General features: G+C 67.6%; 41 protein-coding genes (1 of these 41 running past the window's edge). 32 read left to right on the forward strand and 9 right to left on the reverse strand.

Translation table 11 applies throughout. The annotated features are described in order from the left end of the window. Window positions 1-416, forward strand: partial view of an ADOP family duplicated permease gene (locus VGI12_12825; GenBank protein ID HEY2433551.1) — the final stretch only. 2,038 nt of this gene lie to the left of the window's left edge; 416 of the gene's 2,454 nt are visible here — the last part of the coding sequence; the start codon falls outside the window, past its left edge; its stop codon occupies window positions 414-416. A gap of 1 nt (window position 417) precedes the next feature. Further along, on the forward strand, window positions 418-966 hold the full coding sequence (locus VGI12_12830) for a DUF488 domain-containing protein (GenBank protein ID HEY2433552.1): 549 nt from the start codon (window positions 418-420) through the stop codon (window positions 964-966). Between the two features lie 127 nt (window positions 967-1,093). Here the strand turns inward: VGI12_12830 and ligD are convergent, their stop codons facing one another. The 3 genes from ligD to VGI12_12845 are packed head-to-tail and all read right to left on the reverse strand — an operon-like array spanning window position 1,094 to window position 4,718. Next, window positions 1,094-1,981: a non-homologous end-joining DNA ligase gene (ligD, locus tag VGI12_12835; protein ID HEY2433553.1), complete on the reverse strand. Its 888-nt coding sequence runs from the start codon at window positions 1,979-1,981 to the stop codon at window positions 1,094-1,096. Further along, window positions 1,978-2,802 carry a hypothetical protein gene (locus tag VGI12_12840; GenBank protein ID HEY2433554.1) on the reverse strand — a complete coding sequence of 275 codons (825 nt, stop codon included), beginning with the start codon at window positions 2,800-2,802 and terminating at the stop codon, window positions 1,978-1,980. The genes ligD and VGI12_12840 overlap by 4 nt, the downstream gene beginning before the upstream one ends. Next, window positions 2,799-4,718: a hypothetical protein gene (locus VGI12_12845; GenBank protein HEY2433555.1), complete on the reverse strand. Its 1,920-nt coding sequence runs from the start codon at window positions 4,716-4,718 to the stop codon at window positions 2,799-2,801. Before VGI12_12845 ends, VGI12_12840 begins: the two co-directional genes overlap by 4 nt. Window positions 4,719-4,999: 281 nt before the next feature. Between VGI12_12845 and VGI12_12850 the strand changes: the two genes are divergently transcribed. After that, window positions 5,000-5,770, forward strand: a complete 771-nt coding sequence (locus VGI12_12850; GenBank protein HEY2433556.1) for a 3-oxoacyl-ACP reductase family protein — start codon at window positions 5,000-5,002, stop codon at window positions 5,768-5,770. Here the strand turns inward: VGI12_12850 and VGI12_12855 are convergent. Beyond that, window positions 5,763-6,728 carry a TIM barrel protein gene (locus VGI12_12855; GenBank protein HEY2433557.1) on the reverse strand — a complete coding sequence of 322 codons (966 nt, stop codon included), beginning with the start codon at window positions 6,726-6,728 and terminating at the stop codon, window positions 5,763-5,765. The genes VGI12_12850 and VGI12_12855 overlap by 8 nt on opposite strands. Window positions 6,729-6,739: 11 nt before the next feature. On the opposite strand from VGI12_12855, the gene VGI12_12860 reads away from it, so the two are divergent. From VGI12_12860 to VGI12_12960, 21 genes are all read left to right on the forward strand, one after another. Then, window positions 6,740-7,960: an MFS transporter gene (locus VGI12_12860; GenBank protein ID HEY2433558.1), complete on the forward strand. Its 1,221-nt coding sequence runs from the start codon at window positions 6,740-6,742 to the stop codon at window positions 7,958-7,960. Between the two features lie 211 nt (window positions 7,961-8,171). Continuing rightward, window positions 8,172-9,167 carry a sugar phosphate isomerase/epimerase family protein gene (locus VGI12_12865; GenBank protein ID HEY2433559.1) on the forward strand — a complete coding sequence of 332 codons (996 nt, stop codon included), beginning with the start codon at window positions 8,172-8,174 and terminating at the stop codon, window positions 9,165-9,167. After that, complete coding sequence (locus tag VGI12_12870; GenBank protein HEY2433560.1) at window positions 9,164-9,982, forward strand: SDR family oxidoreductase; 819 nt, start codon at window positions 9,164-9,166, stop codon at window positions 9,980-9,982. Before VGI12_12865 ends, VGI12_12870 begins: the two co-directional genes overlap by 4 nt. A gap of 176 nt (window positions 9,983-10,158) precedes the next feature. Next, window positions 10,159-10,815 (forward strand): DUF305 domain-containing protein, encoded by a 657-nt coding sequence (locus VGI12_12875; GenBank protein HEY2433561.1) that lies wholly within the window; start codon window positions 10,159-10,161, stop codon window positions 10,813-10,815. After that, window positions 10,812-12,704: a hypothetical protein gene (locus VGI12_12880; GenBank protein ID HEY2433562.1), complete on the forward strand. Its 1,893-nt coding sequence runs from the start codon at window positions 10,812-10,814 to the stop codon at window positions 12,702-12,704. The genes VGI12_12875 and VGI12_12880 overlap by 4 nt, the downstream gene beginning before the upstream one ends. Window positions 12,705-12,892: 188 nt before the next feature. Next, window positions 12,893-13,903 carry an acetylxylan esterase gene (locus tag VGI12_12885; GenBank protein HEY2433563.1) on the forward strand — a complete coding sequence of 337 codons (1,011 nt, stop codon included), beginning with the start codon at window positions 12,893-12,895 and terminating at the stop codon, window positions 13,901-13,903. After that, a complete protein-coding gene (locus VGI12_12890) occupies window positions 13,903-15,627 on the forward strand; it encodes a pectinesterase family protein (protein ID HEY2433564.1) in 1,725 nt (574 codons plus the stop codon). Before VGI12_12885 ends, VGI12_12890 begins: the two co-directional genes overlap by 1 nt. Window positions 15,628-15,677: 50 nt before the next feature. Next, complete coding sequence (locus VGI12_12895) at window positions 15,678-16,043, forward strand: PadR family transcriptional regulator (protein HEY2433565.1); 366 nt, start codon at window positions 15,678-15,680, stop codon at window positions 16,041-16,043. Next, on the forward strand, window positions 16,040-18,601 hold the full coding sequence (locus tag VGI12_12900; GenBank protein ID HEY2433566.1) for an ABC transporter permease: 2,562 nt from the start codon (window positions 16,040-16,042) through the stop codon (window positions 18,599-18,601). The genes VGI12_12895 and VGI12_12900 overlap by 4 nt, the downstream gene beginning before the upstream one ends. 26 nt (window positions 18,602-18,627) lie before the next feature. Beyond that, window positions 18,628-19,239, forward strand: coding sequence for a hypothetical protein (locus VGI12_12905; GenBank protein HEY2433567.1), 612 nt, complete (start codon window positions 18,628-18,630; stop codon window positions 19,237-19,239). A gap of 105 nt (window positions 19,240-19,344) precedes the next feature. Next, window positions 19,345-19,878, forward strand: coding sequence for a DUF4390 domain-containing protein (locus VGI12_12910; protein HEY2433568.1), 534 nt, complete (start codon window positions 19,345-19,347; stop codon window positions 19,876-19,878). Window positions 19,879-19,880: 2 nt separating this feature from the next. Beyond that, a complete protein-coding gene (locus VGI12_12915) occupies window positions 19,881-20,984 on the forward strand; it encodes a serine hydrolase domain-containing protein (protein HEY2433569.1) in 1,104 nt (367 codons plus the stop codon). A gap of 68 nt (window positions 20,985-21,052) precedes the next feature. Then, the gene (locus tag VGI12_12920; GenBank protein ID HEY2433570.1) at window positions 21,053-21,709 is read left to right on the forward strand and encodes a hypothetical protein; all 657 of its coding nucleotides are present in this window, start codon (window positions 21,053-21,055) and stop codon (window positions 21,707-21,709) included. Window positions 21,710-21,739: 30 nt separating this feature from the next. Next, window positions 21,740-22,516 carry a vWA domain-containing protein gene (locus VGI12_12925; protein HEY2433571.1) on the forward strand — a complete coding sequence of 259 codons (777 nt, stop codon included), beginning with the start codon at window positions 21,740-21,742 and terminating at the stop codon, window positions 22,514-22,516. Window positions 22,517-22,538: 22 nt separating this feature from the next. Continuing rightward, complete coding sequence (locus tag VGI12_12930) at window positions 22,539-23,300, forward strand: PspA/IM30 family protein (GenBank protein HEY2433572.1); 762 nt, start codon at window positions 22,539-22,541, stop codon at window positions 23,298-23,300. 84 nt (window positions 23,301-23,384) lie between these two features. Then, window positions 23,385-25,118, forward strand: coding sequence for an OmpA family protein (locus tag VGI12_12935; protein HEY2433573.1), 1,734 nt, complete (start codon window positions 23,385-23,387; stop codon window positions 25,116-25,118). Next, window positions 25,115-25,936 (forward strand): ABC transporter permease, encoded by an 822-nt coding sequence (locus VGI12_12940; protein HEY2433574.1) that lies wholly within the window; start codon window positions 25,115-25,117, stop codon window positions 25,934-25,936. Before VGI12_12935 ends, VGI12_12940 begins: the two co-directional genes overlap by 4 nt. Beyond that, window positions 25,937-26,803 carry an ABC transporter ATP-binding protein gene (locus tag VGI12_12945; GenBank protein ID HEY2433575.1) on the forward strand — a complete coding sequence of 289 codons (867 nt, stop codon included), beginning with the start codon at window positions 25,937-25,939 and terminating at the stop codon, window positions 26,801-26,803. Further along, window positions 26,796-27,677, forward strand: a complete 882-nt coding sequence (locus VGI12_12950) for a hypothetical protein (protein HEY2433576.1) — start codon at window positions 26,796-26,798, stop codon at window positions 27,675-27,677. Before VGI12_12945 ends, VGI12_12950 begins: the two co-directional genes overlap by 8 nt. Next, entirely contained in the window at window positions 27,674-29,485 is a 1,812-nt protein-coding gene (locus tag VGI12_12955; protein HEY2433577.1) for an ATP-binding protein, read from the forward strand. The genes VGI12_12950 and VGI12_12955 overlap by 4 nt, the downstream gene beginning before the upstream one ends. Window positions 29,486-29,512: 27 nt before the next feature. Next, entirely contained in the window at window positions 29,513-29,800 is a 288-nt protein-coding gene (locus tag VGI12_12960) for a hypothetical protein (protein HEY2433578.1), read from the forward strand. A gap of 12 nt (window positions 29,801-29,812) precedes the next feature. On the opposite strand, the gene efp is transcribed toward VGI12_12960, so the two are convergent. Next, entirely contained in the window at window positions 29,813-30,388 is a 576-nt protein-coding gene (gene efp / locus VGI12_12965; GenBank protein ID HEY2433579.1) for an elongation factor P, read from the reverse strand. Window positions 30,389-30,411: 23 nt separating this feature from the next. On the opposite strand from efp, the gene VGI12_12970 reads away from it, so the two are divergent. Together VGI12_12970 and VGI12_12975 are read left to right on the forward strand one after the other, a co-directional pair. After that, window positions 30,412-31,092: an ABC transporter ATP-binding protein gene (locus VGI12_12970; protein ID HEY2433580.1), complete on the forward strand. Its 681-nt coding sequence runs from the start codon at window positions 30,412-30,414 to the stop codon at window positions 31,090-31,092. 193 nt (window positions 31,093-31,285) lie between these two features. Beyond that, window positions 31,286-32,626: an ABC transporter permease gene (locus VGI12_12975; protein ID HEY2433581.1), complete on the forward strand. Its 1,341-nt coding sequence runs from the start codon at window positions 31,286-31,288 to the stop codon at window positions 32,624-32,626. 25 nt (window positions 32,627-32,651) lie between these two features. Here the strand turns inward: VGI12_12975 and VGI12_12980 are convergent, their stop codons facing one another. Both VGI12_12980 and VGI12_12985 read right to left on the reverse strand, forming a co-directional pair. Then, a complete protein-coding gene (locus VGI12_12980; protein HEY2433582.1) occupies window positions 32,652-33,758 on the reverse strand; it encodes a type IV pilus twitching motility protein PilT in 1,107 nt (368 codons plus the stop codon). After that, the gene (locus VGI12_12985; protein HEY2433583.1) at window positions 33,755-34,228 is read right to left on the reverse strand and encodes a hypothetical protein; all 474 of its coding nucleotides are present in this window, start codon (window positions 34,226-34,228) and stop codon (window positions 33,755-33,757) included. Before VGI12_12985 ends, VGI12_12980 begins: the two co-directional genes overlap by 4 nt. Before the next feature lie 38 nt (window positions 34,229-34,266). Here VGI12_12985 and VGI12_12990 point away from each other — a divergent pair, with 38 nt between their 5' ends. The 5 genes from VGI12_12990 to VGI12_13010 all read left to right on the forward strand — a co-directional run bounded on the left by VGI12_12990 (window position 34,267) and on the right by VGI12_13010 (window position 39,326). Then, window positions 34,267-34,668, forward strand: a complete 402-nt coding sequence (locus VGI12_12990; protein ID HEY2433584.1) for a hypothetical protein — start codon at window positions 34,267-34,269, stop codon at window positions 34,666-34,668. 57 nt (window positions 34,669-34,725) lie between these two features. Further along, window positions 34,726-35,667 carry an SPFH domain-containing protein gene (locus VGI12_12995; protein HEY2433585.1) on the forward strand — a complete coding sequence of 314 codons (942 nt, stop codon included), beginning with the start codon at window positions 34,726-34,728 and terminating at the stop codon, window positions 35,665-35,667. A 195-nt stretch (window positions 35,668-35,862) separates the two neighbouring features. Then, a complete protein-coding gene (locus VGI12_13000; protein ID HEY2433586.1) occupies window positions 35,863-37,005 on the forward strand; it encodes a fatty acid desaturase in 1,143 nt (380 codons plus the stop codon). A gap of 30 nt (window positions 37,006-37,035) precedes the next feature. Next, window positions 37,036-38,313, forward strand: coding sequence for a cyclopropane-fatty-acyl-phospholipid synthase family protein (locus VGI12_13005; GenBank protein HEY2433587.1), 1,278 nt, complete (start codon window positions 37,036-37,038; stop codon window positions 38,311-38,313). Window positions 38,314-38,330: 17 nt separating this feature from the next. Beyond that, window positions 38,331-39,326, forward strand: a complete 996-nt coding sequence (locus VGI12_13010) for an FAD-dependent monooxygenase (GenBank protein HEY2433588.1) — start codon at window positions 38,331-38,333, stop codon at window positions 39,324-39,326. Window positions 39,327-39,340: 14 nt separating this feature from the next. On the opposite strand, the gene VGI12_13015 is transcribed toward VGI12_13010, so the two are convergent. Next, complete coding sequence (locus VGI12_13015; GenBank protein ID HEY2433589.1) at window positions 39,341-40,195, reverse strand: PA4780 family RIO1-like protein kinase; 855 nt, start codon at window positions 40,193-40,195, stop codon at window positions 39,341-39,343. 103 nt (window positions 40,196-40,298) lie between these two features. Between VGI12_13015 and VGI12_13020 the strand changes: the two genes are divergently transcribed. After that, a complete protein-coding gene (locus VGI12_13020) occupies window positions 40,299-41,603 on the forward strand; it encodes a sensor histidine kinase (GenBank protein ID HEY2433590.1) in 1,305 nt (434 codons plus the stop codon). A gap of 1 nt (window position 41,604) precedes the next feature. On the opposite strand, the gene VGI12_13025 is transcribed toward VGI12_13020, so the two are convergent. Further along, window positions 41,605-42,378 (reverse strand): AI-2E family transporter (locus VGI12_13025; protein ID HEY2433591.1); only part of this gene is annotated, 774 nt, incomplete at its 5' end.

Below are 42,378 nucleotides of genomic sequence, written 5' to 3' on the forward strand. Positions count from 1 at the left end.
TCCGCGCTGAAGTGCTGGCGCCGGACCGGCTGAACGCGCTGGTGTTCGGCGGGTTCGCCGGCGTGGCGCTGGTGATCGCGATCGTCGGCGTGGCGGGGGTGCTGGCGTTCTCGGTGTCGGCGCGGACGCGCGAGTTTGGCGTCCGCCTGGCGATCGGGTCGACGCCGCGCGAGTTGCTCGGCCGTGTGCTCGGCGAAGGCGCAGTGATCGCGGCCATCGGCATCGCCGCCGGCGCCGCCGGCGGCTATCTGCTGGCGATGGTCGTCCGCGCGTCGGTGCAGGAGATGCATTTGCCCGGCGCCGCGGCCATCGGCGGCGCCGCAGGCCTGCTGGTCGCGGCAGCCGTCCTCGCCTCGCTGATGCCCGCCGCCCGCGCGTCGCGTATCGACGTCGTCCAGGCTCTGCGCGCCGATTGAGGTGACCCCCAGCGTCTTTACCGTCGGACACTCGACGCGGTCCATTGATGCGTTCGCCGCCATCCTGCGGCAGGCCGGCGTGACCCGCATCGCCGACGTGCGTGCGTTTCCGGCGTCGAAGCGGCATCCGCAGTTCAACAGCAGCGCGCTGGCCGCCGCGCTCGAAGACGCCGGGATCGACTACCACCAGCTGCCGGCGCTCGGTGGGCGGCGCACCGCGAAGAAGAGCGGCGCGTCGCGCAACGGGCTGTGGAAGGTCGAGGCGTTCCGCAACTACGCCGACTACGCGGAGACGCCGGCGTTCGCCGAGGCGCTCGACGCGCTCGAAGCGTTGGCGCGCGAGCGGCCGACGGCGTTCATGTGCGCGGAAGCCGTCTGGTGGCAGTGCCACCGGCGGTTGATCGCGGACTACATGCTGGCGCGCGGCTGGATGGTGATCCATCTGCTCGCGCCGGGCAAGCGGCAGGACGCCATCCTGACTCCCGGCGCGGTTGTCGAGCGCGACGGTACGATCGCGTACCCGCCGTCGCAGCCAGGGCTGCTTCCCTGAGGCGTGCGATCGCCGTCGATCTGTCGTCGTATTCCAACGAGCTGGCGATGATCCACACCGTGCTCCGGCGGTTGAACGAGGCCGGGGAAATCGGGATCATCCCGAAGAGCGCCGAGCGTGGGCGCGTCTATCCGTGGTTCTCGGTGGTCAGCTTTCGAAGTTTCTCGATCGCCGGCCGCAGCGATCGACGGCGCCGCCGCATGTCGGCCCACACATCGCCGATGCGCTCGACCCGGGCGGGCACGTTGCCCAGGGTGAATGATTGCGGGCCGACTTCGCCGGAGATCGCCTCCTCCCACGTGCAGGGGGCCGAGACCGGCGCGCCGTTCTTCGGCCGCACCGCGTAGGCGGCGGCGAAGGTGGCGCTGTAGTCGTTGCGCCCCGTGTCGACGAGGATCCGTCCGGCGCGATCGTCCTTGTAGAACTCGAGCGTCAGCTCCCTGGGATGCCGCGACACCAGCAGTCGGCCGACCGCGTGGGCGAAGCCCGCCGCTTTGCCCTTGTCGGTCTTGGCGTCGAGCGGCACGCAGATGTGGAAGCCTTTCGAGCCGGTCGTCTTGATCCAGCTGGGGAGCCCGAGCTCCTCGAGCAGATCGCGGAGGCCGACGGCGGCGGCGCGCAGCAGGTCCGGCTTGCGGTCGTCCGGCGGATCGAGATCGAAGACGAGGATGTCGGCGTGATCGAGATCCGGCACCCGCGACGTCCAGACGTGCGGGGTGATCGTATTCTGGTTGACCACCCACATGAGCGAGCGCACGTCGGTGACGAGCGCGTGGTGGACGACGCCGCCTTTCTTCGGGACCTCGACGCGTTCGAGCCAGGCGGGAAAGCCCTTCGAGACGTCCTTCTGCCAGAAGCCCTTCTTGTCGATGCCGGCCGGGTAGCGTTCCAGCGTCACCGGCCTGTTCCTGATGTGCGGCAGGAGCACCGGCGCGATCGCCTCGTAATAGGCCGCGACCTCTCCCTTGGTGATGCCGTCCTCGGGGAAGAGCACTTTCTCGGGATGCGTGATCACGTGAGCACCTCGAGCAGCCGCGAGTGGCGCAGCTTGCGATGCACGGTCCATTCGATGAACGCTACCTTGACGCGGATCTCGGGCCGCACCCAGTGGGTGCGAAGCCGCGGCAGTCCCTTCGCTTTGGTGAACGGCGTCTTGGGAATCTCGAGCGCCTCGAAACGCCGGCGCAGATCGAGCAGCAGCGTCGTGTCGAAGCCGGTGCCGACTTTGCCGGCGAAGACGAAGTCGTCGGATTCGAACAGTCCGACCAGTAGCGCTCCGAGGCCGACCCGCGCCCCCTGGGGATCGGTGAACCCGCCGACCACCAGCTCGGCAGTCGCCTCGCACTTCATCTTCAGCCACTGCTTCGAGCGGCGGTGTTCGTAGACCGAATCGCGGCGCTTGGCGATGACCCCTTCCCAGCCTTCGGCGCAGGCGCGTTCCCAGGGCGCCGGGCCGTCGAGTGAGGCGACGCGGTGGAGCGGCGGTGTCAGCGGCAGCGCGGCGAGGAGCGCCCGGCGCTCGACGAGCGGCAGCGACGTGACGAGCCGGCCGCCGTGCCAGAGGACGTCGAACACGTGGTAACCGCTCTCGCGATCCCAGGTGATCTCGCCGTCGAGGATCAGATCGTCAACCGGCAGGGCGGCGATATTGGCGGCGAGCGCCGGGATGTTCTGCGGCAGACGGTTGCGCGAATAGAGCCGTACGTCCTCCCCGTGCTTGAAAGCGAGCAGCCGGATGCCGTCGTACTTGCGCTCGAACAGCCACTCCGGCCCGGCGAAGCGCTGCTCGGTGAGCGTCGCCGCCATCGGCGCCAGCCACTCGGGAAAGGGGCTCATCGCGCGGAGTAGCTTACGCGAAGGTGTGGCGCCGCATTCGCCACGCCGGCGCGCGTCACGTTGCGGCAGCCCTCGATCGACAGTTCGTGCAGCGTCGGATGCCGCACCAGGGCCTGGACGCCGGCGTTGGTCAGCTTTTGGCAGTGATGGAGATGGATCCGCTCCAGCGTGAGCATGCGCGACAGGAGCAGCAGGCTTCGATCGGTGATCTGCGTCGACCCTGCGTAGTAGATCTTCAGCCGCAGATTCGCGACGTGTTCCGTCGCGGCGTCGCCGGTGTCGCGACAATACATGCACCACAGCTGCGCGAGGTGCTCGCAGCGGCCGACGTGACGAAAACCCTCGTCGCCGACATCCATCGGCATCAGCGCGCGCAGTGACGGAAAGCGCGGCAGCATCGTGAGCGCGTCGTCATCGACGTTCTTGCAGCTGACGGCGAGACCTGTGAGCGATGGCATCGACGCCATCGCGGTGAAGCCGCGCCCGGTCAGCCCCGGGCATTGCCGTCCCCACAGATACTCCAGGCTCTTCGACGCGCTCAGGCCGGCGAACCCGTCGTCGCCGGCGACCGGCTGCTGCGCCAGCAGCATGCGTAACGCCGGCAGCTGGCCGATCTGCCGCATCGCTTCGTCGTCACACAAATCGCCGTCGATGGCGAGGAACCCGAGATTGGTCAGCGACGCCAGCCGGCCAAGATCGCGGCTCGTCGTCTCAGAAGACGTCCAGTGCACGTTCAAGGCGAAGAGCCCGTCGAGGCCCGCGAGCGACTGGAGCCCGGCGGCGGTGAACGGGCCTTTCACGGCGACGTAGGTCGGGCCGGCATCGAACTCGAGCAGCGAGTACCGCCGTTCGCCGCCGCTCCAATGCTGCAGGCGGGGAATGTCGCGCAGCCGCGCCAGTCCTGCGTCGGTCACGCCATCGCCGCAGAAGACGCGCCACACGCCCGGCTTGCCGGCAAGTGCCTCGATCAGGCCGTCGCCAAGCGGAGTGCCGCCGAAATTCCCATCCTCCAGAGCGTGACAGTCGGCGAGGGTCTGCCTGGCGCCGGCGTCGGTGATCCGCCGCGACCACCAGGCGCCGACCGACCGCAGGCGGGGCAATCCCCGCAGCGCCGCGAAGCCCGTGTCGGTCATCGCGCTGTGCCAGCCGCCGAGCTCGATCCTTTCGAGATCGCGAAACGCCGCGAGGTGCTTCAGCCCCACGTCGGTGACGCGGTCGGACCCGTGCAGCTTGAGTATGCGGACGTGCGGCGCAGCGGCCGCGAGGACTGCCATCGCCTCGTCGTCCAGCATGTTCTGCGCTTCGAGCTCGACGATCCCGCGGTCGCGCATGATGCCGATGATCGTGTCCCAGTCGCGCCGCGACATCGGCTGCTGAATCGACAGGGAGCGCCCCTCGGCGTCGATGCGGTGAAAGGGAGCTGTCGTGCTGAGTCCGGGCGCGTCGGCGCGGCCGCCGGCGTTGGCGCCGGTGCTGGCCATGATGAGCGCGTCCCAGTCCTCGAATCCGTACAGGCGGGCGACGAGCAGTCGCGCGTCGCGCGCCTCGAAGCGCGCCAGGCGCTCGGCGGCGGCGGGCAGATCGACGAGCTGTGCGCCGATGAAGTCGCGAATGCGATCGACCGAGAGCATGCTGTGAAAGAGATCGTTGAGCCGCGCGACGGCCTCCTCGTCGCGGCGGTGGAACGCCGCGACCATGTCGCGCGCAATCCGCTCGTGCTGTGCGACCTCGGGTCGCCTGACCGCCTCGACATGCCGTGCCAGCTTTGGCCAGCTCTCGAAGCCGTAGTCGCGCGCCAGCGCGAGCTGCGCGTCGGCGAGCCTGGCCTCAGGCATCGCGTCGAGCCGTTCCTTGGCCTGTTTGCGGAGCTGCTGCAGCGACGGACGCGGCGGGAGGTCGAGCGGCGTGTCGGACATGGGATCTCCTTTCGAGAGCGCCCGCGTCCGCACGTCAGGCTGAAAGAAGATCGAGATCAGTGGTGCGGCGAACGGCTCAGGTGGGCTCGGCCCTTTCCGCGGACAGGCTGCGTCCTGAAACGCTGGTCGAATCTATCGTTTCTCGATCCACTTCGCAACCACGGTCGTCGGCGTCTGTCTGCGCGTCACGGTTGTCATGTTTCTCAGGGCCGGTCTGGACGGCGCCGTCGTTCCTAGAGAACCTGCCGCGAATCCTAAAAACTTCCTAAAATGTCCCCGGCATGCAGATGGGACCATCACTGGAGGGACGCGCCGCGCTCGTCACCGGCGGGGCGACGGGCATCGGACGGACGATTGGGCAATGCCTGGCGCGTGAGGGGTGCCGTGTCGCGGTCAACTACATCGGCGGCCGCGAACAGGCCGACGAGGCCGTGCGCGAGCTGCGCGAGCTCGGGGTCGCCGCGATGGCGCTCGAAGCCGATGTGCGCAGCGCGATCGAGGTCCGGGCGATGTTCGCCGCCGCGGTCGACGCGTTCGGTCGGCTCGACGTGCTCGTCAACAACGCCGCGGTGCAGACCGACGGGGCGTTCCTCGACGTGACGGAATCCGACTGGGACCGCGTGATCGACACGAACCTGAAAGGCACCTTTCTCTGCACGCAGGCCGCCGCGCGTCACATGACCAAGTCCGGCGGGTCGATCGTCAACATCGGGTCGGGATGCAACTACGTCCCCTTTCCGACGCTCGTCGCCTACACGGCGAGTAAAGGCGGCGTCGAGATGCTGACGAAGGTCGCGGCGCTGTCACTCGCGCCGCAGCAGATTCGCGTCAACTGCGTTGCCCCCGGTGCGATCCTCGTCGAGCGCACCAGCCGCGAGCTATCGGACTACGCCGGGCAGTTCGCGCGGATTACGCCGATGGGCCGGGTCGGCCTGCCGGAAGATGTCGCCGCAGCGGTGGTGTTCCTGGCCACCGATGCCGCCCGCTTCATCACCGGGCAGACGATCAGCGTCGACGGTGGCCTGTTCATGCAGCCGCCGCGGCTCACGTGAGCCCCTCTTGGTCCAGGAAGCGCTTCGTCCAGTGCAGGCTCGTCTCCACGTCCTCGCGCTCGCGCGCGACGGGGTCCTCCGCCCCCTCAACCACGTACGGCCTGCCGCCGTCGGCCAGCGCTTCGAATCGATCGAATTCCCACGCCGGCATGGCGCGATAGGCGTCCCAGAAGCCGGCCTCGCGATGGCGGTGCACGGTCGGCGCCGGGATGACGATGATCTCGAGCGAGAGCGCGCGGCCAGGGCAGCGTTCGACGAACGCGCGAATCCAGCCCGCGATGTCGATGTTGCCTTCGCCCATCCGCGTCCAGGCGACAGCGGTCCCGTCGCGCACGCGCCATACGCGGCTGTCGCGCACGTGGCTGGTGAGCACGTAGGGCGCCAGCGTTTCGAGCGTCAGGTGCGGATCCTCGATCGCCCAGAGCGGGTTGCCGGCGTCGACGCAGACGCCGACGAAGTCGGGACCCGCCTGCTCGACGAGCGCCTTCAGCTCGCGGGCCTGCAGATCACCGGCGTGGTTCTCGATCGCCAGCTTCAGGCCGGCGTCGACCACTCTCGAGCGCACCGATCGCAGCACGCCGATTGCGTCGTCGATCCGCTTCTCGATGCCGCCGGGCAGCCGGCGATCCTCCATCCGCCCGACCACGCAGCGCACGAACGGCGAGCCGAGCATTTGTGCGGCGGGCAGCATCGCGGCGATCTGTTCCGCGGCGGCCCCCTTCGACGCGTCGAAGATGCCGGCGCTCGGGCAGATCGACAGCATGCCCAGCTCGAGCTCGATGCCGAGCGCGTCGGCGTGCGCCCGGACGCGCCGTATATGATCGGGCGCGAGGCCGCCGAGCAGCCTGATCTCGCTGTAGTGCGCGACGCCGGCGCCGAAACGGGCGGCGAAGTCGAGCTGCTCGAAGGGACTCCATCCCTGCGAACGCAGGCTGAACATGTCGAGGCCCAGGCGCATCGCCACATTCTATGAACAAACGGGCGCTTTTCACCGTCAGCGCGGTCTCGCTCGTCACCACCTCGATGTCGTTCGCCCTGCGCGGCGACGTCGCCAACGCGATGAGCGGCGCCTTTCACATCACCAACGAACAGCTCGGGTTCGTCTTCAGCCCGGCGTTCTGGGCGTTCGCGGTCGGCGCCGTGGCCAGCGGCGCGGTGATCGACGTGCTCGGCATGAAGCGCCTGCACGTGCTGTCGGGCGCCGGCTACATCGTCGCGGTGCTGCTGGTGCTCGTCGCGCCGCGTCCGACCGGGCCGGTGGCGTCGATCTTCGACAACGCCGGCACGATTCTGCTCTACGTCGCGTTCCTCGTCATGGGACTCTCGCAGGGGCTCGTCGAAGGCGTCATCAACCCGCTCACGGTGACGGTCTACCCCGAAGAGAAAACGCGGCGCCTGATCATGCTGCATGCCTGGTGGCCGGGCGGCCAGATCATCGGCGGGCTGGCGGCCGTCGTCATGACGAAGCTGCTGCACGCGAGCTGGCAGCTCGAGCTCTCGTTGATCATGGTGCCGGCGGCGCTCTATCTGGTGATGGCGCTGACCCAGCGCTACCCGGCGACCGAGCGCGTGCAGTCGAAGGTCACGACGGGTGAGATGTGGCGCGAAGCGCTGCGGCCGCTGTTCCTGCTGTTCTGCATCTGCAACGGCCTCGGCTCGGCGGCCGAGCTCGGCCCCGATCAGTGGTTCCCGAAAGTGATGGGCGATCTCATCCCGCAGCTGCAGGGGGTGTTGTTTCTCGTCTACACCGCAGGCCTGATGTTCCTGCTGCGCACGTTCGGCGGCGACTGGTCGCAGCGCAACCCCATCGTCACGACCATCTTCTGCGCGGTCGGCACCTGCATCGGCCTCTATTGGCTGGGGAGCCTGCACCCGGGGGACGGGGCGATCGTCGCTTTCACCGCCGCCACCGTGTTCGGCGTCGGCAAGACCTTCTTCGTGCCGACGATGCTGGGGCTCGCCTCGGAGCAGCTGCCGAAGGGCGGCGCGCTGCTGATGTCAGTCATGGGCGGCTTCGGCATGCTCGCCACCGCCGTCGCGCTGCCGCTGATGGGGGCGCGCATCGACAAGCTCGGTGCCGGCGCGGCGCTGCAGATGATGGCGCTGGCGCCGGCGATGCTCGGCGTCATCTTCGTGGGGCTGTGGATTCACTACCGCTCGCGCGGCGGCTACAAGGCCGTGCGCATCTAGTCTCATCCAAGGGGCTTCGCCCCTCGGACTCCCGCACACGCTTCCTCGCGCGCCGCTGCGCCGGCGCGCGCCGGTCGCGTGGCTCACTTGCTGCGCTCGCTCGCCGGCGATTGCAACCGACATTTATGAGATAGCCTCTGACCTTCACGGCAAGCCCGCACCATGGCCCAGCCGCCGACCGAAGAACGGGCGCGATAACATGAGGTCGCACATGCTTCGTATTGGCCTCAATCCCTATGGACTGGCCTACGCCGTCGGTCTGCAGGGCGCCGGCACGCCGCGGGCCAACCCGTCGCCGGTCGGGCTCGAGGGCTTCCTCGCTCTGGCGCGCGAGACGCAGGCCGCGTGTGTCGAAGTGCACGCGCCGTGGCTCGACGGCGCGCCGGCGGCACGCGCGCGCGTCCGGGACGCCTGCACCGCGCTCGGCGCAACGGCGGTATTGAGCACCGGCTTGACGCACGAGCCGGGTGAAACGCTCGAAACGGCGATCGCGCACGCCCGCGCGGTCGGCAGCAGCCTGATCCGATTGGGGCTGACGCCGGTGCTCGAGGGATCGCGCGACCGATGGGGATCGCGGTGGCACGTGCTCGTGGCGCACGCGCGCGAAACGCTCGGGCGCGAGGCGCCGCGCGCCGCCGACGCCGGTGTCACGATCGCGATCGAGGACCACCAGGACTTCGGCAGCGAAGAACTCGTCGAGATGGCGGAGTCGGCCGGACCGAACGTCGGCATCGTCTTCGACACCGGGAACCCGTTCGCGGTCGGCGAGGATCCGGTTGCGTTCGCGCGCCGTGCCGCCCACCGCATCCGCCACGTTCACCTCAAAGACTACGTCGCCCAGTTCACCGATGAAGGCTATCGCCTGATCCGCTGTGCTATTGGCGAGGGCGCCGTCCCCTTCGCCGAGCTGCGCGGGGTGTTGCAAGCCGCGCAGCCTGTGCTGACGGCGTCGATCGAGCCGGGGGCGCTCGAGGCGCGGCACATCCGGCTGTTCACGCCGGACTGGTGGAACGGCTATCCGCGGCGCGCCGCGGCGGAGCTGGCGGCGGCGATCGGCCGTCTGCGCCAGGGCCGCCTCCCGGAAGGTGATCCGTCTACGACGCCTTGGGAGCGCCACGCCTCGCCGGAAGAGATCGTGGCCTATGAACTGAATCAGGTCCGCCGGAGTGTGCAGCGCATGACGGCATTTGCGTGGGAGCAACCGTGACGACGACCGATCCGGAATTCTCGTTGGCGGGTCAGGTGGCGCTGGTCACCGGATCGGGACGCGGCCTCGGGCACGCCATCGCGCGGCGGCTCGCGGAACTTGGTGCCAGCGTCGCCGTCCACGATCGTGACGAGCAGGCGCCGGCAGAGTTCGGAGAGTTCACCGACCTCGCCGCGTCCTACGCCGACGTCGCGGCGATTGGAGGCCCGACCTGCCTCGTCACCGGCGACATCGCGGACGAGCAGCGCACCGCCGCGATGGCGCGGGAAATCGAGCGGGCGCTCGGTCCGATCTCGATCCTGGTCAACACCGCCGGCGGCGACATCGCCGCGGCGGGCGGCAAGCCGAAGCCGAACAACGCGCTCGAGATCAAGATGGAAGACGTGCGCGCGCTGATCGATCGCAACCTGGTCGGCACGATGCTCATGTGCCGTGCGGTCGTCCCCGGCATGCTGGCCCGCCGCGCCGGTTCGGTCGTCAACATCGCGTCGGCGGCGGCGCACATCGGGCTGTCGCCGGAAGTCGTCTACTCGACGATCAAGGCGGCGATCGTCCACTACACGCGCTGTCTGGCCGTCGAGACGAGGGAGCACAACGTCCGCATCAACTGCGTTAGTCCGGGCGCGACGGCGACGGCGCGCTTCAAGCGCACGCGCGTGCTCGATCCGGCGCAGCTCGTCGAGGACGGGACGCTGGCGCGCTACGGCACGCCGCGCGACCAGGCCAACGCGGTGGCGTTTCTCTGCACGCCCGCGGCGAAGTTCATCCACGGCCAGGTGTTGAGGGTGGACGGCGGCTTCACCGTCTTCGCGTAGCGTGCCGCGAGACCGATCATGGCCGCGGCCGCTTCGCACTGGAACTATCCTGCGACCTCCTGCTGACGGAGGCGTGACGGGGCAGGCTGGCGATTGGGTTCCGGCGGCGTGACGCCCCCGAAGCATTGGCGGCGGTGGTACACCGCGTACGGTAGGATCCCCCGAAAGCGGAGATCATGAAGTCCCTCGCACTGATCCTCGTGCCGCTGACCGCCGTCCTGTCCGCCTGCGGAAGCTCGGGCGTCACGCAGGGGCCGCCCGTCGTACGGCCGGGCGCGCCAGGACAGGCGACCAGCGTCGTGTCGGCGGACGCCGCGAAGCAGGTGCCGCAGGCGACCACGGCGGACATCACCTTCATGCAGGGGATGATTCACCATCACGCGCAGGCGCTCGACATGACCGAGTTGATCGACGCCCGCTCGAACGACCCCGACATGAAGAAGCTCGGGCTCCGCATCCACGTCTCGCAGACCGACGAGATCAAGATGATGCAGCGCTGGCTGCAGGCCCGCGGCCAGGACGCTCCGGATCCGCGCGCCCATCGCGGCATGGCCGGCATGGAAGGCATGGATCACGCCGTCATGATGCCCGGGATGCTGACGCCGGAAGAGATGGCGCGGCTGTCCGCGGCGAAGGGACCCGAATTCGATCGGCTGTTCCTCGAGGGCATGATCAAGCACCACGAGGGGGCGCTGACCATGGTGAAGGACCTGTTCGCCACACCAGGTGCCGGGCAGCAGTCGGACATCTTTGCCTTCGCGTCAGACGTCGAGTCGGATCAGAAGATGGAAATCGACCGCATGAGCGACATGCTGAAGGAGCGGATGAAATGAGACTGATGGGAGCGGCGCTCGCCGCAAGCCTGGCCTTTGGAGCACAGCAGGCGCAGCAGGCACCGGCCCCGACGCAGCCGCCGCAGCAGCCGGAGGTCGTGCAGACGGCGCCGCGGCAGTCGAACGACCCGCGGGTCGGTCTGAAGGCCGGCTTGACCGACGCCGGCGTCGCGGCGAAGAACATCGAGCTCGTGTCGTCGATGGGCAAACCGCCGGCGTTTCAGCCCAACGACGGGGGCGCCGCTCCTGCGGGCGCGTCAACCGTCCCGCCGGCCGGAGGCGCACCGGCCGCCAACGGCGCCGCCGCGGCTCGCGGCGCCAGCATCGCCAGCTCGCTCGACTTTGCCAACTCCGATCTGGCTTTCCGCCGCGCCGATCTCTTCCTCGGCAATTTCAACGGCTTCAACATCTACGACATCGAGACGCCCAAGAAGCCGCGCGTGCTCGCCTCGATCGTCTGCCCGGGCGGCCAGGGCGACATGTCGGTCTACGGCAACCTGCTGTTCATGTCGGTCGAGCAGACGCGCGGGCGCGTCGACTGCGGCACCCAGGGGGTGAGCGACGCGGTCAGCGCCGAGCGCTTCCGCGGCGTGCGCATCTTCGACATCACCGACATCGACAAGCCGAAGCAGGTCGCGGCGGTGCAGACGTGCCGCGGCTCGCACACCCACACGCTCGTCGTCGATCCGAAGGACAAGGCCAACATCTACGTCTATGGCTCCGGCACCAGCTCGGTGCGCGCGGCCGACGAGCTCGCCGGCTGCTCCGGCGAGGCGCCAGACAAGGACGCGAACACCGCGCTCTTCAGCATCGACGTCATCCAGGTGCCCCTGGCCTCGCCCGACAAGGCGAAGGTGGTCAACCGTCCGCGCATCTTCGCCGACGAGAAGACGGGCGCGATCTCGGGCCTGCACGAGCGCGGCAACTTCGGCCCCGGCACGCAGACGTCGAGTCAGACCAACCAGTGCCACGACATCACGGTGATGGCCGCGGCCGGCCTCGCCGCCGGCGCCTGCTCGGGCAACGGCATCCTGCTCGACATCTCGGATCCCGTACACCCGGTGCGTCTCGACGCGGTGACCGACAAGAATTTCGCCTACTGGCACTCGGCGACGTTCAACAACGACGGCACCAAGGTCGTGTTCACCGACGAATGGGGCGGCGGCACCGCGCCGCGCTGCCGCGCCACCGATCTGCTCACCTGGGGCGCCGACGCCATCTTCGACATCGTCGACAAGAAGCTGGTGTTCAAGGGTTACTACAAGATGCCGGCGCCGCAGACCGACCAGGAGAACTGCGTCGCGCACAACGGCTCGATCATCCCGGTGCCGGGGCGCGACATCATGACGCAGGCGTGGTACCAGGGCGGGCTGTCGGTCTTCGATTTCACCGACTCGGCGCATCCGGTGGAGATCGCCTATTTCGATCGCGGGCCTATCGATGCGCAGAAGCTGGTGATCGGCGGCTTCTGGTCGACCTACTGGTACAACGGTCGGATCTACGCGTCTGAAATCGTGCGCGGCCTTGACGTGTTCCGTCTGCTGCCGAGCGAGTCCCTGAGCCAGAACGAGATCGACGCCGCGTCGAGCGTGCGGCTGGACGACTTCAACGCCCAGGCGCAGCCGAAGGTGACGTTCCCGCCGACCGTGACCGTGGCGCGCGCCTACCTCGATCAGCTGACCCGCAGCAATGGCATCAGCGCGGCGCGCGCCGCGGCGGTGAAGAAGGCGCTCGGCGCCGCCGACAAGGACAATCCCGGCAAGCCGGCGCTCGAGCAGCTCGAGAGCGTGGCGAAGCAGGTCGACGCCGACGCGGCATCGGCGTCGGGCCTCGACGCCGCGCATCTGAAGGCGCTGGCGTCGGCGATGAGGGGTCGCGCCGAACGCTAGGCTGACGCGACGGCGATCGCACACGGCGCGCCTCGGCCGTTGTTCAGAAGCGTACTCACCGACCGGATCCGGCAGCGGCCTTCAACAACACGTGAATCCAGACTGGACAGCCCGACCCGGTGATCGCGCGCGCCCGTCTGTGCCCATCGCGGAGGGCGGGCGCGCCGCCGGGACGTATGATGCGTCGCATGGATTCGCTCACGCGGCGCGATCTGGTGAAGCTGGCGGGCGCGGTGGCGACGGCGTCCATGTCCACGTCGCATGACCGGATCATGGCGTCCGGATCACCGCCGGACGCGAGCGCGGCGCGCCGCGACGAGCTCTACCGGCTGCTCGGCGACCTGCCGGATCGCCGTCGCGCCGTCGCGGGCCGCCAGACCGCGGTGACCGAGCGTGACGGGTATGTGCTCGAGCGCTGGGAGCTCGATCTGAACGGCATCGAAACGGTCCCCGCGTATCTGGCGCGGCCTCGCGGCGCCAGCGGGCGTCTTCCCGCCGTGCTCTTCAACCACTCGCACGGCGGCGGCTACACCATCGGAAAAACCGAGTTCGTCGACGGCCGTTCGTACCTGCAGCCGGTGCCCTACGCCAAAGAGCTGACCGATCTCGGCTACCTCGCGCTCTGCATCGATCACTGGGTGTTCGGCGAGCGCAGCCATGCCACCGAGCTCGACACCTTCAAGGAGATGCTCTGGCGTGGGCGCGTGTTGTGGGGCCACATGATCTACGACAGCCTCAAGGCCGTCGACTGGCTGACCAGCCGGCCGGACGTCGACGCCTCCCGCCTCGGCACGCTCGGCATGTCGATGGGCAGCGCCATGGCGCAGTACCTCGCCGCGCTCGACACCCGCATCAAGGTGACGGTCGACATCTGCTGTCTGGTGGAGTACGAGACGCTGTTGGCGAAGCACTTCCAGTCGCATCACGGCGTCTACATGTACGTACCAGGGCTGTTGAAACACTTCACGTCCGCGGGCATCAACAGCCTCATCGCCCCGCGTGCGCACCTCAGCGTGACCGGCACGCGCGACGAGCTCGAGCCGGCCGAAGGCGTCGACATCATCGATCGCGAACTGACGAGGGTGTACGCCGCGGCGGCATATCCCGAGCGCTGGAAGATCGTCCGCTACGATGTCGGCCACCAGGAGACCCCCGAAGGCCGCCGCGAAGCCGCGGCGTTCCTGCAGCGATTCCTCTGATGCGCCGCAGAGATTTTCTGGCCGTCGGGCTTGGCGTCTCCGCCGTTCATGCGGTGCGCGCCGGCGCGTGGCCGCGCGAGACGCAGGCTCGCCCCTCCCCGCAACATCCGGCGGCGAAGCCCGTCCGCCTGGTGCTAGTCGGCGATTCCACCGTCACCGACGGCAGCGGCTGGGGATTCGGGTTCAAGCAGTTTCTCGGGTCGGGCGCCGAGTGCCTCAACAGCGCGGCCAACGGCCGCAGTTCGAAAAGCTTCATCGACGAGGGACGCTGGCGCGACGCGCTGGCGGCACGCGGCGACTATTACCTGATCCAGTTCGGGCACAACGACGAACCCGGCAAGGGACCCGACAGGGAAACGGATCCACTGACGACCTACTCGGCGAATCTGTCGCGATACGTCGACGAGGCGCGGGCGATCGGCGCCACGCCGGTGCTCATCACGTCGCTGACCCGACGGCGGTTCACGCCGGCTGGCGCCATCGTCCCGAACCTCGATCCGTACGTGGCGGCCGTCAAGGCCGTGGCCGCGGCGAAGCGGGTGGCGGTCCTCGATCTGCACCAGCGCAGCATCGAGCTGGCCGAACAGCTCGGCGACGAGGCATGGACGGCAATGAGCCCGCGCGCTGAAGACGGGACGGTCGACCGCACGCACCTGAACACGCGCGGCAGCCTGCGCGTGGCGCCGCTGGTCATCGCCGAGTTGCGGGCGACAATCCCCGTGCTGGCGCCCCTCTTCCGCGAGTCGCCGCTGGCCAACGCGTTCGTCGCCGCCGACGGCGGCGCCGACTATACGACCGTGCAGGACGCCATCAACGCGCTGCCGCAGAACACGCGTGCCGACCGCCGGTGGACGATCATGGTGCGGGCCGGCACCTATCGCGAGCTGGTCTACGTCCAGCGCGAGAAGCGGTTCGTCACCCTGGTCGGCGAGGATCCCACCCGCACGACCATCACCTTCGACCTGCACGCCAACCGGGTCGGCCTCGACGGCAAGCCGATCGGCACCTATCGCACGCCGACCGTCGTCATCGACGCCGACGACTTCATCGTCGAGGGGCTGACCCTCGAGAATGCCGCGGGACCGGTGGGACAGGCGCTCGCGCTGCGGGTCGACGGCGATCGGGTGGCGTTCCGCAACTGCCGCTTTCTCGGCTGGCAGGACACGATCTTCATCGACCGCGGCCGCCAGTACTTCGAAGACGTCTTCATCGCCGGGCACGTCGACTTCATCTTCGGGGGCGCGACGGCGTATTTCGAGCGAGCGCACATTCATTGCTGGCGCGACGGGTATGTCACCGCCGCGTCGACGCCTCCCGAACATCCGCACGGGTTCGTGTTCGCCAACGGCCGCATCACGGGACACAGTCCCAACGTGCGCAGCTATCTGGGAAGGCCGTGGCGCGATTTCGCGCAGGTCGCGTTTCTCGACACGCAGATGTCCGAGGTCGTCCGTCCGGAAGGCTGGCACAACTGGGATCGCCCGGAGCGTGAGCGCACCGTCCGCTACGCGGAATTCGGCAGTACCGGATCTGGCGGACGGGACGACGCGCGCGTCGGCTGGGCGAAACGGCTGACTCGCGCGGAGGCTGCCGCGATGACTCCCGCCGCGGTGCTTGGCGGGACCGACCAATGGGATCCGACCGCCGTGCCGGCACAGCCGTGCGAAGGGCGAGCCACGGGAGGACCGCCGCCCGAGCCGCCGGGCCTGCCGAAGCCAGGGTGATTCGTGCTTGGGTTGACATCTAACCCAAAAAATCGGCATGCTTGGGTTAGATGTCAACCCGTAGCCGCAAAGCCGATGAACGCCTCGTCCTGATGCAGGGCACGCTCGACGTGCTCATCCTGCGCACGCTGCTCTTCGGCGCCGAACACGGCCAGGGCATCGCCCGCGCGATTCAGCAGACCTCCGACGGCGAGCTCCTCGTCGAGCACGGCGCGCTCTATCCGGCGCTGCAGCGCCTGGAAGAGAAGAAGCGCATCGCCGCCGAGTGGGGCACGTCCGCCAACAACCGGCGCGCCCGCTACTACACGCTGACCAGGACCGGACGAGCGCATCTGGCGCGGCAGTCGAGCCGCTGGCGCCGGCTGGCGGCCGCGATGGCGCGCGTCCTCGGGCCCGAGCCGGAGCCCGGCGCATGAGCCGACGCCGCGACGACGACGATTTCGCCGCCGAGGTGCAGGCCCACCTCGACCTCGAGGCGGATCGGCTGATCGCCGACGGCATGCGGCCGGCGGAGGCGCCCGCCGCTGCGCACAGGGCGTTCGGCAGCGCCGTTCGCGCGCGCGAGGATTTTCACGAGCGCGGCCGATCGGTAGGGCTCGAGCAGTTTTGCCAGGACGTGCGGTATGCGTGGCGCACGCTGCGCGGCAGCCCCGCGTTTCTCATGACCACCGTCGTCACACTGGCTGTCGGCCTGAGCCTGCTGACCGTCGCCTTCAGCGTGTTCAACGCCTACGTACTGCGGCCGTTCGCGGTCGCCGATCCCTACCGTCTGTACCGGCTCGCCTGGCGCGCTCCGGGAGCCGTCGGCAACGCCTTTCCATGGCGCGACTACGATGAATTGCGTGCGCGCACGGATCTGTTCGACGCGGTCATCGCGAACGAGATGCGCTTCGTCTCGTCGGAGTTCGGGCCGCTCGTCGTCTCGGCCGTCTCGGACAATTACTTTCCGACCCTGCGGCCGCGTCTGGCGGCGGGGCGTCCGCTCGCCGCCGTCGACCGCGGTCAGCCGGTGGTGCTGATCCGGCAGCAGGCGGCGAAACGGCTGTTTGGCGGCGACCGCGAGGCGCTCGGGCGCACCTTCACCCTCGACACCACGCCGGTCACGGTGGTGGGTGTCGTCAGGGACGAGTTCGGCGGGCTCGACGATTTTCCGTACGATCTCTGGCGGCCTGCGGCACCCGACGGCGCCGGATCGACTCCGGTCGTCGTACGGCTGCGTGCCGGCGTCTCACCCGTGCAGGCCGCGCTTCGCCTGCAGGAATTCGCCACACGGCTGGCCCCGCCGGACGTGCCGGGGCGCGACGTCCGCGCGGTGCTGGTGCCCAGTGGCACGCCGAACCCGCTCTCGGTCGAGATCGTCGCGCTGCTGTCGCCGGTCTTCGCGGCGTTCCTGCTGGTGCTGCTTGCCGCGTGCGTCAACGTCTCGAACGTCATGCTGGCGCGCGCGGTGTCGCGACACCGCGAGATCGCCGTGCGGCTGTCGCTCGGCGCCAGCCGCGCGCGCATCGTGCGTCAGTTGCTGACCGAAGGCCTGCTGATCGCGGTACTGGCCGGCGGCGCGGCGCTCGTCCTCGCGGCCTGGCTCGTCCGCGCCGCGGTCGTCATCCTGTTCTCCACGCTCCCCCCGTTCGTCGCCTCGCTGCTGCGCGTCGCGCCGACGCCGCTCGATTGGCGCGTCTTCGTCTTCGCGTTCGGCTGCGCGCTGTCGACGACGCTCGGCTTCGCACTGGTTCCGGCGCTGCAGGCGTCGAGGCGGCCGCTAACCGACGCGCTTCGCGGCCAGCTCACCGGCCGGCCATCGGCGTCGCGCGCCCGCCACGCGCTCGTCGTCGTGCAGGTCGCGCTGTCGATCATGCTCGTCGTCACGGCGCTCGTCCTCGCCCGCAACTTCACCGCCCTCGTCAGGCTCGATCTCGGCTACTCGACGAAGGACGTCTATTCGATCAACGTCCGCGGCGAACAGGACCGCCTGGTTCGTCCGGTGGCCGAGGCGCTCTCGATCGACCCGCGGATCGAGTCGATCGCGGTGACCAGCGGCAACCCCTTGTTCGTGACCCGCTCCGTGCCGATGGGCGCCGGCGGCGCCGCGGCGCTGACGCCGACCATGTACACGTTCGTGTCGCCGGAGTTCCTGCCGATGCTCCGCGTGCCGATCCTGCGCGGCCGCGCGTTCACCGCCGACGAGGCCCGGCGGGCGGCGCGGGTCGCGCTCGTCAGCGACAGCACCGCGCGCGCCTTCTGGCCCGGCCACGATCCGATCGGGGCCGCGCTTGCCATCCAACGCCCGGCGCCGCCGCGCACCGACGGTATCGACGGCTACGCCCAGGTGACGGTCGTCGGCGTGGTGCCCGACATGGTGAGCGGGATCATGATGGAGGGGTCGGATCGCGCGCACATCTATCTGCCGGCCGCGGCCGCCGACCCGCACGTGTCGGCGCTGCTGATCCAGCCGCGCGATCCGGCAGCGTTCCGGCCCGACATGCTGCGCGAGACGTTCCGCCGCCTCCGCTTGGATCCGGACACGTTCGAGGTGATCAGCCTCGACGAGATGCGCGACACGCAGGTCTATCCTGTCCGCGCCGCGTCGTGGGTGGGTGCGCTGCTTGGCGGCATCGCGCTGCTGCTCAGCGTGTCCGGCCTGTACGGCGTACTCGCCTATACGCTGGCGCAGCGGCGCCGCGAGATCGGCATCCGCATGGCGCTCGGCGCCACCGCGAAGGCGGTCGTCGGATTGATGCTCCGCCAGACGGCTCGGACCGCCGGCACCGGCGTCGCGATCGGTCTGGCGCTCGCGTTCGCGGCGCTCGCGGCACTGGCATCGGCCGTGGAGCTGCGCGCCGTGTCGATCCTCGACCCGATCGCCTTTGCCGCCGCCGCGGTCACGGTCGCGGCGGCCGCGGCCCTGGCCGCCTATGTGCCCTCGCGGCGCGCCGCGCGCGTCGATCCCGCCGAGACGCTCCGCGCCGAGGGGTAAGCGCCCAGCTTGGGTAATATTAGGTGGTGCGTGTCGCGATTGTCGGGGGGCCGGGTGTCGGGAAGAGCACGCTCGTGCGCCAGCTGGGAGACCTGTACCGCAACGGTTCCTACGGTGAAGGGGAGAAGGGCGTCTGGGATCCGCGCGTCCTCGAGGATATCGAGGCCGGCCGCAACGCCGTCGGCGTGACCGAGTACTTCGCCCGCGTCTACGACGCCAACTACCGGGATGGCGCGGGCCACGACGCGCCCGGCAAGGTGATTTTCTTCGAAGGGGCCCGCATCACGCTGGAAGCGCACATCGCCGAGTACCCGCGGGCGGTGCACAAGGAGCTGCACAAGGTTGCCGCGATCGGCGACGCGTGGCTCCCCGACCGCGTGATCGTGCTGACTTCGAGCAGCGACACGATCGAGAAGCATATCCGGCTCCGCAACCGGCCGCACGAAACGGCGGAGAACATGGTGCGCCGCTTCCGCCTGATCGACGCCGAATTCCGGCGGCTCGCGCCAATCTCGCCCAATACCGTGGTGATCGACCGCGACGGCATGGAGTTCCACGAGCGGAGCGGACTGCTTCAGGTCATCGCGGCGTCCCGCCTGCCGCCGTTCGTCGAGGTTCCGTACGACCGTTTCGGATGAGGGGCCACGGCGGGCGCCGGCGGCCCAGCTGGCTCTTGCGCGCAACCCGTGACACACGATGGATTTAGATCCGTCGGATGAGTATGATAGCGGCAGATCCTGGTGATGCCCGTTCGTGCCGCCTTCGTGCTGGTTGCCGCCCTCATGCTGGGCAGCCAGGCCGCCCAGACGCTGCAGGTGACGCCCCTGCCTCGCGACGGCGAGGTACTCGTCTCGTTTCAGCTCGATGAGGCGCTGACCGACCCGATCAAGGACGCCATTCACAGCGGGCTGCTCGTCAAATTCGTCTACAAAGTCGACCTCCGGCGCGCCTCGGGCGCCTGGTTCGACCGCACCATCGACACCCACGTGGTCGCCGCGACGGTGAAATTCGACAACCTGACGCGGCGCTACACCGTCACCCGCGCCATCGACGGGCGCATCGACTGGTCCGACACGACGATGCAGGAGGACGAAGCCTGGCGGTGGCTGACCAACGACTTCGCCCGGATGTCACTCTTTCGCGGGGTCCCGCTCGAGGCCAACGCCGAGTACTACGTGCGCGTGCGCGCCAACGCGAGCCCGCGCAACAGCGCCTTTCTGTGGCCGTGGGCTGCCGACGATGCCATCGGGTCGGCGAAGTTCACGTTCGTGAAGTGACCATGCGACGCCTGACCCGTTGCGGCGTCGTGTCGGTGCTGGCCCTGGCGGCGTCGGGCGCGCTTCTCGGCGCCCAGCAGCAGCAGCCCTCCATCTTCACGCCCGGCAGCACGATTCCCGTTCTCGAGAGTTATCTCGAATCGCTGCGGGCGCAAGCCGGCATCCCCGGCATGTCGGGCGCCATCGTCCGTGACGGGGAGATCGCGTGGGAACGCGGATTCGGCTACGCCAACCTGAACTCGCACGTGCGCACCGCCCCTGACACGCCGTACGTCGTCGGCGATCTGACCGGTACGCTGGCGGCGGTGCTCGCGCTGCAGTGTGTCGAGCAGCGGCATCTCGCGCTCGACGATCCGATCGAACGCTACGGCCTGTCGTCGCCGGAGCCGTCAGCGACGCTGCGCGGGCTGCTGTCCCATAATCCACCGGGCTCGACGCGCGACGCCTTCCAGTACAGCCCCGAACGCTTCGCGCACGTGACCGAGCTCGTGGAAGCCTGCGCGCCGCAGCCGTACCGCAAGAGCGTGGCTCACCGGATTCTCGAGCACCTGGCGATGCAGGATTCGGCGCCGGGCACCGACTGGAAGGACCCCGGTCTCTCGCTGCCGGACGGCCTCTTCACCGACGAGGACCGCGACCACTATCGCGCGGTGCTCGATCGGCTGGCGGTCCCGTACAAGGTGACCAACCGCACCCGGACGGACGTGACCACGGTCCCCACCTCGGGCATCAACGCCGCCGCCGGGCTCGTCTCGACGGTTCGCGACCTTGCGAAGTTCGACGCCGCGCTGGACCAGGGGGACAATGGCGGCCTCCTGCTCGCCGACACGCTCGGCGCGGCGTGGACGCCGGCGGTCGGCGCCTCGGGGACGCCATCGCCGATGGGGCTCGGCTGGTTCGTCCAGACCTACAAGGGGGAGCGCGTCGTCTGGCATTTCGGCAACGTGCCGAACGCCTATTCGGCGTTGATCGTCAAGCTGCCTGCGCGCGGGATCACGTTCATCCTGCTCGCCAACAGCGACGGCCTGACGGCTCCTTTTGATTTGACGCAAGGCGACGTGACGCGCTCGCTCTTCGCCTCGCTCTTCCTGCGGCTGGTGATCTAGCGGCGCCCGGGCGCCGGCCGGAATGGTGAATGCCCGCGCGTCGTGCTTCGTGGCGTCCTAGCGACAACGTGAGCGGCGGAATCCTGAAAACGGCGGCGCTCTGCGGCGTGTGTCTTCTCCTGGCGGCGCGTCCCGCGGCCGCGGAATGGCACTTCACACCCTCGTTCGGCGTCACCTTCGCCGGCAGCACCACGCTCAACGATCTGCAGCTCGGCACCGGCAAGCGGCACTTCAATTTCGGCGGCATGGTGAGCCATTTCGGCGACGGGGTGATCGGCGTCGAAGGGATCGTCCTCTACACGCGCCATTTCTTCGAGTTCGACGGTCCGCGGGATCCGCTGAATCCGCCGCCGGCTGCCATCGCGACGAGCTACTCGCTCTCGGCGACCGGCAACCTCGTGCTGACGGTGCCGAAGCGGTGGACCGAGTATTTTCTGCGGCCCTACGTCTCGGGCGGCTTCGGCCTGCTGCGCGCCGTCTCGATCGACCAGCCCTCGTCGACGCAGGAATCGCAGCACCTTTATCCCGTGACCGCGAACATGCCAGGCTTCAGCATCGGCGCCGGCGCGATCGGCTTCTTCTCGCAGGGGACCGGCATCCGCTTCGATGTGCGCTATCACGGCGGGCTGCGCCGCGATCCCGGGTCGAATCCGTTGAACGGAACCAGCTCGGATCTGCGCCTGCACTACATGACGGCGGAGATCGGGTTGGTGATCCGTCGGTGATAGACTGCTCGGTCAACCGGACAGCCTGTGATGACACCCGGCTCGAAGGCCTTTCGTGTGTGGCGCGGCCCGATAGCGGCCGTGCTGGCTGGCATGCTGGCGGCCGGATGCGGCCCAGGGCCGCGGCGCGAGCGCAGCCGGGCGCCTGACTCGGCCGAATCGGAAGCGCCCTACCAGGCGGAGGTCGAGGAGGGGCTCGGCGCGGCCGTGGCGATTCTCGTCGACACTTCCGGGTCGATGAAGGAACGCGCGCCTGGCGATTCTCGTCCCAAATATGTCGTGGCCCAGGAGGCGCTCGAAGCGATGCTCGACGCCACGGACGCCTTCGTCGCGCGGCGTCCGGACTTTCCGGTCAAGATCGGCATCTACACCTTTTCGAGCAGCGTCCACCGGCGGCGGCCGATCGGTCCCTACGACCGGGCGGCATTGCGCGAGACGATCGAGAACCTGCCGCGGCCCGGCGGCGGCACGGCGATCGGCGACGCGATGCGCGAGGCGCGGCCCGACCTCTACCGGGCGGGGGTCTTCCGCAAGTATCTGCTCGTGGTGACTGACGGCGAGAATCGGAACGGACGTCCGCCGGATGAAGTCGCGCGGGACATCTTCCGAAAGAGCGAAGGCGCGGTGCAGATCTACTTTGTCGCCTTCGACACCAGTCCGGAGAAATTCGCGTTCCTCAAGGAGACGGGCGGCGACGTGTTCGGCGCCGGCAGCGCGCCCCAGCTGCGCGCGGCGCTCGACGGCATCTACCAGGGAAAGATCCTCGCCGAGGCAGCCGCCGGCGAGCGCGACGGAGTGAAGAAGTGAGCGGCCTGCCAAGGAGTCCTCGGTGATTCTGCAAAAGTTCTGGTCGGCGTTTCGGGCGCAGGTGAACAAGGTGGCCAACCTGTTCTGGGAGGCGGATCCCGTCGCGCAGATGCGCTACGAGTACGATCGGTCGGTCGAGCAGTTGAAGGAAGGGCGCACCGGCCTCGAACAGTACCGCGGGCTGGTCGAGCGCGTCACGCGGCAGGTGGCGGCCAACCGCTCGCAGGTGCAGAAGCTCGAGGCCGAGACGAAGGCCTATCTGAAGGCCGGCGATCGGACCACCGCCGCCAAGTTCGCGCTCGAGCTGCAGAAAGCGAAGACCGACATGCAGGCCAACGGGCAGCAGCTCGAGATGCACGAAACGGCGTACAACAACAACCTCAAGAAGATTCAGCACGCCAACGAAAAGCTGATCGAGCTGCGCGACAAGATCCAGAAGTACGACGCCGATCTCAAGATGAGCTCCGCCGAGGCCGAGATCGCGAAGCTGTCGGAGACGTTCGATGTCAACCTGACCACCGACTTCGGGCAGATCGAGCAGGTCATCCAGCAGAAGATCGATCAGAACCGCGGCAAGGTGCGGGTCGCCGCCGATCTGTCGTCGAAGGGGATCGCCGACATCCAGGCGGAAGAGAAGATGCAGCAGGTGATGGCCGACCAGGCGTTGTCCGACTTCGAAGTGGAGCTCGGCCTGAAATCGCCCGAAACGTCTCCCGTCGCGAGCACGGCGAAGGACCTGGGACCCGCGGCGACCGACACCTCCGAGCAGAAACAGACGAACTGATGGTTCGACCGGCGTCAACATTCGACACGCGACATTCGGTATTTGGGCCGCCGCCCTGCAGCGGCCCCATAGGAGCGCCCTGACATGGCGAACGGACAGCCCAGACCGGCTTTCTACGTCGCAGTTCTACTCGTCGTCATCGGCCTGGTCGGCGTAGCGCTGTGGCGCTATGGCGCGATCGGGTCGGGATCGAAGGTCGGTCAGTTCACCTCCGACGAGCTGAACAAGATGAAAGGGGGCGCGGAAGCGCCCGACAGCTCCGGCATCACGACGGTCAAGGAATACAACTTCGTCTCCGCGTCGCGGCTGCCGGAAGTGAAGGGCATCTCCAACTACAAGCCGATGGCCGACCGCACGGTCCGTTTCGGCATCAACGTGTGGGCCGGCTGGAGCCCGATCATCTTCGCCAACAACGGCTTCAAGCCGGGCAAGCTGTGGCACACGCCGGGCGGCAAGGACTTCAAAGTCGAGCTCGTGCTGATCGACGACCCGATCGCGATGCGCGACGCCTACGCGGCCGGCAACCTGCACGTCGGCTGGGGCACGCTCGACATGGTTCCGCTGTTCCTCGAGGGACTGCGCAAGGACTCGCGGGTCATGCCGCGTGTCTTCCAGCAGGTCGACTGGTCGAACGGCGGCGACGGCATCGTCGTGCGCGACAGCGTCAAGACGATGGCGGATCTGCGCGGCAAGACGGTGGTGCTGGCGCAGAACTCGCCGTCGCAGTTCTTTATCCTCAACGCGTTGATCAACGCCGGCGTGCAGCCGGCCGAAGTGCAGTTCAAGTTCACGCAGGACGCCTTCCAGGCGGCCGCTGCTTTCAACGCCGACAAGAGCCTGGCCGGCGTCGTCAGCTGGTCGCCCGACATCTACAACCTCGAGAAGGTGAAGGGCAACCGCATGCTGGTCAACACGTCGACGGCGAACAAGCTGATCGCCGACGTGTGGTTCGCGCGCGCCGACTTCGCCAAGGACAACCCCGACGTGATGGAGGGGATCGTCCGCGGCATCTTCGACGCGATGGGGGATCTCAAGTCGCAGGAGAACAAGCAGAAGGTCGCCAAGCTGATGTCCGCCGGCTACTCGATTCCCGAGAGCGACGCGCTCGGCATGCTCGGCGACGCGCACTCGACCAACTACGCCGAGAACCGCGAGTTCTTCCTCAACCAGAACAACCCGACCAATTTCGAGCGCACCTGGTCGACCGCCTACTTCCTCTACAAGCGGATCAACGCGGTCACCGACCAGACGCCGTTCGATCAGGTGATGGACTTCTCGATCATCCAGAAGCTCGGCGCCGAGGCGAAGTACTCGTCGCAGAAGAACGAGTACGACGTGCAGTTCGCGCCGGCCAGCGCCAGTACCGTGCAGGGAGAGAAGGACGAGATCCTCACCAAGACCGTCGTCATCCATTTCTTCCCGAACTCGTGGGACCTGAGCAAGAAGGTCACGCGCACGGACGGCGGCAAGGACACCGAGGAGCTCTACGATCCGAACGTCGGGTTCGTGGTCGACGAGATCGGCAAGCTCGCCGGGCAGTACGGCGCGGCCCGCATCGTCATCGAAGGGCACACCGACAGCTCGATGCGCACCTCGGTGCCGAAGAGCGTCGTGCAGGAGCTCTCGCAGAACCGCGCTAACGCCGTCAAGGAAGCCGTGATCCGCAAGTTCCCGTCGCTGCAGGCGAACCAGTTCTCGACGGCGGGCATGGGGTGGGACCGTCCGGCGGATCCGGCCGATCCGGACAACAACGCCAAGAATCGGCGCGTCGAGATCAAGGTCTATCCGGCGGAAGCGGCGCCGGCCCCCGGTAAATGACCGCCGGCGACCGTCGCTCGCTGTTCGCGCTGCGGCTGCCGCCGCCGCCGATGATTGGACGGCTGGCCGGGGTCGGCGCCGTCGCGGTGCTGGTCGGCGTCTGGTGGTTCCTGACCTCGGGACTGGGCTCGGAGGAACGGATCATCTCGCCGGTGATCCTGCCGAGCCCGCTGGAAGTGGCCCGGAGCTTTCCGAGCCTGTTCAGCGAGCGCGCCCTCATGGCGAGCATCGCGGCGACGCTGCGCCGCGTGCTCAGCGGCTTCCTGCTCGCCGCGCTGATCGGCGTGCCGCTCGGGATCGCGGCCGGCGCGTGGCGCGTGTTCGAGGCGGCGGGCGCGCCGCTGGCCCTCTTCGGCCGCAACCTGCCGGTCGCGGCGCTGATTCCGCTGACCATCCTGTGGTTCGGCATCGACGAGACGCAGAAGGTGATGTTCATCTTCATCGCCTGCGTGCCGTTCGTCTACTCCGATGCCGTCGCCGCCGTGGTCGGCGTGCCGGATCGTTACGTCGAGACGGCGCAGACGCTCGGCGCCTCGCCGCTGCAGATCGTCATCAAGGTGCTGCTGCCGCTGTCGCTGCCCGACATCTACAACAGCCTGCGCCACCTGTTTGGCCTGGCGTTCGGCTATATCATGCTGGCGGAGTTGATCAACGCGCAGCACGGCCTCGGTTATCTGCTGATGTCGAGCCAGCGGCGCGGGATGTCGGAGCACATCATCCTCATCCTCCTGATCATCGGGCTGCTCGCCTACGGCATCGATCGCGTGCTCTACTTTTTCCAGCGCGGCCTGTTTCCGTATCGCACGGTCGAGGAATAGGTGAGCGAACCCGTCAAACCGCCGGCTCCGGCCGCCCCGACGCCGACACCGCCGACGCCGTCGCCGGCCCCCAATATCGTCGATTTCAAGAACGTCACCAAGACGTTCGGCGACCTGACGGTAATCCACGACGTGACGTTCAGCGTCGAGGACCTGCCGGGCAAGGGGGAGTTCATCGCGATCCTCGGGCCCTCGGGGTGCGGCAAGTCGACGGTGCTTCGGCTGATCGCCGGCCTGCGCCCGCACTATCCGGCGACCACCGGGACGGTGCTGGTCGGCGGCGGTTCGATCGGCGGGCCCGGCCCGGATCGCAGCATGGTCTTCCAGGACTACACGTCATTCGACAACCGCACCGTCGAAGACAACGTCGCCTTCGGGCTCGAGTGCCGCGGTGTGCCGGCCGGGGAGCGGCGCGAGCGCGCCCGCGAGTGGATCCAGCGGGTCGGCCTCGACGTGAAGCGCGACGCCGGCAAGTACCCGAGCGAGCTGTCGGGAGGCATGCGGCAGCGGGTGGCGATCGCCCGCACGCTCGCGCTGTCGCCGCGCATCATCCTGATGGACGAGCCCTTCGGCGCGCTCGATCCAACCACGCGGCTGCACATGCAGGGGCTGCTGGTCGATCTCTGGCGCGAGGCGCAGGCGACCGTCTTCTTCGTGACCCATTCGATCGAGGAGGCGGTGTATCTCGGCGATCGCGTCTACATCTTCTCGTCGGCGCCGGGCACGATCCTGAAGGAGATGCGCGTGCCTGGGCCGGAGTTCCCGCCCAAGGAGATGCAGCGGCGGCCCGAGTTCATGAAGTTCGTGTTCGAGATCCGCGACATCATCGACACGCTGTCGGCGTCGACGCGGGCTGGCGATGACTGAGACCCGGACCGCGGGTCTCGGGCGCTATCTCGCGGAAGCGTTTCTCTTCCGCTGGAACCTGCTGCTGTTTCTCGGCGGTACCGCCGCGGGCGCGCTGTCGCCGGTGCCCGACGTCCTGATCCCGCTGGTCGGCGCCGCCGAACTGGCGTATCTCGCCGCCCTGACGTCGATCCCGCGCTTCCGCGCCGCCATCGACGCGAAGGTCTACGGCGAAGCGAAAGGGCCGCTCAAGGTGGAAGTCGTTCCGGCGCAGACGCTGGGCAGCCTGCTCGCCGGCCTCACCCCCGACGCCCGCAACCGGTTCCAGGCGCTGCACGCCCGCTGCCGCGAGATGCGGGGCATCGCCGCCGGCGTGCGCGGGGCGGCCGGCGATCAGGCGACCGGCGACGCGATGAGCACGCCCGGACTGGATCGCCTGCTCTGGCTGTTCCTGCGCCTGCTCGTTTCGAAAGCGGCGCTCGACCGGTTTCTCCGGACCACGAACGAGCAGGAGATGAGCTCGAAGGCGGAAGAACTTCGCAAGAGCCTCGACGCGGCGCAGAAGGGGAGCGACGAACGGGTCACCAAGTCGCTCCAGGACAGCCTGGCGATGGCCGAGCTGCGGCTCGACAACTTCAGCCGCGCCAAGAAGAACGCCGAGTTCGTGAGCATCGAGCTGGATCGCATCGAAGGCAAGATCCAGGCGCTCGCCGAGATGGCCGTCAATCGCCAGGACCCCGACTTCCTCAGCGGTCAGGCGGACGCCGCTGCCGAGAGCATGCGGCAGACCGAGAAGGCGGTCAGCGAGCTGCAACATCTCACCGGCCTTGGTGAACAGCTCGAGGAGCCGCCGCCGATTCTCGAGTCGGACCTGCGGCAGGTGCTCAAGTCATGAGCGGCGAGACCATCAAGACGCGGCCGCTCGATCTGCCCGCGTGGTATCCACCGTGGGCCACGCAGCTCGCCGATCTGTATTTTTCCGGCACCACCGCAGCGTTCGTGCTGCACGGCAACACCTACGACGTCTTCCGCATCGGGGCCGAGCCGGACCGACGGCCTTCGACAGGCTCAGGCCAGCCCGAGCGTGTCGAGGGTCGGTACGCGGTCCTCGCCGAGTTCCTCGCGGAGCAGGTGTTCGGCCGCTGGTCGCTGGTGCTGCACTACGACGTCGGGCGCGGCCTGCGCGCGCTCGCCGGACGCGACGAGAAGCGCCTGAAGGACATGGTGTCGCTCGTCAACCGGAAGATCGGCGATCTCACCGCCATCCAGAAGGATCCGGCCGCGGCGCTGGCACTGCTCGATCGCTTCGTGCGCAACAACCTCATGGCGGCCGAGGCCGACCGTCTCAGCGTCGCGGTCATCATCGACCAGGCGTCGTACGTGTTTCCGGCCAGCGAGCCGGGCCGGCTCAGCAACCAGGCCTCGTCGCAGCTCGTCACGGTCCTGAACTGGGCGACCAGCCCGTACGTGAAACGCCTCAACATGGCGTTCGTGATGATCGACGAGAAGCTGGCCGATCTGAACGACCGCCTCACCGGCAACCCGCACGTCGCGACCATCGAAGTGCCGCTGCCCGCCGAATCGGAACGCCGCGCCTTCATCGAAGACACGACCGCGCCCGACGGCGTCAAGGGCTACTCCGACTTCGATCCGGCGCAGCTCGGAGCGCTGACGGCGGGCATCTCGCTGACCGATCTCAACGTGCTCGTGCAGACGGCCCGCGAAGGGGTGACGCGCCTCGACACGAAGGCGTTCCGGGACTTGAAGAAGCGGCTGCTCGAGCGGCGCGGACAGGGGCTGCTCGAGTTCATCGAGCCCAGGTGGACGCTCGATACCGTGGTTGGCCACGAGGCCGCCAAGGCGCGCCTGCGCGAGGACGCGGCGCTGCTGAAGCGCGGCGCCCTCGCCAGCATGCCGATGGGCTACCTGATGTGCGGACCGGTCGGCACCGGCAAGTCGTTTCTCGCGCAGTGTGTCAGCGGCGAGATCGGCGTGCCTTGCGTCGTCCTCAAGAACTTCCGATCGAAGTACGTCGGCGAGACCGAGGGTAATCTCGAGCGGGTCCTGTCGGTGCTGCGCGCGATGGGGCCGGTCGTGGTCGTCGTCGACGAGGCGGACGCGGCGCTCGGCAACCGTGAATCGGAGGGGGACTCCGGCACCTCGAGCCGCGTGTTCGCGATGATCGCCTCGCAGATGGGCGACACGCGCTATCGCGGCAAGATCATCTGGATGCTGCTGACCGCCCGCCCGGACCTGCTTCCGATCGACATCAAGCGCCAGGGGCGGGCCGAGGTGCACGTTCCCCTGTTTTATCCGATCGACGAGCAGGAGATCCGCCAGATGTTCGTGATCCTGGCGAAGAAGCTCGGATCGGCGGTGGCGGCCGACGACCTGCCGCCGATCACGCAGAAGGGACAGCTGTCGGGCGCCGACATCGAGGGCATCGTCGGCCGCGCCTGGCGCGCGTCGATTCTCGCCGGCGCCGACCACGTGACCAAGGAGGCGCTCGCGCAGGCGATTGCCGGGTTCCTGCCGTCGACGCAGGGGCTCGAGCGGGAGCTGCAGGAAGTGGCCGCCATCCTCGAGTGCACCGACCGCGTGTTCCTGACCGCGGCGGCGCAGCAGAAGACCGATGCGCCGGGCGGCCGCGCCGCGCTGCAGGAGCGCCTGACGGCGCTCAAACAACTGGTAAGGGAGCTGTAGGACAGCTCCGAAGATAGGAGCATCGTGATGGCCAAGACGAGCTGGTTCGACGAGAAGGCAGGGACGGAGCAGATTCAGGAGCGCGTCGCGAAGCTCCAGTCGTTCACCGACGCGCTGGCCGACGGCGTCGTCACGGCGAAGGAGCTGGCGTCGCAGGAGCAGCGGCTCGTCGACGTGATGAAGAAGACGGAACCGCTGTTGAACGACGACCAGCATGGACAGGTGACGACGCTGCTCGTCGAACTGACCGCCTACAACGTCATGCGCCTGCTGCACGAGCTGCACCAGGAACGCGCCAAGATGGTCCTCGGCTGAGACGAGCCGTCCCTACGCTCTGCCGGCGAATTCCCGCGTCTCGGTGTGGACCTTCACCTTCTCCCCCTCCTTGATGAAGAGGGGGACGCGGATCTCGAGACCGGTCTCCAGCGTCGCGCTCTTGGTCACCCCGCCCGACGCCGTGTCGCCGCGGACGCCGGGCTCGCAGGACGTCACCGTCAGCTCCACGTGCGGCGGAAACTGCAGCCCGATCGGGTTGCCGTTGTACTTCTGCACCGAGACGACGACGTTGTCGGTGAGCAGCAGCCGGTCGTCGCCGAGCACGTCGGTCCGGAGCGTCATCGTATCGAACGTTTCCTGATCCATGAAGTGGTAGCCGTCGGAATCGGCGTACTGAAAGAGGGCCTCGACGACCTCCAGATCCGGTTCCCCGAACTTGTCGCCCGCCTTGAACGTCTTGTCGAAGACGGCGCGCGTGATCAGGTTGCGCATCTTCAGCCGGACGAGGGTCTGGCCGCCGCGCGCGGTCGGGCGCGACACGTCGACGTCGACCACGTGGTAGGGGGCCCCCTCGAACTCGACGAACATCTTCCGCTTCACGTCGATCGCTTCGATCAGCGCTGCCATAGCCATATATTGTAGCCTTCGCCATGCCCGCCCTGCTCGAGACCCGCGATTTGCGCAAGCACTACCAGATGGGGGCGGCGACGGTGCGTGCGCTCGACGGCGTGTCGATCGCCGTGCAGCCGGGAGAGTTCGTCGGGCTGCTCGGCACGTCCGGGTCGGGCAAGTCGACGCTGCTCAATCTCGTCGCCGGTCTCGATCGGCCGACCTCCGGCTCGCTGCGAGTCTTCGATCGGGATCTGGCGCAGATGTCGAGCGACGAGCTCAGCGTCCATCGCCGCACCACCGTCGGCGTCATCTTCCAGTCGTTCAATCTCGTGTCGACCATGAACGCGGTCGAGAACGTGACGCTGGCGCTGATGTTTGCCGGCGTGGCGCGCGCCGAGCGCGACGCCAAGGCGTTGCGGCTGCTCGAGGCGATGGGGCTCGCCGGCCGTCAGCAGCACCGGCCGCAACAGCTGTCGGGCGGCGAGCAGCAGCGCGTGGCGATCGCCCGCGCGCTCTCGAACGACCCGCGCCTGCTCCTCGCCGACGAGCCGACCGGCAATCTCGACAGCCGGACGACGGGCGAAATCATGACGCTGCTGAAGACGCTCAACGAGCGCGACGGCAAGACGATCATCCTGGTGACGCACGACGCGTCGCTGGCGCGCGAGTATGCGCACCGCACGATCACCATGCTCGACGGTGCGGTGGTGGCCGCGTGACCGCCGCCGCTGCACACGCGGCAGTGGCGGCAGCGAGACCATTGGGCTCCCTGGCCGCGGCTTCAGGTTCAGCCTGGCGCGGACGATGCGAGCGAGCGCAGCGCAGCGAGCCACCGGAGCGGCGCGAGCCGGCGGAGCGGCGAGCGAGCGACGGTGTAGGGGAGTCTGAGGGGCGACGCCCCTCAGGAGAACAATGACCTTTCGCGACACGGCCAGTCTCGCGATGCGCAACCTCGGTCATGCAAAGCTGCGCACGACTCTGACCACGCTCGGCGTCTCGATCGGCATTGCCTCGCTCGCCGGCATGGTCTCGCTCGGGGTCGGGCTTCAGGATCAATTCGTCGGGCGTCTGACGCGCTCGGGGTTGTTCGATTCGATCACCATCGTGAGCGCCTCGGACCTGCCCGGCGGCCTGGCTCGCCTTGGCGGCGTCGGGCGACAGACCTTCGGGAGGGGCCGCGGCGGCGGCCGTGGAGGCGGGCCCGGCGCCGGACCGCGCGTCGAGCTCAACGACGACACGCTCAGGGACCTCGCGACGCTGCCGCACGTACGCGACGTCTTTCCGAACGTCCGCGTCCCGCTTCAGGTGAAATACAACGGCGAGCAGGAATCGTTCGCCGCCGCCGGCATCCCGATGTCGGCGAAGGGAGAAGGGGCGTTCCGCTCCATCTCCTACGGGCAGTTCTTCCCGAACGACTCCGATCTGGCCTGCATGCTGAGTCTCGACCTCGCCAAGCGGATGAACGAGACCGATCCCGGATCGCTCGTAGGCCAGACGGTTACGCTCGTGCACACCTCGCCCGAGGCGGTCGCCGCGATCCTGGCCGGGGCCGCTCCCGCCGTGCCGCCGAAGCCGGAGGAAACGCCGTGCCGCATCGCCGGGATCGTCGAGCGCGAGACCGGGCCTGGCGGCATCGGCGTTCAGGTGACGCCGATCATGCTGCCGCTGGCGCGCGCCAAGGCGATGCAGGTGCGCGCCAACACCTATCTGTCGATCACGGTCAAGGTGGCTGGGGCGCCCTACACCGAAGACGTGGAAGACGCGATCCGGAAGAAAGGCCTGAGCGCGTTCTCGATCAACGACGCGCTGCAGGGCGCCAAGCGTGCGTTCATCCTGCTCGACATCGTCCTGAGCCTGATCGGATCGATCGCGCTCGCGGTGTCGTCGCTGGGCATCGTCAACACGATGGTGATGTCGATTCTCGAGCGGACGCGCGAGATCGGGATCATGAAGGCGATCGGCGGCAGCGACGGCGACATCCGCCGCATCTTTCTGATCGAGGCGTCGGCCATCGGCGCCTTGGGCGGCGTCGCCGGGGTGGCACTCGGCTGGCTGGTCGGCCGCGTCATCAACTTCGGCGCCAACCTCTATATCCAGCAGCAGGGGGGGCCGACGGGGAATCTCTTCTCGCTACCGCTCTGGCTGATCGGCGGCGCGATCGGGTTCTCGATCGCCGTCAGCCTCGCCGCCGGCAGCTATCCCGCCGCGCGCGCGGCGAGGCTGAATCCCATCGAGGCGCTCCGGCACGACTGACGGGTCCGCGTCACGCGTCCCCGCCTCAGGCTTTCACCGGGGCCGGCGACGTCAGGTTGATGCCGATTCGCTTCAGCAACCCGTCCAGCCCGATCTTGTCGACCGCCTTGGCGTAGGCCTCGGCCGGCTCGATGAGCTTCTTGTTCACGAGGTCCATCAACGCGTCGTTCAGGCTCACCATGCCGGCGGCCTTGTTCACCTGCATGATCGACGGGAGCTGGAACGTCTTGCCCTCGCGGATGAGATTGCTGACCGCCTGGGTCACGATCAGCACTTCCAGCGCTGCGACGCGGCCGCCGCCGATCTTGCGGCAGAGATTCTGCGCGATGACGCCTTTCAGCGATTCCGACAGCATGATCCGGATCTGCGCCTGGCGATCGGCGGGGAACTGATCGATCACGCGATCGACCGTCGACGCCGCCGTCGTCGTGTGCAGCGTGCCGAACACGAGGTGGCCGGTTTCCGCCGTCTCGATGGCGATCGCCACGGTTTCGAGATCGCGCAGTTCGCCGACCAGGACGATGTCGGGGTCCTCGCGCAGCGCGGCGCGGAGGGCGTCCTTGAACGAGTCGGTGTGTGTCCGTACTTCGCGCTGGTTGATCAGGCACTTCTGGTTCGGATGCACGAACTCGATCGGATCCTCGATGGTGATGATGTGATCCTGGCGGGTGCGGTTGATGTAGTCGATCATCGCGCACAGCGTCGTCGACTTGCCCGACCCGGTCGGGCCGGTGACCAGGACCAGCCCCTTGTTGAGCGCGCACAGGTTGAGGATGTGGGGCGACAGTCCGAGCTGCTCGGCGGTCAGGATCTTCGACGGGATGACGCGGAATACCGCGCCGGGGCCGCGGCGGTCGGCGAAGACGTTCGAGCGGAAGCGCGCCAGGTCGTCGATCTCGTAGGCGAAATCGGTGTCGTGCCGCTCGGCGAACTCCTTGCGGTTTCTCTCCGGCATGATCGGCGCGAGCAGCTGCACGACCTGCTCGCCGCTCAACGGCGCCACCTTCGGGTCGAGCGGCATCATGTGGCCGTCCTTGCGCACGAGCGGCGGCGAGCCCACGGACAGGTGCAGGTCGGACGCGCCGACCGCGACCATCGCGTGAAACAGCTGATCGATAGGGTTCAAGCTCACGCGGGCGGCTCCTCCGTGACCGCGACGATGTGCGCGGCATTGACGAGGAGCGTGCCCTCGTCGGTGTCGACGTAGCGGAACGTCTCCGGCTGGCGGGTCCAGTCGCTGACGCGATCGTGCCCCTGCGGGCGGTAGACGCGGACGACGCCCCGCACCTGGCGGCCTTCCGACAGCACGATCCAGACGTCGCGGCGCTTGGCCACGGCGTAACCGGGATCGCGCACGGCCTCACGATCCGACAACGCCACGGCGATCACGTGCGCGCGGTTGTACAGCACCGTCTGCGGGCCGGCAGCGGTCTGGATCTCGAACGGGAAGAAGCCCGATTCGTGGTTCAGCAGGTCGCTGACGCGCTCTCCGGCCACGAAGAACGACCCCCGCGCGGTGCCGCCGCCGGTCAGACTGACGACAGCCTCGACGCGCCGTTTCTCGAACCGGAACGCCGATTGAGGTTCCTGTTTCTGCTGCATCGTGGCCTGCTATCGTAACGCACAGGAGGGACACGACGATGACCGTCGATCGCTATACCAGGATCCTGCTGACGATAATCGCCGCCTGCCTCGTATGGCTGTGTGCGGTCGGCATGCCCGTGCCCGCACAGGCCGCGCAGCCGGTGGCGCTCGCGAACAGCACCGGCGCGGCCGTGCCGGTCGTGATCGTCGGCACCGGATCGATCACCCGCGCCGGGCAGCTGTCCGTGATCTTCCACGGCGACCACAGCGACCCGACGCTGCCCGTGTCGCTCCCCTACACGCCTGAGCATCCGCTGCCGACGCAGCTGCCCTACACCGAGCTGCAGCCGCTGCCCGCCGAGATCGCCGGCGTGCGGCACGGCGGGTCATGGGACCCGCTGCGCGTCGCGGTCGAGGACGGGGCGCTGCGCGCCAAGCCCGGAATCGGCCGCCAGTAGCGCGCCGGCGCCCGCAAACGGCTAGAATGCGCGGCAGTCGGCCAGAACGGAGGAACGATGCCAGTCACCGCACCATTGATCATTTTTGTCATCATCGCGTGCTTCTTCATCTACTCCTGGTTCAGGAGCGTGTCGCAGGCGACGGTTGCGGTGATCACCGTGTTCGGCAAGTACAGCCGGATCATGCGCGAGGGGCTCAACGTCAAGCTGCCGTGGGAGAAGGTGTTCCAGCGGTTGTCCCTGCAGAATCGCGCGCTGCAGCTCGAGTTCCAGGCGATCACCCAGGATCAGGCCAACGTCCGGTTCGCGACCATGGTCCTCTACGCGGTGGCGAGCGCCGACGAGGAGAACATCAAGAAGGCGGTGTTCAGCTTCGCCACGCCGCAGGAGTTCCAGCTGGCGCTGCAGCGGACGATCGACGGCTCGATCCGGCAGTTCGTGGCGACCACCAAGCAGGCCGACATCCTCGGCATGCGCGCCGAAATCGTCGACCACACCAAGAAGAACCTCGACGAGGTCGTCTCGTCGTGGGGCTACGTCGTACGCGACATTCAGATCACCGACATGACCTTCGACAAGGAGATCATCGATTCCATGGCGCGGGTGGTGTCATCCAAGAACCTGCTGGCCGCCGCCGCTAATGAAGGCGCGGCCCTGCTGGTCAAGCGCACCAAAGATGCCGAGGCCGAGGCGGCCTACCGGACCATCGGCGCCGAGGCGGACAAGAAGGCCTCGGCGTTGCGCGGCGAGGGGCTGGCGCTGTTTCGCAAAAACATCGCCGCCGGCATGAAGGATGCGGCCGAGAGCCTCAAGGAGGCCGGCGTTGACAATAAATTTCTCTTGTACCTGGAATACACCGACGCCCTGAAATACGTCTCCGAGCACTCCCAGGGCAAGGTGATCTTCATGGACAACGGCGCCGCGGCGTCCGCCCGGGTGATGCAGGGCGTCGTGGGCATGATGACCGAGACGCCCGGGGCAGGGCTCCCGCCGGCGTGAAACCCGGTTTTTTCGCCATTCGGCCCCATTGTCTGGGTAGCCGTGGCAGTTCGCAGCACGCGTGTAGGCGATGCTGTTAAAGTAGTGCCGGGCACGGTGCCTTGGCCGGCACGTAACTAACTGATTAACTTACGATCGCATTGCTGTGAAATGTAGGATTATTGCGACAGGGCGCCATGCGCCAGGGAGCGGGACATGAGTGGCAGCGGCTGGGATCACGTGACGCGCAACTGGACGACAACGCTGATGTTCGCGTTGACCTTTGCCGTGGCCGTCATTGGCGTCCCCTGGTACGGCATTGCGCATGGCTTTCACGCCACGGCCTGGATCCTGTTCGTGCTGCTGCTCGGCGCCAACGGCATGTCGATCACCTGCGGCTACCACCGCCTGTTCGCCCATGCCACGTACGAAGCCCATCCGGTGCTGAAGGTGCTGTATCTGCTGTTCGGCGCCATGGCACTGCAGAACAGCGCCCTGGTCTGGGCCGCGACCCACCGGGTACACCATCGCGAGATCGACGACACCGAACTGGACCCGTACAGCGCCCGCCGGGGATTCTGGTTCTCGCACATTGGCTGGATGTTGAAGAACTACCCCAGCGGCGATCCAGATTTCAGCGTCGTCAGGGACTTGCAGCGTGATCCTCTGGTCAGCCTGCAACATCGCTACTACGTGCCGCTGGCGCTCGCCATGAATTTTGGCCTGCCGTTGCTGCTGGGCTGGGCCACGGGCGATGTCCTGGGTACTTTCCTGCTGGCCGGGGTGCTGCGCTTGGTTGTCAGCCATCACTTCACCTTTTTTATCAATTCTCTGGCACACATGTGGGGCATTCAGCCCTATACCGACGAGAACACTGCCCGCGATAATGGAATAGTTGCGTTACTGACGTACGGTGAGGGTTATCACAACTTTCATCACATGTTTGCGCACGACTATCGCAACGGCGTGCGCTGGTGGCAGTGGGATCCGTCGAAGTGGTTCATCAATGGCATGCGCTGGCTGGGACTGGCTCGCAATCTGAAGACGGTTCCGTGGTTCAAAATCCAGCGGGCCTTGCTCGATACACAGTTCCGGCGTGCCGAAAAGCAGCTGGCGGGCCATCAGCCGGGACACGCGCATATCGAACAGTTGCGTCGCCGGGTGGCCGAGGAGTACGAGGCATTTTGCCAGGCGGTCGCGGATTGGACGCATCTGCGCGAGCAATGGTTGGCACAGACCAAGCGCGCCATGATCGAACGCTGGGAGCGCTCGGCGCTACAATCACAACTCAAGGAATTGGAGTACGGGCTGCAATTACAGTACCGTCGAATGCGAAGGCTGCGGGCGCAACTCGCCTAGCGGTAACGGTTCAATAAAAAGGGGAAGACCATGGACGCCGCCTCCGAGACCGAGGAGCTTGCGACGCCTAACAGCACGGCTCCCATCGCTCGCGTGCGACGCGGAACCTCCGTGGATGCGCGACTGGTGCGCCGGCTGCTGGGCATTCTCGGCAATCCTCCGATCGAATTTCTGTTGCTGTGGACCGGCGAGCGCATCGCCGGCTCTGGCGCTAGCTCCGGCGGCGCGCCACCGGTGCAGGTGCGCATTGCCGATCGCGGTACGCTGGTCGGCCTGCTGAGTGATCCGCGGGTGCGGTTCGGCGACGCCTATAGCGCCGGCAAGATCGAGGTCGAGGGCGACTTGGTGCAGCTGCTGGAGATCATCTATCGCAGCTTTCCGGCCAGCACCAATGCCGGCTCGATGGCGCGGCGGATCGGCCGCTGGCTGCACAAACCGAGGCGCAATACCTTGCGCGGTTCACGCAGCAATATTCATCGCCACTACGATCTGGGGAACGATTTTTACTCGCTGTGGCTCGGCGAGACCATGGCGTATACCTGCGCCTATTTTCCCACCGCCGAGGCCAGCCTCGAACAGGCCCAGGTCGCCAAAATGGATCATGTCTGCCGCAAGCTGCGGCTGAAAGCCGGCGAGAGCGTGGTCGAGGCCGGTTGCGGCTGGGGCAGCCTGGCGCTGCACATGGCCAGCCGCTACGGAGCGCGCGTGCGCGCCTTCAACATCTCCAAGGAGCAGGTGCGTTACGCGCGCGAGCGCGCCCGCGAGCAGGGCCTGGAAAAGCAGGTCGAATTCGTGGAAGACGACTACCGCAATATCACCGGCCGCTATGACGTGTTCGCCTCCGTAGGCATGCTCGAACACGTCGGACGCGAGAATTATCCGGAGCTCGGACGTGTGGCGCGACGCGCGCTGACCCCCGAAGGTCGCGGACTGATTCACTCGATCGGCCGCAACTGGCCTGCGCCGCTGCATCCCTGGATCGAGCAACGCATTTTCCCGGGCGCCTACGCGCCATCGCTGGGAGAAATGATGCAGGTATTCGAGCCCTCGAGTCTGTCGGTGCTCGACGTGGAAAATATTCGCCTGCATTACGCGCTGACGCTGCGCCAGTGGCTGGCGCGCTATGAAGTCGCGTTGGGCAAGGTGCGCACCATGTTCGATGAGTTCTTCGTGCGCATGTGGCGGCTGTACCTGGCCGGCTCGATCGCGGCATTTGAGACCGGCACCTTGCAGCTGTTCCAGGTGCTGTTCACCACCCAGGAAAACAACCGCATTCCGCTGACGCGCGAATATATGTATCCGCGCTGAGCGCGGCGGCAGCGGACATGCGCAGCGCCGAGATCATCGTCGTAGGCGGCGGCCCTGCGGGTTCCGCGGCTGCCCACCGGCTCAAGCAGACCGGTGCCGACGTGCTGGTGCTCGACAAGGCCAGCTTCCCGCGGCCCAAATTGTGTGCCGGATGGATCACCCCCGAAGTGGTGAGCGATTTGCAGCTGCAGATCGACAACTACCCGCACCGCTTCCTGAGTTTCCGGCGCCTGCATTGGCACCTCAAAGGCCTGCGCCTGCCCATACCGTGCGTACAGCACTCGATCCGGCGTTTCGAGTTCGATGCGTGGCTACTCGAGAGGAGCGGTGCGCCGGTGCTGCAGCATGGCGTCAAGAGCATCCGCCGCGACGGCGAGGACTACGTACTGGATGAGGCGTTCCGGTGCCGCTACCTGATCGGCGCCGGCGGCACTTCCTGCCCGGTGTACCGGGCGCTGTTCCGCGATGCCATGGCGCGCGTGCGCGGTCTGCAGACCGTAACGTTGGAATTGGAATTTCCCTATGAGTGGCGGGACGGGGACTGTCATCTGTGGTTCTTCGAGCACGGCTTACCCGGCTACAGCTGGTACGTACCCAAGGCACGCGGCTGGCTCAATGTCGGTGTGGGCGGCATGGCGGCGCGCCTGAAGCAGCGCGACGAGGACATCTGGCTGCACTGGCAGCATTTTGCCGATAAGCTGCAGCGACAATTTCACATCACCGTGCCCGAGGCTCCTTCGGGCTACAGTTATTATCTGCGCGGTCCGACCCGCCTAGGGCGTCTCGATAATGCGTTTCTGACCGGCGATGCCGCGGGACTGGCCACGCGCGATTTGTGCGAGGGCATTGGCCCGGCGATCCGCAGCGGTCAACGTGCCGCCGATGCCATCGTCAACGGCGGTAGCTATGCGCTCGACGGGGTGACGGGGGCCAGCATGGGCGGTGGCCTGATCAGTCGCTGGATGGACTGGGCCTTTACCCGCGGCGCGAACGAGCCAGCCGCGGCCCATTGAGCTGCGCGTGGCGACTACGCGTCCAGGGCCTGTAGCCGCGCGCGCTCCCGTGCCTCGGCCGCCTCGCGCTCGGCCTCGATCTGGGCGAGCACCGCCGCCACGTTGGCCGCCCTGGTATCGCGCGTGAACTGGCCGGTCAATGGGGTATCGGCGGTGAGGTCGCCGGCCTCGTAGCGCTTCCAGATTTCGTGCGCATAGTCGGTCGCCAGTAGCTCGGGCGCGGCGCGCGCGAAAGTGGTGCGCATATTGAGCACATCGCGCTCGAGCATGCGCCAGGCATTGTTGTTGCCCGCGGCGTTGACGGCCTGCGGCAGATCGATGATCACCGGTCCCTGGGTGTCCAGCAGGACGTTGAACTCGGACAGGTCGCCGTGGACCAGGCCGCTGCACAGCATCAGTACGATTTGCGTGATCATGAAACCGTGCCACTGCCGGGCCTGTTCCGGGCTCATCTGCACCTGGTTGAGCCGCGGCGCCGGCTCGCCGTGCCGGTCCACTACCAGTTCCATCAACAGCACGCCCTCATGCACCGCGTGCGGCCGGGGTACGCGTACGCCGGCCCGGGCCAGCTGGTAGAGGGCCTGAATCTCGGCATTCTTCCACTCGGCTTCCTGGACCTTGCGGCCATAGCGTCCACGCCGGCCGACGGCGCGCGCATCACGGCTGCCGCGGGCCTTGCGGCCTTCCTGGTACTGCGCGAGCTTGTGGAAACCGCGTTGCTCGGCCTCCTTGTAGACTTTGGCGCACAGCGTCTGGCCGCCGCCAGTGACGATGTACACCGAGGCTTCCTTGCCGCTTTGCAGCCGCCGGACGACCGTGTCGACGAGGCCATCCTCGACCAGCGGTTGCAGGCCTTTGGGTACTTTCATGCGGCGCGCAGTGTAGAGCAAACCGGGCCAAACGGTCCGCGGCGTGATAAATTGTGCGGGTCGCGCGCGGGCGCGGGAGCCGCCACAGGATCAATCGAAACGAATGACCGACCAGGCAGGGCTGCACGCCGAATTGCAGGCGTTGGCTGAATATCTGTCGCAGCGACGCGAAGAGATTCTGCGCGCCTGGCATGATTCGCTCGCCACCGATCCGGAACTGGCCGCCTTTTCCAGTCTGTCGCGCGCCCAGTTCAATGATCACATTCCGGCGGTACTGCGCGGTTTCGAGCACCGCCTGCGCACGGCCGATTCCCCCGACGAGGGACGGGCGGCGGCGCTGGAGAACGTCAGTGCCGCCGAACACGGGTTGCACCGCTGGCAGCAGGGCTACGATCAACGCCAGACCATGCGCGAATGGGGACACCTGCAGCAATGCCTGCTCGCGGAGTTTGAGCAATTCAGCGCCAGCCAGCCGCAGCTCGCACAGCGCGTCATGCCGATCGCGCGCCGGGCGCTGGCGCGCATGTGCAGCGATGGTGTGATCGAAAGCGGCACGCGCTATCTGCGCCTGCAGCAGGCGGAAGCGGCCTCGCGGCTGCGCGACCTGGAGCAGGCGGTGCGCGAGCTGCAGCTGCTCGAGCAGCAGCGCGCGGAGGGTTGGCGTCAGGCCGCCCACGACCTGCGCGGCTCGGTGGGTGTCATCAGCAACGCCAGCGTGCTGCTCAATCGCAATCTTTCCGAACCGCAGCGCACGCAGTTCTCACAGATTCTGCAGCGCGGAGTGAGCACGCTGCACACGTTGCTCAGCGATCTGATCGACGTGGCGCGGCTCGAAGCGGGGCAGGAGCGGCGCCGTATCAGCCAGTTCGACGTGGCGCAGGTATTGCGCGATTTGTGCGAGACCATGCGCAACGTGGCCGCGGAGCGCAATCTGTTCCTGCTCAGTCAGGGGGCGGAATCGCTGGCGGTGTTCGGCGATCGTGCCAAGGTATTGCGCATCGCCCAGAACCTGATGCTCAACGGCCTGAAGGCCACGCAGCAAGGCGGCGTGCGCGTGGTCTGGGAAACGCGCGAAACGCATTGGCTGTTGAGCGTGCAGGACACGGGTCCGGGATTCACGCGCGGCTCGGCCGCACCGCTCGAGGATCAGCTGCAGCGTGCCACCATCGAGTCGCATGCCGTGGACGCGGCCGGCGCCGGTCCGACGCCGGAACCCGCGGCCACGCTTGACTCGCAGTCCGGGCATCAGCCGCCGAGCGCGCTGGCGGGAGAAGGCATTGGCCTGTCGATCGTCAAGCGGCTGTGCGAGTTACTCGATGCGAGCCTGGAACTGGAAACCGAGCCCGGGGCCGGCACCACCTTTCGCGTCAGCTTTCCGCGCGCCTATCCCAAAGACGCTTACGAGTGAGTCAACGACCGGTCCCGGAGCCGCGACCGGAGCCCGCACTGCCCACCACCTCTCGCCAGGCGCGCGCGCCCTTTGCCGCCAGCAGCCGTGCCGGCTTGGACTCTTCCGGACTGAGGAATTCAAGCACCGGCTCGCCGCGCTTGGAGTGCGCGGCCACCACCTTCAAAGAGACCAGCGTGGGCACGGCGATCACGATTCCGGCCACACCCCAGAACCAACCGCCAAACCACAGCGCCAGGAAGACGATGATGGGATTGAGTTTCAATCGCCGGCCGACGATCAGCGGTTGCGCCACCTGGCCTTCGATGGTGGCAAGCGTCAGGTAGCTCGCGGCCACCGCCGCGACGTGTCCGCCGCTGCTGAAGGTGACGAAGGCCACGATAGTGAGCAGCACCAGCGTGGTGGCCGATCCCACGTACGGAAAGAAATTCAGCAGCGCCGCGACCGTGCCCCACAGTACCGGATTGGGCATGGATAATGATGACATGACGGCGGCGGTGGCCACGCCCAGACCCAGGTTGATGAGAGCGATGCCGCCGTAGTAGCGCCCTAATTCACTGCGCACGGCGGTGATGACCGCCAGCGTGCGCGTGGACTTCAGCTCGATCGCCAGTGCCGAACACATGCGCGCGAGCATAGGCGGACCGCCGGCCAGCAGAAATAGCATGAGCATGAGCAATGTGACGACGCCAACGAGGATCGAGCGCGTCTGATCCAGCAGCTGCACCGCCACGGGGGTGCGCACCTCGGCCGAGGAGGCATCACCCGCCGGCGC

It is taken from the genome of Vicinamibacterales bacterium, assembly GCA_036496585.1.
In the GTDB taxonomy this organism is placed as follows: Bacteria; Acidobacteriota; Vicinamibacteria; order Vicinamibacterales; family 2-12-FULL-66-21; genus JAICSD01.

Coding starts and splice junctions, on each gene's coding strand:
- VGI12_12910 (HEY2433568.1), top strand. CDS start 19,345: ATGCCCGTTCGTGCCGCCTTCGTGCTGGTTGCCGCCCTCATGCTGGGC.
- VGI12_12975 (HEY2433581.1), top strand. CDS start 31,286: ATGACCTTTCGCGACACGGCCAGTCTCGCGATGCGCAACCTCGGTCAT.
- VGI12_12950 (HEY2433576.1), top strand. CDS start 26,796: ATGACTGAGACCCGGACCGCGGGTCTCGGGCGCTATCTCGCGGAAGCG.
- VGI12_12940 (HEY2433574.1), top strand. CDS start 25,115: ATGACCGCCGGCGACCGTCGCTCGCTGTTCGCGCTGCGGCTGCCGCCG.
- VGI12_12985 (HEY2433583.1), bottom strand. CDS start 34,228: ATGCAGCAGAAACAGGAACCTCAATCGGCGTTCCGGTTCGAGAAACGG.
- VGI12_12960 (HEY2433578.1), top strand. CDS start 29,513: ATGGCCAAGACGAGCTGGTTCGACGAGAAGGCAGGGACGGAGCAGATT.
- VGI12_12895 (HEY2433565.1), top strand. CDS start 15,678: ATGTCAACCCGTAGCCGCAAAGCCGATGAACGCCTCGTCCTGATGCAG.
- VGI12_12970 (HEY2433580.1), top strand. CDS start 30,412: ATGCCCGCCCTGCTCGAGACCCGCGATTTGCGCAAGCACTACCAGATG.
- VGI12_13015 (HEY2433589.1), bottom strand. CDS start 40,195: ATGAAAGTACCCAAAGGCCTGCAACCGCTGGTCGAGGATGGCCTCGTC.
- VGI12_13020 (HEY2433590.1), top strand. CDS start 40,299: ATGACCGACCAGGCAGGGCTGCACGCCGAATTGCAGGCGTTGGCTGAA.
- VGI12_12990 (HEY2433584.1), top strand. CDS start 34,267: ATGACCGTCGATCGCTATACCAGGATCCTGCTGACGATAATCGCCGCC.
- VGI12_12925 (HEY2433571.1), top strand. CDS start 21,740: ATGACACCCGGCTCGAAGGCCTTTCGTGTGTGGCGCGGCCCGATAGCG.
- VGI12_13005 (HEY2433587.1), top strand. CDS start 37,036: ATGGACGCCGCCTCCGAGACCGAGGAGCTTGCGACGCCTAACAGCACG.
- VGI12_12955 (HEY2433577.1), top strand. CDS start 27,674: ATGAGCGGCGAGACCATCAAGACGCGGCCGCTCGATCTGCCCGCGTGG.
- VGI12_13010 (HEY2433588.1), top strand. CDS start 38,331: ATGCGCAGCGCCGAGATCATCGTCGTAGGCGGCGGCCCTGCGGGTTCC.
- VGI12_12995 (HEY2433585.1), top strand. CDS start 34,726: ATGCCAGTCACCGCACCATTGATCATTTTTGTCATCATCGCGTGCTTC.
- VGI12_12845 (HEY2433555.1), bottom strand. CDS start 4,718: ATGTCCGACACGCCGCTCGACCTCCCGCCGCGTCCGTCGCTGCAGCAG.
- VGI12_12935 (HEY2433573.1), top strand. CDS start 23,385: ATGGCGAACGGACAGCCCAGACCGGCTTTCTACGTCGCAGTTCTACTC.
- VGI12_12885 (HEY2433563.1), top strand. CDS start 12,893: ATGGATTCGCTCACGCGGCGCGATCTGGTGAAGCTGGCGGGCGCGGTG.
- VGI12_12860 (HEY2433558.1), top strand. CDS start 6,740: ATGAACAAACGGGCGCTTTTCACCGTCAGCGCGGTCTCGCTCGTCACC.
- VGI12_12915 (HEY2433569.1), top strand. CDS start 19,881: ATGCGACGCCTGACCCGTTGCGGCGTCGTGTCGGTGCTGGCCCTGGCG.
- VGI12_12880 (HEY2433562.1), top strand. CDS start 10,812: ATGAGACTGATGGGAGCGGCGCTCGCCGCAAGCCTGGCCTTTGGAGCA.
- VGI12_12890 (HEY2433564.1), top strand. CDS start 13,903: ATGCGCCGCAGAGATTTTCTGGCCGTCGGGCTTGGCGTCTCCGCCGTT.
- VGI12_12840 (HEY2433554.1), bottom strand. CDS start 2,802: ATGAGCCCCTTTCCCGAGTGGCTGGCGCCGATGGCGGCGACGCTCACC.
- VGI12_12850 (HEY2433556.1), top strand. CDS start 5,000: ATGCAGATGGGACCATCACTGGAGGGACGCGCCGCGCTCGTCACCGGC.
- efp (HEY2433579.1), bottom strand. CDS start 30,388: ATGGCAGCGCTGATCGAAGCGATCGACGTGAAGCGGAAGATGTTCGTC.
- VGI12_12875 (HEY2433561.1), top strand. CDS start 10,159: ATGAAGTCCCTCGCACTGATCCTCGTGCCGCTGACCGCCGTCCTGTCC.
- VGI12_13000 (HEY2433586.1), top strand. CDS start 35,863: ATGAGTGGCAGCGGCTGGGATCACGTGACGCGCAACTGGACGACAACG.
- VGI12_12900 (HEY2433566.1), top strand. CDS start 16,040: ATGAGCCGACGCCGCGACGACGACGATTTCGCCGCCGAGGTGCAGGCC.
- VGI12_12865 (HEY2433559.1), top strand. CDS start 8,172: ATGCTTCGTATTGGCCTCAATCCCTATGGACTGGCCTACGCCGTCGGT.
- VGI12_12855 (HEY2433557.1), bottom strand. CDS start 6,728: ATGCGCCTGGGCCTCGACATGTTCAGCCTGCGTTCGCAGGGATGGAGT.